Source organism: Streptantibioticus rubrisoli (assembly GCF_024436055.1).
Taxonomy (GTDB): domain Bacteria; phylum Actinomycetota; class Actinomycetes; order Streptomycetales; family Streptomycetaceae; genus Streptantibioticus_A; species Streptantibioticus_A rubrisoli.
Genome location: NZ_JANFNH010000048.1, coordinates 1 through 54548, shown reverse-complemented (window position 1 = coordinate 54548; position 54548 = coordinate 1). Strand labels below are relative to the sequence as shown.

The 54548-nt window shown below is 70.4% G+C and carries 57 protein-coding genes, 1 tRNA gene and 2 pseudogenes; 27 read left to right on the top strand and 33 right to left on the bottom strand.

Annotated elements, in window-relative coordinates; translation table 11 throughout:
- The first annotated feature begins 339 nt into the window (after nt 1-339).
- The 4 genes from NON19_RS28105 to NON19_RS28090 all read left to right on the top strand — a co-directional run bounded on the left by NON19_RS28105 (nt 340) and on the right by NON19_RS28090 (nt 3307).
- Complete coding sequence (locus NON19_RS28105; RefSeq protein WP_255931923.1) at nt 340-837, top strand: hypothetical protein; 498 nt, start codon at nt 340-342, stop codon at nt 835-837.
- 571 nt (nt 838-1408) lie between these two features.
- The gene (locus NON19_RS28100; protein WP_255931922.1) at nt 1409-1579 is read left to right on the top strand and encodes a hypothetical protein; all 171 of its coding nucleotides are present in this window, start codon (nt 1409-1411) and stop codon (nt 1577-1579) included.
- A 296-nt stretch (nt 1580-1875) separates the two neighbouring features.
- On the top strand, nt 1876-2640 hold the full coding sequence (locus NON19_RS28095) for an 8-oxoguanine DNA glycosylase OGG fold protein (protein WP_255931921.1): 765 nt from the start codon (nt 1876-1878) through the stop codon (nt 2638-2640).
- Nucleotides 2630-3307 carry a hypothetical protein gene (locus NON19_RS28090; RefSeq protein WP_255931920.1) on the top strand — a complete coding sequence of 226 codons (678 nt, stop codon included), beginning with the start codon at nt 2630-2632 and terminating at the stop codon, nt 3305-3307. The genes NON19_RS28095 and NON19_RS28090 overlap by 11 nt, the downstream gene beginning before the upstream one ends.
- 330 nt (nt 3308-3637) lie before the next feature.
- Here NON19_RS28090 and NON19_RS28085 read toward each other — a convergent pair whose 3' ends face one another.
- Nucleotides 3638-4054 carry a hypothetical protein gene (locus tag NON19_RS28085; RefSeq protein ID WP_255931919.1) on the bottom strand — a complete coding sequence of 139 codons (417 nt, stop codon included), beginning with the start codon at nt 4052-4054 and terminating at the stop codon, nt 3638-3640.
- Nucleotides 4055-4670: 616 nt separating this feature from the next.
- Between NON19_RS28085 and NON19_RS28080 the strand changes: the two genes are divergently transcribed.
- The gene (locus NON19_RS28080; RefSeq protein WP_255931918.1) at nt 4671-5207 is read left to right on the top strand and encodes an NUDIX hydrolase; all 537 of its coding nucleotides are present in this window, start codon (nt 4671-4673) and stop codon (nt 5205-5207) included.
- Here the strand turns inward: NON19_RS28080 and NON19_RS28075 are convergent.
- Nucleotides 5204-6463: an NsdA family TPR-like regulatory protein gene (locus tag NON19_RS28075; RefSeq protein ID WP_255931917.1), complete on the bottom strand. Its 1260-nt coding sequence runs from the start codon at nt 6461-6463 to the stop codon at nt 5204-5206. The two genes, NON19_RS28080 and NON19_RS28075, sit on opposite strands and share 4 nt — an antisense overlap.
- A gap of 277 nt (nt 6464-6740) precedes the next feature.
- Between NON19_RS28075 and NON19_RS28070 the strand changes: the two genes are divergently transcribed.
- From NON19_RS28070 to NON19_RS33830, 7 genes and pseudogenes are all read left to right on the top strand, one after another.
- Nucleotides 6741-7193 (top strand): ATP-binding protein, encoded by a 453-nt coding sequence (locus NON19_RS28070; RefSeq protein ID WP_255931916.1) that lies wholly within the window; start codon nt 6741-6743, stop codon nt 7191-7193.
- Nucleotides 7187-7699 (top strand): hypothetical protein, encoded by a 513-nt coding sequence (locus NON19_RS28065; protein ID WP_255931915.1) that lies wholly within the window; start codon nt 7187-7189, stop codon nt 7697-7699. The genes NON19_RS28070 and NON19_RS28065 overlap by 7 nt, the downstream gene beginning before the upstream one ends.
- The gene (locus NON19_RS28060) at nt 7692-8807 is read left to right on the top strand and encodes a radical SAM protein (RefSeq protein ID WP_255931914.1); all 1116 of its coding nucleotides are present in this window, start codon (nt 7692-7694) and stop codon (nt 8805-8807) included. The genes NON19_RS28065 and NON19_RS28060 overlap by 8 nt, the downstream gene beginning before the upstream one ends.
- Before the next feature lie 3 nt (nt 8808-8810).
- The gene (locus NON19_RS28055; RefSeq protein ID WP_255931913.1) at nt 8811-8945 is read left to right on the top strand and encodes a hypothetical protein; all 135 of its coding nucleotides are present in this window, start codon (nt 8811-8813) and stop codon (nt 8943-8945) included.
- 78 nt (nt 8946-9023) lie between these two features.
- A complete protein-coding gene (locus tag NON19_RS28050; protein WP_255931912.1) occupies nt 9024-9827 on the top strand; it encodes an aminoglycoside phosphotransferase in 804 nt (267 codons plus the stop codon).
- A 617-nt stretch (nt 9828-10444) separates the two neighbouring features.
- A complete protein-coding gene (locus NON19_RS28045) occupies nt 10445-10960 on the top strand; it encodes a hypothetical protein (protein WP_255931911.1) in 516 nt (171 codons plus the stop codon).
- A 744-nt stretch (nt 10961-11704) separates the two neighbouring features.
- A pseudogene (locus NON19_RS33830) lies at nt 11705-12076 on the top strand (recombinase family protein); the annotation flags it as partial.
- A gap of 315 nt (nt 12077-12391) precedes the next feature.
- Here the strand turns inward: NON19_RS33830 and NON19_RS28040 are convergent.
- Entirely contained in the window at nt 12392-12766 is a 375-nt protein-coding gene (locus tag NON19_RS28040) for a hypothetical protein (RefSeq protein ID WP_255931910.1), read from the bottom strand.
- Nucleotides 12767-12894: 128 nt separating this feature from the next.
- A tRNA-Thr gene (locus NON19_RS28035) sits at nt 12895-12968 on the bottom strand.
- Between the two features lie 156 nt (nt 12969-13124).
- Here NON19_RS28035 and NON19_RS28030 point away from each other — a divergent pair.
- The 3 genes and pseudogenes from NON19_RS28030 to NON19_RS28020 all read left to right on the top strand — a co-directional run.
- Nucleotides 13125-13486 (top strand): annotated as a pseudogene (locus NON19_RS28030) (sugar ABC transporter ATP-binding protein); the annotation flags it as partial.
- Nucleotides 13487-13694: 208 nt separating this feature from the next.
- Complete coding sequence (locus tag NON19_RS28025; protein ID WP_255931909.1) at nt 13695-14129, top strand: hypothetical protein; 435 nt, start codon at nt 13695-13697, stop codon at nt 14127-14129.
- A 90-nt stretch (nt 14130-14219) separates the two neighbouring features.
- A complete protein-coding gene (locus tag NON19_RS28020; RefSeq protein ID WP_255931908.1) occupies nt 14220-14963 on the top strand; it encodes a nucleotidyltransferase family protein in 744 nt (247 codons plus the stop codon).
- A 137-nt stretch (nt 14964-15100) separates the two neighbouring features.
- Here the strand turns inward: NON19_RS28020 and NON19_RS28015 are convergent, their stop codons facing one another.
- The 7 genes from NON19_RS28015 to NON19_RS27985 all read right to left on the bottom strand — a co-directional run bounded on the left by NON19_RS28015 (nt 15101) and on the right by NON19_RS27985 (nt 22221).
- The gene (locus tag NON19_RS28015; protein WP_255931907.1) at nt 15101-16774 is read right to left on the bottom strand and encodes a DoxX family protein; all 1674 of its coding nucleotides are present in this window, start codon (nt 16772-16774) and stop codon (nt 15101-15103) included.
- A gap of 202 nt (nt 16775-16976) precedes the next feature.
- Nucleotides 16977-17942 (bottom strand): 23S rRNA (guanosine(2251)-2'-O)-methyltransferase RlmB, encoded by a 966-nt coding sequence (gene rlmB / locus NON19_RS28010; RefSeq protein ID WP_255931906.1) that lies wholly within the window; start codon nt 17940-17942, stop codon nt 16977-16979.
- Between the two features lie 122 nt (nt 17943-18064).
- Nucleotides 18065-19459 (bottom strand): cysteine--tRNA ligase, encoded by a 1395-nt coding sequence (gene cysS, locus NON19_RS28005; RefSeq protein WP_255931905.1) that lies wholly within the window; start codon nt 19457-19459, stop codon nt 18065-18067.
- Nucleotides 19460-19631: 172 nt separating this feature from the next.
- Nucleotides 19632-20036, bottom strand: coding sequence for a PPOX class F420-dependent oxidoreductase (locus tag NON19_RS28000; protein WP_255931904.1), 405 nt, complete (start codon nt 20034-20036; stop codon nt 19632-19634).
- Between the two features lie 113 nt (nt 20037-20149).
- Nucleotides 20150-20644 (bottom strand): 2-C-methyl-D-erythritol 2,4-cyclodiphosphate synthase, encoded by a 495-nt coding sequence (gene ispF / locus NON19_RS27995; RefSeq protein WP_255931903.1) that lies wholly within the window; start codon nt 20642-20644, stop codon nt 20150-20152.
- Nucleotides 20634-21398: a 2-C-methyl-D-erythritol 4-phosphate cytidylyltransferase gene (gene ispD, locus NON19_RS27990; protein WP_255931929.1), complete on the bottom strand. Its 765-nt coding sequence runs from the start codon at nt 21396-21398 to the stop codon at nt 20634-20636. Before ispD ends, ispF begins: the two co-directional genes overlap by 11 nt.
- Before the next feature lie 340 nt (nt 21399-21738).
- Entirely contained in the window at nt 21739-22221 is a 483-nt protein-coding gene (locus NON19_RS27985; protein WP_222975880.1) for a CarD family transcriptional regulator, read from the bottom strand.
- Nucleotides 22222-23076: 855 nt separating this feature from the next.
- On the opposite strand from NON19_RS27985, the gene NON19_RS27980 reads away from it, so the two are divergent.
- Nucleotides 23077-23739, top strand: coding sequence for a copper chaperone PCu(A)C domain-containing protein (locus NON19_RS27980; RefSeq protein ID WP_255931902.1), 663 nt, complete (start codon nt 23077-23079; stop codon nt 23737-23739).
- Nucleotides 23740-23809: 70 nt separating this feature from the next.
- On the opposite strand, the gene phoP is transcribed toward NON19_RS27980, so the two are convergent.
- Both phoP and NON19_RS27970 read right to left on the bottom strand, forming a co-directional pair.
- Nucleotides 23810-24481, bottom strand: a complete 672-nt coding sequence (gene phoP / locus NON19_RS27975; protein WP_504979620.1) for a two-component system response regulator PhoP — start codon at nt 24479-24481, stop codon at nt 23810-23812.
- 5 nt (nt 24482-24486) lie between these two features.
- Nucleotides 24487-25965 carry an ATP-binding protein gene (locus NON19_RS27970; RefSeq protein WP_255931900.1) on the bottom strand — a complete coding sequence of 493 codons (1479 nt, stop codon included), beginning with the start codon at nt 25963-25965 and terminating at the stop codon, nt 24487-24489.
- Between the two features lie 196 nt (nt 25966-26161).
- On the opposite strand from NON19_RS27970, the gene phoU reads away from it, so the two are divergent.
- Both phoU and NON19_RS27960 read left to right on the top strand, forming a co-directional pair.
- Nucleotides 26162-26845: a phosphate signaling complex protein PhoU gene (gene phoU / locus NON19_RS27965; protein ID WP_255931899.1), complete on the top strand. Its 684-nt coding sequence runs from the start codon at nt 26162-26164 to the stop codon at nt 26843-26845.
- A 408-nt stretch (nt 26846-27253) separates the two neighbouring features.
- The gene (locus NON19_RS27960; protein ID WP_255931898.1) at nt 27254-28840 is read left to right on the top strand and encodes a Na+/H+ antiporter; all 1587 of its coding nucleotides are present in this window, start codon (nt 27254-27256) and stop codon (nt 28838-28840) included.
- Between the two features lie 149 nt (nt 28841-28989).
- Here the strand turns inward: NON19_RS27960 and NON19_RS27955 are convergent, their stop codons facing one another.
- Entirely contained in the window at nt 28990-29751 is a 762-nt protein-coding gene (locus NON19_RS27955; protein ID WP_255931897.1) for a phosphoglyceromutase, read from the bottom strand.
- Between the two features lie 93 nt (nt 29752-29844).
- Between NON19_RS27955 and NON19_RS27950 the strand changes: the two genes are divergently transcribed.
- Nucleotides 29845-31125 carry an MDR family MFS transporter gene (locus NON19_RS27950; RefSeq protein WP_255931896.1) on the top strand — a complete coding sequence of 427 codons (1281 nt, stop codon included), beginning with the start codon at nt 29845-29847 and terminating at the stop codon, nt 31123-31125.
- A gap of 81 nt (nt 31126-31206) precedes the next feature.
- On the opposite strand, the gene NON19_RS27945 is transcribed toward NON19_RS27950, so the two are convergent.
- Nucleotides 31207-31707, bottom strand: coding sequence for a type III secretion system chaperone family protein (locus NON19_RS27945; RefSeq protein WP_255931895.1), 501 nt, complete (start codon nt 31705-31707; stop codon nt 31207-31209).
- A gap of 22 nt (nt 31708-31729) precedes the next feature.
- Nucleotides 31730-33067 carry a D-inositol-3-phosphate glycosyltransferase gene (mshA, locus tag NON19_RS27940; protein WP_372514317.1) on the bottom strand — a complete coding sequence of 446 codons (1338 nt, stop codon included), beginning with the start codon at nt 33065-33067 and terminating at the stop codon, nt 31730-31732.
- A gap of 182 nt (nt 33068-33249) precedes the next feature.
- On the opposite strand from mshA, the gene NON19_RS27935 reads away from it, so the two are divergent.
- From NON19_RS27935 to NON19_RS27925, 3 genes are all read left to right on the top strand, one after another.
- A complete protein-coding gene (locus tag NON19_RS27935; RefSeq protein WP_255931894.1) occupies nt 33250-34059 on the top strand; it encodes a class I SAM-dependent methyltransferase in 810 nt (269 codons plus the stop codon).
- A gap of 82 nt (nt 34060-34141) precedes the next feature.
- Nucleotides 34142-35176: a C40 family peptidase gene (locus tag NON19_RS27930; protein WP_255931893.1), complete on the top strand. Its 1035-nt coding sequence runs from the start codon at nt 34142-34144 to the stop codon at nt 35174-35176.
- 625 nt (nt 35177-35801) lie between these two features.
- Nucleotides 35802-37130, top strand: coding sequence for a PP2C family protein-serine/threonine phosphatase (locus NON19_RS27925; protein WP_255931892.1), 1329 nt, complete (start codon nt 35802-35804; stop codon nt 37128-37130).
- Between the two features lie 39 nt (nt 37131-37169).
- On the opposite strand, the gene NON19_RS27920 is transcribed toward NON19_RS27925, so the two are convergent.
- The 3 genes from NON19_RS27920 to NON19_RS27910 form a co-directional block, all read right to left on the bottom strand.
- Nucleotides 37170-37502 (bottom strand): DUF2516 family protein, encoded by a 333-nt coding sequence (locus NON19_RS27920; protein WP_255931891.1) that lies wholly within the window; start codon nt 37500-37502, stop codon nt 37170-37172.
- A 117-nt stretch (nt 37503-37619) separates the two neighbouring features.
- Nucleotides 37620-38162, bottom strand: coding sequence for a hypothetical protein (locus NON19_RS27915; protein ID WP_255931890.1), 543 nt, complete (start codon nt 38160-38162; stop codon nt 37620-37622).
- A gap of 57 nt (nt 38163-38219) precedes the next feature.
- Nucleotides 38220-38783 carry a helix-turn-helix domain-containing protein gene (locus tag NON19_RS27910; RefSeq protein ID WP_255931889.1) on the bottom strand — a complete coding sequence of 188 codons (564 nt, stop codon included), beginning with the start codon at nt 38781-38783 and terminating at the stop codon, nt 38220-38222.
- A gap of 108 nt (nt 38784-38891) precedes the next feature.
- Here NON19_RS27910 and NON19_RS27905 point away from each other — a divergent pair, with 108 nt between their 5' ends.
- Entirely contained in the window at nt 38892-39770 is an 879-nt protein-coding gene (locus tag NON19_RS27905) for a GNAT family N-acetyltransferase (RefSeq protein WP_255931888.1), read from the top strand.
- 47 nt (nt 39771-39817) lie between these two features.
- On the opposite strand, the gene NON19_RS27900 is transcribed toward NON19_RS27905, so the two are convergent.
- On the bottom strand, nt 39818-40480 hold the full coding sequence (locus NON19_RS27900; RefSeq protein ID WP_255931887.1) for a class I SAM-dependent DNA methyltransferase: 663 nt from the start codon (nt 40478-40480) through the stop codon (nt 39818-39820).
- A 129-nt stretch (nt 40481-40609) separates the two neighbouring features.
- Between NON19_RS27900 and NON19_RS27895 the strand changes: the two genes are divergently transcribed.
- Nucleotides 40610-41299: an alpha/beta fold hydrolase gene (locus tag NON19_RS27895; protein WP_255931886.1), complete on the top strand. Its 690-nt coding sequence runs from the start codon at nt 40610-40612 to the stop codon at nt 41297-41299.
- A gap of 40 nt (nt 41300-41339) precedes the next feature.
- Here NON19_RS27895 and NON19_RS27890 read toward each other — a convergent pair whose 3' ends face one another.
- Nucleotides 41340-42380 carry an aspartate-semialdehyde dehydrogenase gene (locus NON19_RS27890; RefSeq protein ID WP_255931885.1) on the bottom strand — a complete coding sequence of 347 codons (1041 nt, stop codon included), beginning with the start codon at nt 42378-42380 and terminating at the stop codon, nt 41340-41342.
- A 415-nt stretch (nt 42381-42795) separates the two neighbouring features.
- On the opposite strand from NON19_RS27890, the gene NON19_RS27885 reads away from it, so the two are divergent.
- Nucleotides 42796-43215, top strand: coding sequence for a GNAT family N-acetyltransferase (locus NON19_RS27885; RefSeq protein WP_255931884.1), 420 nt, complete (start codon nt 42796-42798; stop codon nt 43213-43215).
- Nucleotides 43216-43232: 17 nt separating this feature from the next.
- Here the strand turns inward: NON19_RS27885 and NON19_RS27880 are convergent, their stop codons facing one another.
- The 3 genes from NON19_RS27880 to NON19_RS27870 all read right to left on the bottom strand — a co-directional run bounded on the left by NON19_RS27880 (nt 43233) and on the right by NON19_RS27870 (nt 46365).
- On the bottom strand, nt 43233-44480 hold the full coding sequence (locus NON19_RS27880; RefSeq protein ID WP_255931883.1) for a GNAT family N-acetyltransferase: 1248 nt from the start codon (nt 44478-44480) through the stop codon (nt 43233-43235).
- A 119-nt stretch (nt 44481-44599) separates the two neighbouring features.
- A complete protein-coding gene (locus NON19_RS27875; RefSeq protein ID WP_255931882.1) occupies nt 44600-45559 on the bottom strand; it encodes an asparaginase in 960 nt (319 codons plus the stop codon).
- 68 nt (nt 45560-45627) lie between these two features.
- Nucleotides 45628-46365 carry an RsiG family protein gene (locus NON19_RS27870; protein ID WP_308213751.1) on the bottom strand — a complete coding sequence of 246 codons (738 nt, stop codon included), beginning with the start codon at nt 46363-46365 and terminating at the stop codon, nt 45628-45630.
- A 229-nt stretch (nt 46366-46594) separates the two neighbouring features.
- Between NON19_RS27870 and dtd the strand changes: the two genes are divergently transcribed.
- Entirely contained in the window at nt 46595-47020 is a 426-nt protein-coding gene (gene dtd / locus NON19_RS27865; RefSeq protein WP_255931881.1) for a D-aminoacyl-tRNA deacylase, read from the top strand.
- Nucleotides 47021-47097: 77 nt separating this feature from the next.
- On the opposite strand, the gene ygfZ is transcribed toward dtd, so the two are convergent.
- The 3 genes from ygfZ to NON19_RS27850 form a co-directional block, all read right to left on the bottom strand.
- The gene (gene ygfZ / locus NON19_RS27860) at nt 47098-48117 is read right to left on the bottom strand and encodes a CAF17-like 4Fe-4S cluster assembly/insertion protein YgfZ (RefSeq protein WP_255931880.1); all 1020 of its coding nucleotides are present in this window, start codon (nt 48115-48117) and stop codon (nt 47098-47100) included.
- 10 nt (nt 48118-48127) lie between these two features.
- A complete protein-coding gene (locus tag NON19_RS27855; RefSeq protein WP_255931879.1) occupies nt 48128-48580 on the bottom strand; it encodes a Fur family transcriptional regulator in 453 nt (150 codons plus the stop codon).
- A gap of 77 nt (nt 48581-48657) precedes the next feature.
- Nucleotides 48658-49221, bottom strand: a complete 564-nt coding sequence (locus NON19_RS27850; RefSeq protein WP_255931878.1) for a heme-binding beta-barrel domain-containing protein — start codon at nt 49219-49221, stop codon at nt 48658-48660.
- A gap of 245 nt (nt 49222-49466) precedes the next feature.
- On the opposite strand from NON19_RS27850, the gene NON19_RS27845 reads away from it, so the two are divergent.
- Complete coding sequence (locus NON19_RS27845) at nt 49467-49829, top strand: DsrE family protein (RefSeq protein WP_255931877.1); 363 nt, start codon at nt 49467-49469, stop codon at nt 49827-49829.
- Between the two features lie 94 nt (nt 49830-49923).
- Here NON19_RS27845 and NON19_RS27840 read toward each other — a convergent pair whose 3' ends face one another.
- From NON19_RS27840 to NON19_RS27815, 6 genes are all read right to left on the bottom strand, one after another.
- The gene (locus tag NON19_RS27840; RefSeq protein WP_255931876.1) at nt 49924-50229 is read right to left on the bottom strand and encodes a DUF3099 domain-containing protein; all 306 of its coding nucleotides are present in this window, start codon (nt 50227-50229) and stop codon (nt 49924-49926) included.
- Nucleotides 50230-50341: 112 nt separating this feature from the next.
- A complete protein-coding gene (locus tag NON19_RS27835) occupies nt 50342-50629 on the bottom strand; it encodes a DUF1416 domain-containing protein (RefSeq protein ID WP_255931875.1) in 288 nt (95 codons plus the stop codon).
- A gap of 24 nt (nt 50630-50653) precedes the next feature.
- The gene (locus tag NON19_RS27830) at nt 50654-51490 is read right to left on the bottom strand and encodes a sulfurtransferase (RefSeq protein WP_255931874.1); all 837 of its coding nucleotides are present in this window, start codon (nt 51488-51490) and stop codon (nt 50654-50656) included.
- 540 nt (nt 51491-52030) lie between these two features.
- Nucleotides 52031-52744 carry an LmeA family phospholipid-binding protein gene (locus NON19_RS27825; RefSeq protein ID WP_308213749.1) on the bottom strand — a complete coding sequence of 238 codons (714 nt, stop codon included), beginning with the start codon at nt 52742-52744 and terminating at the stop codon, nt 52031-52033.
- Between the two features lie 205 nt (nt 52745-52949).
- The gene (locus tag NON19_RS27820) at nt 52950-53888 is read right to left on the bottom strand and encodes a hypothetical protein (protein WP_255931872.1); all 939 of its coding nucleotides are present in this window, start codon (nt 53886-53888) and stop codon (nt 52950-52952) included.
- An 8-nt stretch (nt 53889-53896) separates the two neighbouring features.
- Nucleotides 53897-54196 carry a MoaD/ThiS family protein gene (locus NON19_RS27815; protein ID WP_255931871.1) on the bottom strand — a complete coding sequence of 100 codons (300 nt, stop codon included), beginning with the start codon at nt 54194-54196 and terminating at the stop codon, nt 53897-53899.
- Between the last annotated feature and the right edge of the window lie 352 nt (nt 54197-54548).

The window sequence follows — 54548 nt, the reverse complement described above, 5'->3', positions numbered from 1 at the left end:
CCACCGGCGGATACAGGCGCCGCTCCGGGGCCGTACGCGCCGCCTCCGGCACAGGGACCAGTTGGGCAGCCCAACCCGTATGCGACACCAGGTGTCTCGGCCACCCCGCAGGGCCCTGGCCCGTACGGCGGTCAGCCCCCGTACCCGGCGCAGCCGCCGTACGGCCCTCAGGGCGGCCCCCAGTACGGGTCTCCGTCCGCGCCTTCGTACGGGCCGCCCCAGTTCGGATCGCCCCAGTTCGGATCGCCCCCGTTCGGATCGCTCTACCCGCAGCCTCCCGAAGGCGGTAGTGCCGGGAAGCGGCGACTCGCCGTCATCGCTGGTTCCGCCGTCGCGGCAGTGGTGCTCGTCGCCGGTGGGGTGTACCTCGCGACGAGCGGTGGTGGCGGCCCCAAGCCCGTGGCCGACAAGAGCCCGTCGGCGCAGGCGACGCAATCGTCGTCGGTTCAGCCGAGCGTGAGCGCCACCGACGGCACGGGCGAGAGCCCGACCGACGACCCCACCGACGGCTACGCGACCCCGCCACCCGCGACGGGGTTCGAGGGGCAGTGGCAGGACGCGAGCGGCAAAACCCTCACCATCGGCAGCAAGTACACCTCGGGGCAGGCCAAGGGCGACTACTCAGTCAACTTCCTCAATCCCGGAGACAGTAACGGCATCCTCCTCGGCATCGGTATGGACCGCAGCGACGGCTCCTTCCGCATAGCCCTCAAGCCCATGGGCAGCGACAAGGAGAGCGACTACCAGGCCGCGACCTTGACCCGCTCCGGTGACAGCGTGGTCGTCAACTGGGACAACGGTGGGCAGAACACGCTGAAATGGGCGGGGCACGAGTAGCTGTTGCCCAGCTTCCACTGGTGGTTCAGAGGGACGAATCCGTAGGCAGGGTCACCAGCGCACGAACCTCTGCTGGCCCCGCGGCATGTTCCCAGCGCGTTCCCATCGGGCACGAAAAGGCCCTCCGCGATCTTCACGGAGGGCCTTCCTCGTACCCGTGCAGGCCCTGACCTGCGGCCTCTCTGAGCCCCCTGGGAGGGTCGGACAGCATCGACACGGCAGAGAAGGCTGCGTGAGCTGGTGGTTTCAGCAACGGTTGAAGTACCACGGCGGCGCCGTCAGGGCGACGAACCCCCGCTGAAGCCCAACTCCACGAGGTGATCACGGCTTTACAAGTTCGATCACCGCGGTCGGCGCCTGGCCAGGATGAACGAATGGGCGGTGCGGCTGACGCCAGACGCACCCACATTGGCCGCCGGCCAACTCCCTCCGTGAGTCTGGGAGCCAGCCGCCCCGCTTTGGGCCGCAGAGCCCATCGAGACGCTGTGCTCGCCGCCGCGCGGCCGCCCGTCGACGTCGTCTGGGACATCCGGGCGGCTTCGCGTAGCTCCGCTTCACGGCGGTGGGAGGCATGACGACGTCCTCCGCCCCCGAGCTGGTGCAGGTGCCCATCCGGGTGCTGCTGCACGGGGACCAGGAGGTCGTCGCACACCTGTCATCCCCGCGCCAGCTGCGCGACGGCTGGCTGTACGAGGTCGGTCTCCCGGCGTGGCGGAACGGCCCGAACAGGAGGAACCGCTGATCGGGGGCCTTCTCGCGGCGTGTTACTTCTTCTTGCCCTGAGTCTTGAGCGCCGGTACTGCGAGCTGGGCGGTCGTGGGTCGGCAGCGCTCTGGTCTGCGGGGGAGCTGTCGACGGTCGTCGGCGTTGAGCCACGGTGCACGGCCCGGGGACGGCCCAGAGCGGGGGCCTCCGGACAGGGTGCTGCGGCTGGTGACGGCTCGGTTTCGATTACGGCGACTCGTCCGCTTCCCTCCGTGCCGCCCCATACGCTGCCGCACGACGGCAGGCCGACGTGACCGGCATAGGGGGCGCCTCATGGAACAGCTGCAACGACTGGTTGTCCGTTACGGCGAATGCAGGCAGAAGCCGGTGCGCTTACGCCCGAAGACCTGGCGCCCCTGGCTGGAGCCGCACGGCGCTGCGCGCGTCCTGAGCCTTGGCACCGAATGCTCCATCGGGCCACGAGGCGACCGCCTCATCACTCGGGACGACCTGGCCACACTACGGGTGCGCGCCGACGGCAATCCTGACGGCCTACGGGATCTGTTCGTCGCCGTCATGATCTGGGGCTCGGGCACCAGCAACGGGCACGGCCCGCGCTACACCTGCCGTGCCCTGTCCGACAGCCGCATGACTCAAGTCCTCGAAACGACGCGGAAGTCCGTTCAAGCCGGAGAACTGAGCAGCGCGTACAGCCAGTTCACACTCAACGGGGTAGGGCGATCCTTCTTCACCAAGTGGTTCGCCGCGGTCGACCCACGCGACTCCGAGTGCGAGCGGGCCCTGATCCTCGATGCCCGGGTCTTCCGGTCCCTGATTGCCCTGGGCTGGTACAGCCGGAAGGCAGCCGGCACGCGTCGTTGGCCCACCCGGTACGCCACGTACGTAAGCACCATGCACGGCTGGGCCAGGCGCCTGGGAGTCTCGGCGGACCGGCTCGAATGGCTCCTCTTCTACCTGAACGGTCGAGTTGACGCAGCGTCGGAACCATGTAGCAGCCGTGCAGCGAGTGCAGCTCACCCGGCGCAAGAGGACAAAGAGTCCATCCGGCCCCGCGAGGAGCGACAGCATGACAGATGAGGTCGAGCCCACCTTGGCGGCCCCGCTCGCGGGAGAGCCGGAGACGACGATCGCCCGCAACCACCGCGTCCCCCGCTTCCGATTCGCCGTCGTCATTGCGATAGGCGCCATATGCCTGGGCATCGGATACGGCGCTGGCTACCTCACGCCGCGCGGCATCGGTCACGCCGCACCGGCAGCCGCTGCGCCGCCTACCACTGCAGCGCAACCGTCCGATCCATCGTCCGGAACCGACTTCTCGGCTTCTACGGCGCCCAGTCCCCCTGTCCCGGCCCCGGCGGACACATCCGCATACAAGACTCTTACTGATGTGGACTTCGCCCAACTCACGCGCGATGCGAATCCCCACGTTGGCGAGCAGCACGTCATCTACGGCCAGGTCATGCAGTACGACTCCAGCACCGGAAACGGCGGGTTCCGCGCCAATACTTCCGCGACCTACCACGACACTGGTTGCGACGGCTGCACTTATGTATCGGACTATCAGGCCAACACGGTGATGGTCGGCGACCCGTCTGTCATCGGCAGCCTGCTCCAGAACGACACCTTCACCGCGTACGTCACGGTGTTGGGTACCTACACCTACAGCACAACCATGGGTGGCGAGTTGACCGTTCCAAAGTTCCGAGTGGACAAGATCACCGATGTTCAGCACCACAGAAGCTGAAACCGCTCGCTTCCCAAGTCTGTTGGTACAGGTGAGGGCGGTCTCCGCGCGGCGCGAAGCGCCAAACGGCGGTGTCACAGCGCGGGTACGGCGGTGCGCCGAAAAGCGATGGCGCCACGGCGCGGGTGCCGACCGGGCGCGGCACTGCCGGTAACGGCCCGAAGGGTCGATGCACCCCCACCGGGGGTCCTTGACCGGGCCGGTGGGGTGGGGATCCGCACCCGTTCAACGATGTCCACCGCGGGCTGCTGACCCTGCGGTCGTACGGTCCTGGACGAGGCCGAACGGCAGCGAATGAGACGAAGACCGAAACGGAACGCGCGTAGCACGTCACTGGGTGGCTTGTCCGGTGCCCCCGCTCGTGGATCGGGCGGCATCTCGGCTCTTACCTCCGGCCGCTTCGTAGGTGGCCCCGAAGATCCCCATGACGGCCATGAAGAGGGCCACAATCAGCCACCAGGTCGAGGAGTCCTTGTGTGCCCCGTTCCACAGTCCCAGGCCGATGCCGCCCACCGCCAAGAGAATGCCTAAGACGATCGATGCAGGTTCGCGATGGAGCGTGTCCTCAAAGGCGCAGGCCTCGGCGTACTTCTGGGCACTTGCATCGAGCCGTTCGCTCATCAGTTGATTGGCGATCAGGTCGTCGGGGATCTTGCCCAGGGTTTCGATCTCCGCTGTTAGGCGCGCCATGATTTTGTCGGATCGTCGCCGCCATCGCATGGTGAAGACGCCGGTGATCACAGCCACGATCGCAGGAGAGAAGGCTGTAACTACTTCGGTGATCGTTTTGAGAGCCACCTGACCCCCCAGCTTTCCATATGAGGAAGGTCACATTAGCCGGTCCGAGATGCAGGTAGGGCGGCGGAGCGGCTTTGGCCGGTGGCCTGCCCGGACTGGGGTCGAGCATGGTCAGGGGGCCTTACGCTGGCCAGCCAATCGGGCAGCCTTGGCCTGCCCACGTTTGTGCCCTATTGCCCCCCTGGCCTTGCTCGACGCGGGTTCCGGTCCGGGGAGGTGGGTAAAGCCGCAGAGCCGACCGCCCCAGCCACGACGTACGCCTCTCTAACGGCAAGCGGCTGCTGCCGTTCGCCGCGCGCGGGACAGACGGCCGCCGGGACGGAGCGGGGCGAAGACAGGAGCGTCGGCCCGGGGGAACGGCCAGGTCCGCGTCATCCAGCGCACCACAGACATCCCCGTCCGTCACGTGAAGGCGACCCCGCAAGATCTCCGATGTCGTCTAGGCCCACCGTCAAGCATGAACTGGGACCAGAACGTCAAACATCACCTGGGACTAGACAAGCACTGGGGCGCTACCGTGGCGACCTGACATCCTGGATGCCTCGCGGCGAGAGGGACTGGACAGATGCAGTGGGAGATCCACGGTGAGCGGCAGATCTACAGCAACCCTTGGGTCAACCTCTGGTTGGTCGATGTCCAGCAGCCTGATGGGCGGCGTTGGGAGCACCATGTCGTGCGGATGCGGCACTTGGCCGTTGCGGCCGTGGTGGATGACGAGAAGCGGGTGTTGATGATGTGGCGGCATCGGTTCGTCACGGACACCTGGGCCTGGGAGTTGCCCATGGGACTCATCGAGGAGGGCGAGACTCCGGAGCAGGCGGCGGTCCGCGAGGTCGAGGAGGAGACCGGCTGGCGGGTGAAGGGCGTCAAGCCGCTGGTCTATGGGCAGCCCGCCAACGGCATTACGGACTCCGAGCACTTCGTCTTCCGTGCCGATGCGGGCGTGTACGTGGGGCCGCCGACCGAGGTCAACGAGTCGGACCGGATCGAGTGGATCCCGCTGGCAGATATCCGCGGGATGATCGATCGGCGGGAGATCGTCAGCAGCGGGTCGCTCATCGGGCTGCTGTACCTGCTGCTGGACGAGGCGACGGCACGTTAGGAGAAGGCCTCACGCATCCGTGCCTCGAAGGCAATTACCGGAGTCTCGCGGGCATACGGCTGCAGCCGCGCGTGGAACTCGCGGACGTGGCCCGCCACTCGGGGTGAGTCGACACTGGTTGCCAGGTCCAGGGCAACGCCAGCGGTGCCGCATGCCTGGTCGAGCGATCCCTGCTGGAACTGCGTTGTTGCGAGCCAGAAGGCGTGGAAGGCGCGACCGCGCTGCTGGGTACCCTTCTCTCGACGTAGACCTTCTGCGATCAGAGGCTCGGCTCGGCGGGCCTCGCCGAGCTGGGCGAGGGCGATGCCGGTGTCGACCACGAGCTTGGTCTCGTCGAAGTAGCGCACCCAAGTGGGCGGCTGCCCCTGGCTCGTGGACCTCTCGAAGTGACTGTGGGCCGTGGCGACGGCTCTGTGACACGCGACCGCATCGCGCAGTGAGGCGTGTGCAAATGCCTCTCGCATGTGGAGCATCGACATCACCAGTGCTGCAGGGGCGGTGTCGCGAGCAGCGTCCTGGGCGGCACAGGCAAGGGAGACGGCTTCGCTGGCGTCGCCCTCATACGTAGTCTGCAGGCTCATGCAGGACAGGACGTTGGCGGTGAACTGTCGGTCCCCGGTCTCCTGGGCCAGGTGCAGGGCCTGGGTGAAGTAGGACCGTGCGGTGCTGTACTGACGGGCGTCAAAATAGGACCAGCCTGCAAGTCGCGCCAACTCGGCGGCCAGGGACTGGAGGCCGCGTTTGAGTTCACCTTCAGCAGTCGTGTCGACGAGCCGGAGAACATGACGTAGCTGGCCGACGACGGCTGGGCGCAGTGGCGCGCCACCGTGCTGGTCGTCCCGTCGCCAGTAGTCCTCAATGGCGGACTGAATCGCGACGAGGGTGGAACGGGTGACGCGGTCCTCGTCGACAAAGGACAGGATGTCGTCGAGGCGTGCTGAACGATCTTCGTGGGTCGTGGGGGCGTGCTCCGCACGATCAGCGGCAGGGGGCTCGGGTTCGGCAACCACAGCTCGGGGCGGGATCTCCCAGGGGCGGTGAGCGAGACCGAGCATGGCGCCAGGGATGCGGAGTCCGTCGGCGACCCGTTCGATGACGTCGATGTGGGCCAGCCTGCGCTGTCCGTTCATGATTTCGCCGACCCGGCTGGGCGTCATCCCGCACAGAGCGGCGATCCGGGAGGGGTAGATGCCTGACCGCCGCCGCACCAGGTGGAAGATCGCCGAGAAGTCACGGGTTCGGCAGGCCCGCACCATCTCCGGATCTCCTAGGAGAGCGATGGGCAACTCGTGAGGTGCCTCGGAGCCGGCCGTCATCGGATCCCCTTCCGCGAGGGTTCCTGACACTGCGTTCTCTACTCTCAACGCTCCGCAAGGTTACCCAGGTTGGGTAATCACGTGGACCTTCTTCACAGCCCTTCCCCCGAGCGAGGCTCATCTCGCTCGCGAAACGCCCAGCGGCGTGCACGCGGGAGAGACGACTGGAGACCTTCGAGTAGCCACCGGCTTCTCAATGGGGGATGCGGTGCGGACGATGATGACGGAACTTCATGTGCACAGCGAAGGGTTGCTCGCATGCGCCGAGCGGTCCTTCACCAGGGACCTGACAGCAGTAGCCGATGCCCGGACCTTCGTGTCTGCTCTCCTCACGCGGTGGGGCATAACAAAGGGGTTCGACGACATCCGCCTGTGCGTCAGCGAGTTGGCTACCAACGCCCTTGTCCACGGCGTGTCCTCGACCCACGGCTTCACACTCCGCGTCGTCGCTTCTTTGCAGTGGCTGCGCGTGGAGGTGGAGGACAACGCGCCAGGACGGCCTGTGCGCCGGGCCTCCCGATGCGAGGGCACCTCCGGACGGGGGCTCTTGCTCGTCAGTGCGATGGCCGATGCCTGGGGCGTTGATGAGCAGGCAGACGGCAAGGTCGTATGGGCGGAGTTCAAACTCCACACCTCCGTCACGGAACATGCGGTGGGGGCCGCATGCTGACCCGGCCGAGTGACACCTACGTATCGCTTGCGCTGCTGGCCTCATTGAGTGTGTTCACCTGGGCGATTCTCGATCCGGCCGCGGAACCCGTCGGAATGGTCTTGGTGGCACACGCGCCCGTACGCAGTGCGGAGGAGACCGGCCGTAGCGTCGAGCGACGCATGCGTGACTTCGCCTCGGCGCTCGGCATGAGAGAAGACGGCGTCCAGGCGCCTTGCCTCAGGCCGCGCCTCACGATCGACTCCCTGCGGCGGGTCGTGCTCCGGGCCGACGGCATGCGTTACGGCCTCCAACTCCCAACGAGCCCAGGGTGGAAGCGTCTGGTGGGGCAGCGTGCGCGCGCCACCGTGATCGTCGGCCTCGACCCACTCCAGCGCGCTTCCGAGATGCCCGACATCGAGCGTTATCTCGATCGTGCGGTCGCGGAGCGCCGCCTGTACTTCGGTGCGGCTCAAGTCATCCGTAGCAATGTGATCTCCGAGGACCTGGGAGACCCCCGTGTATGAGCTCATCGCCAGCCCCTTCCTCAACACGTACATCGTGGTCCGGCCAGGAAGCCCTTCCGGGCTGAAGATTCCGTATCTGAGGTACCTGGAGCTCAAGCAAGCCGCCGAGACGGACAAGGACTGCCCGACATGGCTTGTCGAGCCCAGCCGCCGCGCCTGGAACCTGGATCTGAATCGCAGGCCCGCATCCTGCACCATCCTCGTCCGCGCACCTTCCCAGTACGGCTACGGCCGCGCCTCGTACGAGATCAACAAGGGCTGCAACTTCGCGTGCGAGCATTGTTACTTGGGCCTCAAGGAGTTCCAGGGCCTGGCTTGGGACGACAAGGTCCGGCTGCTGCACATCCTGCGGGATGCGGGAGTGCTCTGGCTGCAGCTCACCGGCGGCGAGCCAATGATCGACAAACACTTCCCCGACGCGTACGCCCTTGCCTTCGAGCTGGGCATGGTGGTCGAAATCCTCACCAACGGATCACGCCTTGCGCACCCGAAGGTGCTCGACCTGCTCCTGCGTCAACGCCCCGGCAAGGTCACGGTCTCCGTCTACGGCGCCACAGCGGACAGCTTCGACTCCCTGACCCAGCGCAAAGGCGCTTTCAGGCTGGTGACACGGGGCATGGATGCCGCCCGCGAGGCGGGCATCCCGCTGGAACTGGCGTTGATCGTCACCAAGCACAACGCCCACGAGATCGGCCAGATGCGAGCCCTGGCCGAACGCTACGGCGCCCGGAGCAAGGAGTACACCAACATCTCTCCCACCTACTTCGGCACGGGAGAAACCCTCGCCGCACAGGCACCGGGCTACCTCAACAAAAACGAGATCTTCAAAGGCTGCCCGGCGGGCCACACCTTCTTCCACGTCGATCCACTCGGCATAGCCTCGATCTGCAAAGTCGGCCGCGACCAGCAGATCCCACTCATGGCCGAAGGAGTCGCAGGGCTGAGCCGCCTCGGTGGCATCGCCGACTCCCTCATGCTTCGCACCGGTGGCTGCTCCGGCTGCCAGCTCTCCGGCACCTGCCGGGTGTGCAGGCCGCTGGCCAAGGTCTACCAGGAGGCGAAGGCACCACTCGAAAGGTATTGCCAGCACTCAGAGACAAGGAGCTGACCGATGACAGCAGTCATGGTCGAGATCGCGCCCCTCCGGCCTGCCGAAGCCGACGAGGAGATCGTCCTTCTCGACGACCTGGAGGTATTCGGCGAGTCGGCAATGCCCGGCTGCGGCGACGACAACCCGTACAACTGACCCTCGATGACGGGGTCTTCCGGCAGCGGCCATGTCGGAGGGCCCCGTCGCCCGTCCCCTATCTGGGAGCCTGCCATCATGGCAACCACACCCGTTCTCTTCGACGACCTGCCGAAAGCCGTCCGCGAGGCCGTCGAAGCGCAGACAGGGCCGATCCTCAAAGTGGAAGCGATCAGCGCCGGGCTCAACAGCGCACTCTCGGCACGAGTCCATACAGCGACCCGCAGCGTGTTCCTCAAGGGGTTGCCGAGCGACCATCGATGGGTCTGGACCCAGCAACGGGAAGCCAGCATCAACCCGTACGTCGTGCCTCTCGCCCCTCACCTGCTCTGGCAGGTCGAGACCGGCGGCTGGAACGTGCTGGGATTCGAGGCCATCGATGGCCATCACGCCGACTATCGGCCCGACTCCCCCGACCTGGCCATGGTCGCTCAAGCCCTGCGTCAACTCGGCGAGATTCCATGCCCGGACGTGCCGCTGCGACGGGCCGAGCAGCGTCTGTCCGCCTACGTCGACGAACCCGCCATCCTGAAGTTCTTCGCGGGCGACGCCCTGCTCCACACCGATCTGAACAACCACAACGTGCTCATCACAGACCGGGGCCATCTCGTCGACTGGGGCTGGGCAACTCGCGGTGCCTCCTGGCTTGATCCCGGATACTGGGTCATCTGGCTCATCGCCGCAGGCGGCCACAGTCCCGAAGAGGCTGAGACTGTTGCATCGCAGATCCCTTCGTGGGGCAGCGCGCCGCAGGAAGGGGTGAACGCCTTCGCCGAGGCCAACGTCCGCATCTGGGACGAGATCGCCGGTGCCGATCCCGACCCGTGGACCAACCGCATGGTCAAGGCCGCTCATCGGTGGCGTGACTACCGATTGCTCTGAGGACGTCGCCTGGAGCGAATACGTACCTGGCATCCCGATCTTGCATCCAGCGACATTTCGACCACGCAGTGTAGTTGCCAACAAGGCTACCGTTCTCGCTACGGATCGGGGGTCCTACCGGGTTACCCCCTAGAGAGGTAGCCCCCTTCTGCGGCCTTGTCGCTGGTCACGGCCGCCTTGGCCCTTCCCATGTGCCCCGCAACTCGATAGCCGCAAGGCAAGCGCACAGCCAGGGTGGCGGCAAGCGATCGCCGGGTGCACCTCCGGGGCTGGGTAGCTCCAAGGCAGCTCAGCACTCCCCCTCTCAAAGGCCGCTATCAGGGCCGACTTTGGACGCGGTGAACCGAACTTTCGTCACGGCTCATGGAACGACCGACCCTCACCAGTCGTGCGGCTGACTGCCGTCCGCGAGCGGTCAGGACTCGGTCTCGAAAGTGAGGTCCAGTCACCGACCAAGTCGGTTTGGGTACCGACCTCAATCCCCGGCGTGCCGCCCCTGTGAGCGATCTGGGTGCCGACCGCTGGCTGTACGTCCCAGCCCCGAGCGAGACCGTGGTCGGCATACGCACCGCCTGTGCACGAGGCCCGCTACTGAAGGCCGCCTAAAGCAGCAGGTCGTGAGCGCAGTGCTGTTCTATAAGGCCGAGCTACACGCGCCGCGAAACGTCCCGAGTAAGAACAAGATCTTGGTCGCACCGTGTCCAAAAGCGGCTCTGAAACCGGCCTTTTGGGGTGCCCTGTTGTCGACCAACGATCCGCGAGGATTCACGCCCGGACCTCGCGGAGTTGAAGGCCGCGCCATGCACCCTGCCGCCCACCACGCCCAGCACCAACCTCGCTGCGACGAGGACGAGAACGCCGCTCCCCCGCCGCAGGACAAAGCCGAAGACGAGACGGTGGACCCTGCGAACACCGCCCCTGACCAGGCCCTTTGGCGATACCATCAGAAGAGCACGCACGGTCGTGACCGGACCTACTCCGGTCACGTGATGTATATCGGCGGTGCCGAAGGCCAGCGCCTACAGGGCGAACTGGCGACCGCGATACGCGACCTGCTCGCCTGGGCCGTCGTAGCAGCCCGGAATACCGCCGAGGAATCTGCTGACCGTCGCGACGACAGCGAGGCTGCATGACACCTCCCAACAACCCGTCGAGCAACGGAAACGAAAAGGCGCAGGATCCGCCCGCTCCCACCTTGGCTGGGCGACTTGCGCCAACGACGCCAACCGGGGCTGCACTCACAGGCCCATCGGGCTTGTCCGACCTGGCGGTGTCGCCGTTCGGCATGCCCACGGCCCTGCTGCGCGGTGAGGTACGCGTCGCCTGGGTCGGGCGCACCTCGACCGAGGACCAGCAGGATCCGCGTCAGTCGCTGATGCGCCAGTTGGAGCGCAGCAAGTCCGCGCTCCCCCAAGCCTGGGCGATCGTCTGTCACTTCTACGACGTCGAGTCCGGGCGCATGGAACTGGACGCCCGCGGCCGCAAGGTCGGCTACGAGCGGTTCGACATCCCCATCGCCCGCGACGGCGGCATCACCGACCTGCTGGCCGAGGCCGCACACTCCAACCGCCGCTTCGACGTCGTCATTTGCGAGAGCACCTCCCGCGTGGCACGGCGGATGTTCGAGAACCTCTCGGTGGAACGCGAGCTGGAACGAGCCGGTGTGCCGCTGTTCGCAGAACGAGCCGATCAAGCTCGACGGCGGGCGCGCCCAACAAATCCTCCAACGCAGGATCAACCAATCGGTGGCCGAGTACGAGGTATTCAACGCCTTGGAGCTGTCTCGGGGCGGCCTGTGCACCCACGTGCGCGAGGGTTGGAACATCGGCAAGCCCCCGTACGGCTACACCTCAAAGCGCTACCGCCATCCCAACCCGATGAAGGCCGAACGCGGCGCCACCAAGACTCGCCTGGAGCCCGACGGCCTTCACGCGCAGACGGTGACGCAGATCGCGCAGTGGCGGTACCACGAGAACCTCGGCTACTCCACGATCGCCGATCGCCTCAACGCCGACCCTGACCGGTACCCGCCGCCCGTGCCGCCTGGCGAAAGGCGAGCCCGCGGGGCGTGGGGCAAGTCGGCCGTGTGCGAGATACTGCGCAACCCGAAGTACACCGGTTACCAGGTCTTCAACCGCCGTGCCTCCCGATCACGCCGCGGTGCGTACAACGACCCCGCCCTGTGGGTCTGGTCCCCCGAACTCGTGCACGAGCCGCTGATCCCCCAGTGGATGTTCGACGAGCTCAACGCCCGCCGACAGGCCAAGCGAGGCTCCCGGGACGGCAACGAGCCCAACACCCACCCCGCCACCCGCCGCACCTACCTACTGCGCGGCATGGTGCACTGCCCCTGCGGACGCCGGTTGTACGGACAGCAGCGCCATCACGCCACGTACTACGTCTGCTGGCCGCGCGGCAACAACCGTGGGCGCCCAGAGACGTACCCCGGGCATCCCAAGACCCTCTACATCGGGGAAGCCGCCCTCCTGGACGCCGTCAGCGCCTTCTACGGCGACCGGGTCTTCGGACCGCACCGCAGAGAACTCCTCACGGCCGAGATCGCCTCAGCGGACGATCGAGCGACCCGCGAACGCGAGGCTGAACGAGAGCGCCTCCAGCGCAGTCTCACGGATCTCGACCGGCGCCAGGCCAACGTCCTGCGCCAGGCCCAGGACTGCGAGCCGGGCGACCCGTTCGCCCAAGGGCTGCGCCGGACCTACAACGAGCTGGAGGAGCAGCGGAAAACCGCTCTGGCGAAGATCGCGGATCTCGACGAGGCCGACGCCGCAGAGCCCGCCCGCCCCACCGCCGACGCCGCAGAGCTGCTCGACGCGCTCCCCTACCTCGTGCTCAACCTCACCGACGCGCCCGAGCCACTCCAGCGCCGCCTCTACGAGATCACCCAGCTGACCGTCCGCCTCCACACGGACAGCGACCATGCGACGATCAGCATCAGGCTGCCCGCCGACCAGCTGCCAGCAATCACAGCGGCCGCCGCAGGAATCCACCAACAGACACACAGGCCCGTGACCAGCAAGGTCACGGGCCGAAGTGTCGATCCTGTGCGAGCCCCCTGTCGGGTTCGAACCGACGACCCCCGCTTTACAAGAGCGGTGCTCTGGCCAGCTGAGCTAAGGAGGCTTGGCCCTGGCGTTGGGTGGCTGGGGCCATGAGAAGGGTACCAAGGGGTGGGCGGGGGGCCACACAGATCGGGCGGGAAAACGTGGGTTGCGGCGCTGATGAGTGGGTGAGCGAGGGGTAGCGTCACGGGAGGTTCGCTGTGCGTGGACTAGGCCCCCGGTCAGCCGCGAGGCCCTCACCCCCGCCGTCGAAGGCGGCGGCCGCACCGTCACCGTCGGGGTGCGACTCGAACGCTTCGGCATCGCCAACGGGGAGGCGGCCTCCCTGGTCCAGGACGAACCCACGGGCGCCGCCGTCACCGGCAACGTGGTCGAGGAACTCGGCGCCGACGGATACGTCTACGGCACCGCCGAGATCGGCGGAACGGCAACCGGCATCCTCGTCCGCGTTGGCGGCCGCCAAGTCCCCATGAAAGGCAAGTGCTCCACGTCGTACCCCGCGCGGGCGAGACACACGTCTTCTCCACCTCCACCGGCGAACGGCTCTCCACCTCCACCGGCGAACGGCTCAGTGACTGACAGCGGCGGGCCCGTACGGCCGATCGGCCGTGCGGGCTCAGGTCGGCGATCACCGGGGCGGTGATCGGTACTGTCGACAAATAGCCATGCACGGCGGGTTCCTTCGGGATAGCACATGCCGGTGAACAACCCCCGATCCGGGGACTTGCGTCACTCGTAGGGGTGACTAAATGTCGCCAAATCATCACCCCTCGCTACCATCACCGTCGTGAACCAGGCAGCTCGCCGTATCGGCAAGACTCTCGCTCTCGTGCTCCCGGTCGTCCTCGTACTGTCCGGGACCCTCGCTGTCACCCGCGTGCCCTGGGCCGCCTCGCCCTCCGAGGCGCAGGTGCTCACGGCCTCCTCCCACCGCGGCACCACGGAGTCCAGTACGGCCCCGCAGAACGTGCTGCGCCGCCGCCTGCTCGCCGAGCTGCAGGAGCGGAACCCCGGCGTCGCGCTGACCGACCTCCAGACGGAGATGGCCCGGCAGCCGTCGCTCGCCCGCTACTGCGCCGGGATCGCCCGTGCCCTCGGGCAGGCCGCAGTCGCCAAGTACGCCCGGCTGTACGGCGGTTCGACGGCCAACCGGCGGGCCCAGGCGTGGTCCCGGCCGGTGTGCGACACCTCCTTCGCCTCCGGTGTCGCCTCGTTCCGCTGACCGACTCCGGGGTCGCCAGGCAGGCTCGTCGTCAACCGGCGTTAACGCCAAGCCTGCCCAGCGTTATGCCGAACCCGTATCGTGCGCAGCATGACGACAGGTGCCATCTCCAACGCCCCGGTCACCCAGGCGGTCATCCTGGCCGGGGGCCAGGGCTCGCGACTGCGGCCGTACACCGACGACCGGCCCAAGCCGATGGTCGAGATTCCCGGGACCGGGACCCCGATCATCGGCCATCAGCTCGACTGGCTCGCCGCCGAGGGCGTCACCGACGTGGTCGTCTCCTGCGGGCACCTCGCCGAAGTGCTGCAGAAGTGGCTGGACTCGGCCGACCTGCCGCTGAAGGTGACCACGGTCGTGGAGCGGGAACCGCTGGGCCGCGGCGGTGGGCTGAAGTACGCGGCCGCCGCCCTGCCGCGCCCCGACGAGCCGTGGTACGCCACCAACGGCGACATCTGGACGCGCTTCTCACTGCGCGCGATGGCCGACTTCCACACCGAGCGGGCGGCCACCGCGACGCTCGCGCTGGCCCGGCCGAACATCCCCTGGGGCGCCGTCGAGACCGACGAGTTCGGACATGTCCTGGACTTCATCGAGGCTCCGCCGTCCCCGTATCTGATCAACGCGGGGCTGTACGTGTTCGCCCCCGAGTTCGCGGAACTGCTGCCGGAGCGTGGCGACCACGAGCGGACCACCTTCCCGCAACTCGCCCGTGACCGGCGGCTGGCCGGGTTCCCGCTGCCGCAGGGCGCCTACTGGCGGGCCATCGACACCGTCAAGGACCTCACCGAGGCGGCGAAGGAGCTTGATCAGGCGGGCGAGACGGCCACCTGACGCATTAAGTCTCCAACGTCTTCAACGTCTCCAACGTCTTCAACAGCGATTCAAACCAGGTTTCAACCAGCAAAAACGAGGCCGCGCACCCAACCCGGGTGCGCGGCCCACGTGTTCGCGTTCAGGCGGTGCCGTTCTCAGGCGATGCCGTTGTTCGACGGCGCCCGGCGGTGCTCGCCCGGCATGCCCAGCAGCCAGCCGGTCGGCGGCTTGCTGCCCAGCAGACCGCCCAGTGAGCCGCCGGAGGACGAACCGCCGCTGGACGGGGGCGGGTTGGCGGGCTCGGAGCGCGGCGCCGGAGCCGAGTCGTGCGGGGCCTGCACCGTCTGGTCCTGGGTGGGCATACGGTGCCGTCCCGTCGTACCGCCCGGCAGCGACGTACCGGCCGTGGCGCCCGATGTCGCGGACGCTCCGGGGGTGCCCGCGGTGGCCGCGGACGAACTGGCGCCCGTCGTGGGCGACTTGGAGCGCACCGCTCCGGGCGGCAACGAGTGGCGCGGCGTCGGAACGCCGGTGTACGGCGCCTGCGGCAGCGGGGAGCCGGGCAGGTCGTTGGTCGGCAGGTCGCTGGGAACCGACGGGGGGACCAGGTGGGTGTGCGAGGCGCGCACCGCGCTGCCCAGCACCGCTCCCAGCACCAGCGTGCCGCCAGCGGCGAAGGTCGCCAGTACGATGCCGCGCCGCAGCACGTACCGCCGCAGGTCCCACAGCGGGGCGCGCGGGCCGAGCCGCCGCCAGGCCTCACCCGCGAGCTTGGCGTCCACCGAGTAGACGGGGGCGCCCGCTATGATCAGCGGGCTCCACGCGGCCAGGTAGATGATGTCCGGCGCGTCGTAGACCGGAACGGTCCGCCAGCTCACGGTCACCAGCAGCGCCACCGCCAGCAGCGCGCCGAAGCCCGCCGCCATCCGCTGCCACAGCCCCATGATCGTCAGCACCCCGACGGTCACCTGGAGGAAGGCCACCGTCAGCCCGGAGCCCACCGGGTGGGCGAGCGCCGCGGCGCGCAGTGGCTCGGCGACCGACCACGGTTGCAGCGAGTGCAGCCAGTGGACCATCGAGCCGCGCGCGCCGCCGTCGAAGTAGACCGGGTCGCAGAGCTTGCCCAGTCCGGCGTAGATGGAGATGAAGCCGAGGAAGATCCGCAGCGGCAGCAGGACCACGCCGAGGTTCATCCGGCGCCCTGGGTACCAGGCGTGCCGAACCGGTTCCGCGCGCCTGCGGCCCCGGCGGTCGGACCGGTCCGCGTACTCGTCCTGCTCGTCGTCGTACGCCTCCTCGTAGGAGGCGCCGTGCGGCGGGGTGTCGTACTCGTCGTGGTCGCGCGGCGGTCGTACGCCCGCGGCCTGGCCCGGCGCGGGGCCGCCCACGACCGGTGCCCGGGGCGCCACGACCGCGGGCCGCACCGGCGGCATCCCGTCGTCCAGGTCCTCGTCGCGCAGCCGCTCGCCGACCCGGGGCAGCAACTGGGTGCCGCCCGCGCCGCGTACCGCCTGGAGGAGCTGGGTGGCCGCCGGGTCGCCGTCGGTGTGCCCGGACCACACCACCGGCGCGGCACGGCGCCTGCGCGGCATACGGGCCTCGGCGGCGGAGCGTACGGACGTCGGGATGACCGGGATCGGGGTGGTGTCGTCGGCGGGGTCGTACTTCGGCGCGGGCGCGTTCGCGCCGAGTTTCACCCGGAAACTGGCGTGGTTGACGATGACCTGGGCCGGATCGCTCGGGACCCGCACCGTGTTGAGCACGTCCTCTTCGAACCCGGGCGACCGTCCCCCCGTGGATGAGCGGGGTGTTCTGGTATCCACACTCATCTAACCGAGTGACGCCCGGTTTGGACACTGCCTGACGACGGCCGCGGTGTCCGAGGCCCGTCAAAGTTCCAGTCAAATACCCGATCTTGGGCGGGCGTTGGCGACGGCGCTCAAGGCGGCCGTCGCATTAACCGACCGCGCCGCCGCCAAACCTGTGCCGTACCGGGCGACGCGGAAACGTGCCCGGCATCCCCAGGGCCGCTTAGGCCCGCGCCCGGCGGCGGGCCGCCTCGTACAGCACGACGCCCGCCGCGACACCGGCGTTCAGCGACTCGGCCGCGCCGCCCGGCATCGGGATCCGCACCCGCAGGTCGCAGGTCTCGCCGACCAGGCGGGACAGGCCCTTGCCCTCGCTGCCGACCACGATCACCACCGGGCCGTCCAGCGCCTCCAGCTCGGTCAGCTCGACATCGCCGTCGGCGGCCAGGCCGACCACCATCAGACCCGCCTTCTGGTAGGCCTCCAGCGTCCGGGTGAGATTGGTGGCCCGCGCCACCGGAACGCGCGCCGCGGTGCCCGCCGAGGTCTTCCACGCGCCCGCGGTCATGCCCGCCGCGCGGCGCTCCGGCACCACCACGCCGTGCCCGCCGAAGGCGGCCACCGAACGCACCACGGCACCCAGGTTGCGCGGGTCGGTCACGCCGTCGAGCGCGACGATCATCGGGGCCTCTGCCTGGTCGTCGGCGGCGGCCGTCAGGTCGTCGGGGTGCGCGTAGTCGTACGGCGGGATCTGCATCGCCAGACCCTGGTGGTTGATCCCGTTGGTCATCCGGTCCAGCTCCGGACGCGGCGCCTCCATCAGCGGGATGCCGCGTTCGGTGGCGAGCTTGAGGGCTTCGCGGACGCGTTCGTCGTTGTCGATGAACTGCTGGACGTAGAGCGCCGTCGCCGGGATGTCGGCGCGCAGCGCCTCGACCACCGGGTTGCGCCCGACGACCAGTTCGGACGCGGACTTGCCGCCCTTGCCGCCGGCCGCGCGCCGCTGGGCGGTGGCGGCCCGCTTGGCCTTGGCCTGCGCGGCGCGCTGCTTGGCGTGGCCCTTGCGCATCTCCGCGGGCGGGGTCGGGCCCTTGCCCTCCAGCCCACGGCGCCGCTGACCGCCGCTTCCGACCTGGGCGCCCTTCTTGGACGTGGTGCGGCGGTTACGTCGCTGGCTGTTCCCGGCCATGGGGCACCTTCACTTCTTCTTCGAGCCAAAACATGGGGGCGGGGTGGATCTCGGGGGCACTACGCCCCCGAGCCCCGCTGCGGAACCGTTCGGGTCCGCGGTGCGGTGGGTGCGGTGACCGCTCACCGCGAGCCGATCGACCACCGGGGGCCGGACGGGGTGTCCTCGATCTCCAGACCCGACTGCTGGAGCTGGTCCCGGATGGCGTCGGCCGTGCCGTAGTCCTTGCGGGCGCGGGCGCTCTCGCGCTGCTCCAGCACCAGCCGCACCAGCGAGTCGACGACCCCGTGCAGGTCGTCACCGCGCTCGGTGCTGGCCCACTGGGCGTCCAACGGGTCAAGACCCAGCACTCCGAGCATCGCACGGACCTCGGCGAGCCGCGCCACCGCGGACTCCTTGTCGTCGGCCGTGAGCGCGGAGTTCCCTTGGCGGACGGTGGTGTGCACGATCGCCAGCGCCTGCGGCACCCCGAGGTCGTCGTCCATCGCCTCGGCGAAGGCGGGCGGCACCTCGGCCGCGGGCTCCACGAGCCCGGCCTTTTCGACCACCCGCTGGACGAACCCCTCGATCCGCGCGAACGCCGACTCCGCCTCGCGCAGCGCGTCCTCGCTGTACTCGATCGTGGAGCGGTAGTGCGCGGAGCCCAGGTAGTAGCGCAGCACGATGGGCCGCCATCGGGTGACCATCTCGGAGACCAGCACCGAGTTGCCCAGCGACTTGCTCATCTTCTCGCCGCTCATGGTGACCCAGGCGTTGTGCACCCAGTAGCGCGCGAACTCGTCACCGCAGGCCACCGCCTGCGCGATCTCGTTCTCGTGGTGCGGGAAGATCAGGTCGATCCCGCCGCCGTGGATGTCGAACGCCGAGCCCAGGTACTTGTGCGCCATCGCCGAGCACTCCAGGTGCCAGCCGGGCCGTCCGGGGCCCCACGGCGTCTGCCAACTCGGCTCGCCCGGGCGGGCCGCCTTCCACATGGCGAAGTCCCGCGGATCGCGCTTGCCGGTCTCGCCCTCGCCCTCCGGCTGGCGCAGGTTCTCCAGCTCCTGGTTGGACAGGGACAGATAGCCGGGGAACGAGCGCACGTCGAAGTACACGTTGCCGTCGGCGGCGTAGGCATGGCCCCGCTCGATCAGCTCGCGCATCATCTCGATCATCTCGGGGACGTGACCGGTCGCCCGCGGCTCGTACGTCGGGGGCAGGCAGCCGAGCACGTCGTAACCGGAGTTGAAGGCGCGCTCGTTCTCGTAGCCGATCGCCCACCAGGGGCGGCCCTGCTCGGCCGACTTCGCCAGGATCTTGTCGTCGATGTCGGTGACGTTGCGGATGAACGTCACGTCATAGCCGCGGTACTGGAACCAGCGCCGCATGATGTCGAAGTTGAGCCCCGACCTGATGTGCCCGATGTGCGGGGCGGCCTGCACGGTGGCACCACACAGGTAGATCGAGACGCAGCCCGGCACGAGCGGGGTGAAGTCACGGACCTGGCGGGCGTTGGTGTCGTACAGGCGAATAGTCACGGCAACAAGGGTAGTGGGCGCGACGGGGTGCCCTGCGTCCATAGGACCACGCGGACACACAAATGTGATAGCGGGCGCGTAAACGCCCTCGTTTGAGGGCGGCGGTGGGCGTGACAGCGGGCGCGTAAGCGCCCACCTTTGAGGGCGGCGGGCGCGTTCGCGCCCTCCCTGTTCAGATGCTTCCCACGACCTTGCGCGGCGTGATGCGGACCACGACCCGCTGGGCGTCCTCCGCGGACGCCGGGTTGAACTCGGCGTACGGCTTGCCGGTGTACTTGCGGGACAGTTCCTCGATCAGTTCCGGCCCGCCCTCGGTGGTCAGCAGGGCTTCGCCGCGGATCTCGGCGTACGTGTACGGCTCATCGAACGGCTGCACGAGGACGGTCACCCGGGGGTCGCGCCGCATGTTCTTCTCCTTGCGGCGGCCGATGGTGGTGGAGATCAGCACGTCGTCACCGTCGCGCTTGCACCACACCGGGGAGACCTGCGGGCTGCCGTCCGGCTGGATGGTCGCGAGGATGACGAAGACCGGGCTGTCGAGGAGCTTTTTCAGGTCGTCGGAGAGTACGGCTGCCATGGCGGTCCCTTCTGGCGTGGTACGTCGGGCCGTTGTGTACCTACCCCGGCGTACCAGTACGAAGCGGCGCGGGCGCCGTTCCGCACCCGTACGGGCGCACCGCTGACCGGATGTCAGGCGCGCGCCACCACCAGGGCGGTGGCGATGGCGGCCAGGCCCTCGCCGCGGCCGGTCAGGCCCAGCCCGTCGGTCGTGGTGCCGCTGATGGAGACGGGGGCGCCGACCGCGGCGGACAGCGTGCGCTGCGCCTCGTCGCGGCGCTTGCCGATCTTCGGCCGGACGCCGATGACCTGGATGGCCACGTTGCCGATCTCGTAGCCCGCCGCGCGGACGATGCGCGCCGCCTCGGTCAGCAGCGTCACCCCGGAGGCGCCCGCCCACTGCGGACGGTCGGTGCCGAAGTGCGCGCCGAGGTCACCGACCCCGGCCGCCGAGAACAGCGCGTCGCAGGCGGCGTGGGCGGCCACGTCGGCGTCGGAGTGACCGGCCAGGCCGTAGGGCTCGCCGTCCCAGCGCAGTCCGCCGACCCACAGCTCACGACCCGCCTCGAAGGCGTGCACATCGGTGCCGACCCCGATGCGCGGGATCACGGGAGCGTCAGAAGACATCGCTGGCCCTCCGGCGGGCGAGCACCGCCTCGGCGAGTACCAGGTCCAGCGGCCTGGTGATCTTGAACGCTTCCTCGTGGCCCTGTACCACCACGACCTCGACACCGAGCCGCTCGACCATCCCGGCGTCGTCGGTGGCGCCCTCGCCGTCGGACGCGATCTTCTCGTGCGCCTCGGCGAGCACCTCGCGGCGGAACCCCTGCGGCGTCTGCACCGCGCGCAGCCGGGCCCGATCGGGCGTGCCGACCACCTGTTCAGGGCGGCCGCCCGGGTCGGGGACGACCTCCTTGACGGTGTCGGCCAGCGGGAGCGCGGGCACCACGGCGGGGGCTCCGGCGCGTACCGCGGCGGCGACCGCGTCCACCGTCTCGACCGGCACCAGCGGTCGGGCGGCGTCGTGCACCAGGACGACGTCGATGTCGTCGGGGAGGGCGGCAAGGCCGAGGCGTACCGAGTCCTGGCGGGTGTCGCCGCCCGCGACGACCTTTATCTCCTTGGACTCGGGCAGGCCGTGGGTGCCCAGCAGGCCGCGCACCTCGGCCACGCCGTCCGCCGGGGCGACCACCACGACCAGGGAGACCTCGCGGGCGCGGATGAGCGCCCGTACGGCGTGCACCAGGATCGGGATGCCGCCGAGGGTGCGCAGCGCCTTGGGCGCGCCGGGACCGAGCCGGACGCCTCGTCCGGCGGCGGGGATGACGGCCGCGACCGCTCGCGGCGCGGGCGGGGTCGCGGGCAGCGGGGTGGGAGTCAGGTTTGCGTCCTTGGCCGAGTTGGGTATCGCCTCAACGTGCCGGGCACGGTGTCACCGCGGACCCCTTCCGTGAAGCCGCAGTGGCACACCCCCGCTGGCGCGGGGTCAGGCTGCCCGGGCCCGGCACGTACGGCGCGCGGTCGGGCCGCGCGTCGCACGTACGCGCTCAGCATGCCAGATGTCGCCGTATGCCTTATGCCCGGAAGCCGGGCACGTCTTACGCCCGGATGCCGGGCCACGGTGGACTGACGAATTACGCCTGAATGCCGGGCAGCGGCGGCGGGCTGACAAACATGCCGCAGCGCCCGGCTACGCGACCGGGCACCGCGGCATATTCACATCAGGACGCGAGAACTTCGTCGAGGAGCGCTTCGGCCTTGTCCTCGTTGGTGTTCTCGGCCAGCGCGAGTTCGCTGACGAGGATCTGGCGGGCCTTGGCGAGCATCCTCTTCTCACCGGCCGACAGCCCGCGCTCCCGCTCACGACGCCACAGGTCACGCACGACTTCAGCGACCTTGATGACATCGCCGGAGGCGAGCTTCTCCAGATTTGCCTTATAGCGACGGGACCAGTTGGTGGGCTCCTCGGTGTACGGCGCGCGCAGCACCTCGAAGACCCGATCCAGCCCGTCCTGACCGACCACGTCGCGTACGCCGACGAACTCCGCATTGTCCGCGGGCACACGTACCGTCAAGTCGCCCTGGGCGACCTTGAGCACCAAGTAGGTCTTGTCCACGCCTTTGATCTGGCGAGTTTCGATGGCCTCGATCAGCGCGGCCCCGTGATGGGGATAGACCACGGTGTCGCCAACCTTGAACGTCATGTGACAGGTACCCCTTCCGTGGCTATCCAGGGTAACACGGGAACGGCCTCATCTGAATGGCGTTTTCGCAGGTCAGGGCATATCTCAGGGCTTGACAAGTGCGGCCGGATCGTGCTGGAGGGAACGGTTCTGGGCAGGTATCCGCAGGTCGGAGCGGCTGCGCGGGCGAGATGAAACACACACGTCACGCGCTCGGAAGTCCCGATCGAGGGGCGTTTCGTCCCGTTTTGCCACCCACTCATGAGTGCACTTCCGCTACTCCGTTCGGAGATCGGACACCGAACCTCGGACCGGTTCGGGCCGTTCCCGGCCCCCTTCACACCTCCCACACAACGCCCCCCGCACGAAATGGCGAATTAGCGCTCCCGGGGGTGATCCACATTTGGACAGATTCCGATAACCGGTCCAGTAGGACAATCGACGGAATCGATCTTCGGATTGATCTTCGGATTGATCTTCAAGTGCGGGACAAGCGCAGGAGATCCGCCCGGACAAGCGCCGCAATCACCCTCCGGAATCGCCGGAAGCATTCCCGCGCGAACCCCTCTTCCCGCCGAGCCCCCCGCGAGCCGCCCCACCGGCGGTGGACCGAACGCCGTACGGGTCCGCGGAGGGCGGGCCGTCGAACGTGGTGAGGGCCGCCGTCGAACGTGGTTACCGGCCCTGGTTCAACCGCCGCGTGGGTGAGCCGGAACCGCGAGGGGGTGGCCGGGTGCGGCCCCGCGAGGACGGCTCGGTAACCTAAGCGCGCTGGAAGATCCTTAGTGCGGCTTTACACGGCGCCACCGGGCACCGCGACGGCCGCCGAAGCTCGCCGCCGTACTCGTCCAAGTCGTCCAAGGAGATGCCGCCGCCGTGAGCCGCAGCCTTCGACGCGGCGCTGTCGCCGCCGTCCTCGCCCTGACCGTCGCCCCGTTCGCCGCCGCCTGCGGGGCCGGTAGCGACTCGCAGACCCTGCAGGTCCAGCCGAATTCCGCCGCCACGTCCGTGGGCAACCTCAAGGTCCAGAACGCGTTCATCATCACCGAGCCGAACGGCACGGGACCGGCCACGGTCACCGCTCGCATCTTCAACAACGGCAGCAGCCCGGAGCAGCTGACCGGGATCACCGTCGAGGGCGCCGCGCAGCAGGTGAAGCTCACCGGCGCGGACGGCAAGAGCGGTTCGATCACCATTCCGGCGAACGGCTCGGTCACGCTCGGCGGCAGCGGCAACCCGACCGCCATGCTGTCCAGCAGCCAGGGCATCGTGCTCGGCAACTTCCAGAGCACCGTGTTCAACTTCAGCAGCACCGGCCAGGTGACCCTCTCCCCGCAGGTCACCCCGGCCACGCACTACTTCCAGCCGTTCGGTCCGGGCGTCGAGGTGACCCCGTCGACCCCGGCCTCCGGCGCGCCCTCGGCCCACCCGTCCGGCTCGGCCTCGGCCCCGGCCTCGGCCAAACCGGGCACCTCGGGCAAGCCGGGCACGCCGGGTGAGTCCGTCAGCCCCAGCGCTTCTGAGACGCCGCTGCGCTGACCCGCGCACAGACGCACAAGGGGGCGCCCGGACCACTCCGGGCGCCCCCTAAGCGTTCAGCCGCCGTGGTTTACGGCTCGAACTTGTAGCCGAGGCCGCGGACCGTCACCAGGTAGCGCGGCGCGCCCGGGTCCGGCTCGATCTTGGCGCGCAGTCGCTTGACGTGCACATCGAGGGTCTTGGTGTCACCGACGTAGTCGGCGCCCCAGACACGGTCGATGAGCTGCATCCGGGTGAGCACCCGGCCCGCGTTGCGCAGCAGCATCTCCAGCAGGTCGAACTCCTTGAGCGGAAGGTCGACCTTGCCGCCGGAGACCGTGACCACGTGCCGGTCGACGTCCATCCGGACCGGCCCGGCCTCCAGGGCCGCCGGGGTGACCTCCTCCGGCTCACCCTGGCGGCGCAGCACGGCGCGGATCCGGGCGACCAGTTCGCGTGAGGAGAACGGCTTGGTCACGTAGTCGTCGGCTCCTATCTCCAGCCCGACGACCTTGTCGATCTCGCTGTCCTTGGCGGTGACCATGATCACCGGGACGTTGGACTTGTTGCGCAGCTGGCGGCAGACCTCGGTGCCGGGCAGGCCGGGCAGCATCAGGTCGAGCAGCACCAGGTCGGCGCCGTTGCGCTCGAACTCCTCAAGGCCGTCCGGCCCGGTGGCCGCGACCGCCACCTCGAAGCCTTCCTTGCGGAGCATGTACGACAGTGCGTCGCTGAACGATTCCTCGTCCTCGACAACGAGCACTCGGGTCACGGAAGGACCTCCGGGGCAGTATGGGGGGTTGTTGCTGGGATCGGGGTCGGGGTAGTGGCCGCGTACGCCTCGTAGGGCGGCGGTATGGGATGCCCGGCGGCGTCCGCGTCGGTGCCGGGGTCCCGGTCCGGGGCGCCCGCGTGCCGGTCACCGGGGTCATGCGGGGCACCCGCTCCGTGCGGGGCACCCGCGTCCCGGTCACCGGCGCCGTGCGGGGCGTCGGCGTCCGGGGTGCCCGCGGCGGCGGTACGGGGGTCGGGGGTGCGGTGGTCGCCGGAGCGGGGTTCCGAGGGCCGGGCGCTCGCGGCCTCCGGCAGCCGGAGGGTGAACGTGGAGCCCTGGCCCTCGGCGCTCCACACGGTGACCTCCCCGCCGTGCGAGGCCGCCACGTGCTTGACGATCGACAGGCCGAGACCGGTGCCTCCGGTGGCCCGCGAGCGCGCCGGGTCGACGCGGTAGAACCGCTCGAAGATCCGCTCCCGGTCGGCCTGGGAGATGCCCATGCCCTGGTCGGTCACGGAGATCTCGATCAGTCCCCCAGAGCCTCCGGCCTGGGAGGTGCCCCCTCCCCCGGGTGCCGTTACCCGGCGCCCGGCGATGCCGACCCGGGTACGGGCCGGGCTGTAGTTGACCGCGTTCTCCACCAGGTTGCCGAGCGCCGCGGCGAGCTGGCCACGGTGGCCCCAGACGTACAGGTCGGGCGCGCCCGCGGTGGCCATGGTTATCTGCTTGGCGTTGGCCGGGTGGCGGCAGCGGTCGATGGCCTCGGCGACCAGGTCGTCCACCGCGACCGGCTCGGCGTCCTCGAGCGGGTCGTCGTTCTGCACCCGGGACAGGTCGATGATCTCCTGGACCAGGCTGGTCAGCCGGGTGGCCTCGACCTGCATCCGGCCCGCGAAGCGGTTGACCGCCTCCGGGTCGTCGGCGGCGTCCATCACGGCCTCGGAGAGCAGGGAGAGCGCGCCCACCGGGGTCTTCAGCTCATGGCTGACGTTGGCCACGAAGTCCCGGCGCACCGCCTCGATCCTGCGGGCCTCCGTCAGGTCCTCGACCAGCAGCAGCACCAGGCGGGAGCCGAGCGGCGCGACCCGGGCGGAGACCGCCAGCGGCTCGCCGCGTCCGCTGCGGCGCGGCAGGTCCAGCTCGATCTGCCGTATCTCGCCGTCCCGCCGGGTCTCCCTGGCCATCTGGAGCATCTGGTCGACGGCCAGCCGTCCGCCCCTGACCAGGCCCAGCGCATACGCGGCCGAGCTGGCCTTGACAACCGTGTCGCCCTCGTCCAGCACCACCGCGGAGGAGCGCAGCACGGACAGGACGGTGTCCACACCCGGCGGCAGGACCGCTTCGGTGTGCAGCGAGGTACGGGTCGGACGCGCCTGCTCGCGCTCGCTCCAGCGGAAGGCCAGCACGGCGGCGGCGCCGGTGCACACCCCTCCGACGGCGCTGGCTGCGGCGATCGCCGCGTTGACGTCCATGTCGTCCAGATTAGGCGGGCGGAATGACTGGTCCACAGCCTTCCGAGGGCCGCCTCGAACACTCGTTGCCAAGAGTTCACCGTGGTGTCGTGGCTGGTTCATTCTGGGTGTCCGGCCGGGACGCGTGTACGAAGCACGGTTGGTGGCCGAGACTCGTACCGCCATACGGGCGCGCGGCTGCAAGAGAGGAAGACTGATGCGGGACGCCTACCACGAGGAGCTGGACTCGATCGGCGACGGACTGGTCGAGATGGCCCGGCTCGTCGGCTCCGCGATCGGGCGGGCCACCACGGCGCTGCTGGACGCGGACCTCAAGCTCGCGGAGAGCGTGATCGCCTCCGACGAGCGGGTGGACGACCTCCAGCGGGACCTGGAGAACCGGGCCATCGACCTGCTCGCCCGGCAGCAACCGGTCGCCACCGACCTGCGCATAGTCGTCACATCCCTGCGGATGAGCGCGGACCTGGAGCGGTCCGGCGACCTCGCCCGGCACGTCGCCAAGCTGGCCCGGCTGCGCTACCCGCAGTCCGCGGTGCCGCGGGACCTGCACAGCACGGTGCTGGAGATGGGCCAGCTGGCGCAGCGGCTGATGGCGAAGGCCGCCGAGGTGATCGTCTCGAAGGACGTGGACGCCGCCTTGCAGCTGGAGACGGACGACGACCGCATGGACGAGCTGCACCGCGCCCTCTTCCAGCACCTGCTGGACGACCGCTGGCAGCACGGCATCGAGACGGCCGTGGACGTGACGCTGTGCGGGCGGTTCTACGAGCGGTTCGCCGACCACGCGGTGTCGGTGGCGAACCGGGTCGTCTATCTGGTGACCGGTGAGCACGCCGACGAACTGACCTCGTCGCCGTCCTCCGCGGCGGACGGGTCCTGACCCGGCGGCGCGAGGCGCGGGCGGCGCTTTGCGAAACGTGCCGCCACGCGCCCTTGATGCGCCGGGGGGTACGAGCGTTCACTGAGCGCCAGTACGTGTGTTGGACACGTAGCTCAGGCGCCACGCCGAGGAGGGTGTTGATGAGTGGATGTTCGTGCGGTCCCGGTTGCACCTGCGGATGCCAGTCGGGCGGACCGTGCCAGTGCGGAGGGTCCTGCGGCTGACGCAGGAGGACGAACCCCATGACGAGTCGGCCCCGGCCAAGAAGGCTGGGGCCGACTCGTCATGACGCCCACACGACGGGCGGTTGCGGGCCCATGGCGGCTGCATCACCGCCCGGGGTCGGTTACGTTGATAAAGCACCTGGTCAGAAGGGGGTAACCAGCCGCAACCCACCGGGGACGCTCCATGACCGGCCTGACCGTCATCCTGCTGCTCGTGGTCCTGGCCACGGCCGTGGCGACCGGTGCCCGGCGTTGGAGCCTGCCCGCCCCCTCGCTCCTGGTGATCGCCGGTCTGGTGGTCGGGCTGATGCCCTGGGTTCCCGAGGTTCGGCTGCCGCCCCATGTGATCAACGTGCTGGTGCTGCCGCCGCTGCTCTTCGCCTCGGCCGGGGAGATCTCCGTCCGCGATCTGCGCACCGTGTGGCGGCCGGTGACCGGGCTGGTCTTCGGGCTGGTCCTGGCCTCGGCCTTGGCGGTCGGGTACGTCGCCCGAGCGATCACCCCGCTCACCGCCGTGACCGCGTTCATCCTCGGCTCCGTGCTGGCCAGCACCGACCCCGTCGCGGTCACCGCGCTCGGCCGACGCCTGTCCCTGCCACCGCGCGTGCAGGCCATGGTGCAGGCGGAGAGCCTGTTCAACGACGCCACGTCGCTGGTCCTCTACAAGGTCGCGGTGGCCACCGCGGTCTCCGGCAGCGCGATCACCGTGTCCGGGACCGTCGAGCAGTTCCTGCTCCTGGCGGGCGGCGGAGTCCTCATCGGGGCCGTGGTCGCCGCGGTGGTGATCCTCGTCCGCAGGCGGACCGAGGACCCCATGCTGGAGACCGTCATCGCGCTGGTCACCCCGTACGCCTCGTACGTCATCGCGGAGGAGTCGCACGCGTCCGGCGTGACCGCCGTCATCGTCTCCGGGGTCGCCCTCGCCAGCACCGGCCACAAGCTGGGCAACGCCACCATCCGCCTGCAGGTGCACGCCGTCTACGACACCGTGACCTTCCTGCTGGAGAGCGTCGTCTTCGCGCTCATCGGCCTGGAGCTGCCCTCCGCCGTCCGTCATCTCGCGCACGACGAGCACGGCTGGCCGCTGTGGGTGCCGGTGATCGCGTTCACCGTGCTGGCGATCCGCCTGTTGTGGATCTTCCCGCTGTCGGCCCTGATCCACTACCGGCACAGGGAAGGCGACAGACGCCTGTCCTGGCGCGTACCGGCCGTCCTGTCCTGGGCGGGCACCCGAGGCGTCATGCCGCTGGCCGCCGCGCTGTCCATCCCCCTGGCCACCCACACGGGGGCGCCGCTGCCACACCGGGCGCTCATCCTCACGCTCACCACCGGGACCATCGCGCTCACCGTCGTCTTCCAGGGATTCACCCTCGCCCCCATCGTCCGTCGCTCCGGCATCGCGCTGGAACCGGAGCACACCGCCCGTGAGGAGGCCAGAACCCGCCGGCACATCGCGCACGCCGCCCTTGAGGAGCTCAAACAGCTCGGCGACCTGGACCAGCTCGCCGAGCTGGGCACCGCCGCCGAGACCGCCCTGAAACAGGCCCGCCGCCAGCTGGAAGCGCGCATCCACCAGGCCGAGGACGCCCACTACACCGACCCGGACGCCCGCCCCGCCGACGCCTACCGCGAGATACGCCGAACCCTCATCGCCATTGAGGCGGCCGAGCTGCAGCGCCTCTACGAGGCCAACAAGATCAGCAACGCCACCCGGCGCAGGATCCAGCGCGAACTCGACCTCGAAGAAGCCAGCCTCCGCACCCGCGGCTGACCACGGGCCGACCCCGCTGCGCCCTGGCCCCTGGGCCTCTGGGTCCCCGGGTCCCCGGGTCCCCGGGGCCCGGCAACGAAAGAGCCAGCGCAGCGCACAGGCCCCCTCCCCACGGCGAAACCGCAGGTCGGGGGCCCGAGGACAGGGTGCTACTTCTTCTTGCCCTGGTTCTTCACGGCCTCGATGGCGGCCTTGGCGGCCTCCGGGTCGAGGTAGGTGCCGCCGGGGGTGGTGGGACGGAAGTCGGCGTCCAGTTCGTAGGCGAGCGGGATGCCGGTGGGGATGTTCAGGCCCGCGATGTCCGCGTCGGAGATGCCGTCGAGGTGCTTGACCAGGGCGCGCAGCGAGTTGCCGTGCGCGGCGACCAGGACGGTGCGCCCGGCGATCAGGTCCGGCAGGATGCCGTCGTACCAGTACGGCAGCATGCGGAAGACGACGTCCTTGAGGCACTCGGTGCGCGGCCGCAGCTCGCTCGGGATGGAGGCGTAGCGCGGGTCGTCGCTCTGCGAGAACTCGGCACCGTCCTCAAGCGGCGGCGGCGGGGTGTCGTACGAGCGGCGCCAGAGCATGAACTGCTCCTCGCCGAACTCCGCCAGCGTCTGCGCCTTGTCCTTGCCCTGCAGGGCGCCGTAGTGGCGCTCGTTCAGCCGCCAGGTGCGGTGTACCGGGATCCAGTGGCGATCGCAGGCCTCCAGCGCGAGGTTCGCGGTGCGGATGGCGCGCTTCTGCAGGGAGGTGTGCACGACGTCGGGCAGCAGACCGGCGTCCTTGAGCAGCTCACCGCCGCGCAGCGCCTCCTTCTCGCCCTTCTCGTTGAGGTTCACGTCCACCCAGCCGGTGAACAGGTTCTTCGCGTTCCACTCGCTCTCGCCGTGACGGAGCAAGATCAGCTTGTACGGAGCAGCAGCCATGGACGTGAGCCTAATCGAAATTCCCTGGTGCCAGCCCTCCGCCCTGCGTAAGCTACGCAAGCCGTAGGCGCCTATTACAGCGGGGGGATCATCATGCGTGCCGTCAGGCGTGTCGTCACCGAGACGGTGTCAGGACTTCCACGGGCCTTCTGGTGGCTGTGGACCTCCACGCTGATCAATCGGCTCGGCGGATTCGTGGTCACCTTCCTGGCCATGTACCTCACCCTCGACCGGGGCTTCTCCGCCACGTACGCGGGGCTGGTCGGGGCGCTGTACGGGCTGGGCGGCGCGGTCGCGGCGATCGTCGGCGGCGTGCTCACCGACCGCGTCGGGCGCCGTACCACCATGCTGGCCTCGCAGATCGGCGCGGCGGTCAGCACCGCGGCGCTCGGTTTCGTCACCCAGCCGGTGGCCATCGCGGCCGTCGCCTTCGCGGTGGGTGTCACCAGCAGCGCCTCCCGCCCCGCGGTGCAGGCGATGATGGCCGACCTGGTCCCGGCCGAGGACCGGGTGCGCGCCTTCTCGCTCAACTACTGGGCGATCAACATCGGTTTCGGCGTCTCCGCGGCGGTCGCCGGACTCATCGCGGCCCATGGTTATCTGTCGCTCTTCCTCGGCGACGCCGTGACGACGCTGTTGTGCGCGCTGGTCGTCTTCGTCAAGGTCCCCGAGACCCGGCCGTCAACGACGCCGCGGCACAACGCGGTTGACCAACCGGCGATCGGCCTGGGCCAGGTGGTGCGCGACGGCCGGTTCATGGCGCTGGTCGGGCTGACCTTCCTGATCGCCACGGTGATGCAGCAGGGCTCGACCACCCTGTCGGTCTCCATGGGCGAGGCGGGGCTGACACCCGGCCAGTACGGTCTGGTGATCGGCCTGAATGGCCTGCTGATCGTCCTGCTGCAGATCCCGGTGACCCGGCTGATGCGCGACCGCGGCCGGGCGGCGTTGCTGGCCAGCGCGGCGCTCCTGCAGGGCTGGGGGTTCGGGTTGACCTACTTCGCCGGGACGGCCGCCTGCTACGCGCTGACCGTGGCGGTCTGGACGCTGGGCGAGATCATATGGGCGCCGACGTCGATGGCGGTGGTCGCGGATCTGTCACCGGCACACGCCCGGGGTCGCTACCAGGGCATGTACTCGCTGGCGTGGTCCGCGGCCACGTTCCTGGGCCCGATGGCGGGCGGCGCGGCGCTGGACCGCTGGGGATCGGCCATGTGGCCGACGTGCGGACTGGTCGGCACGGTGGCGGCCGTCGGCTGCGGCCTGCTGTTGCGCCGCACGCCGGTACGCCCGGCGTCGGGCGCCGCTCCGGCCCGGGCCGCCACGCCGGGCGGCGCCGCACCCGCGGGTTCCCTGGACCAGGCCGGGACCTGAGCGGCCTGGGGGATGCCGGGCACACCCCCGCGCCGCCCGCACCGGACGGCGCGGAAACGCACCCGGCATCCCCGGGGCCGCCTAGACGTCCCGCGTCAGATGGGTGAACGCCTCCAGGTTGCGGGTGGACTCACCGCGGGCGGTGCGCCACGCGTACTCCCTGCGGATCGCGGACGCGAAGCCCAGCTCCAGCAGGGTGTTGAAGCTGCCGTCCGCGTTCTCCACCACCGCGCCCAGCAGTTGGTCGACCTGCTCGGCCGTCACCGCGGCCAGCGGCAGCCGCCCGACCAGATAGACGTCGCCGAGCCGGTCGATGGCGTAACTCACCCCGTACGTACGGATGTTGCGCTCCAGCAGCCAGCGGTAGAACGCCTCGTGGTTCTCGTCGGGGCGGCGCACCACGAACGCGTTCACCGAGAGGGTGTGGCGTCCGACGGCCAGTGAGCAGGTGGTCGACAGCTTGCGCGTGCCGGGCAGTTGGACGACGTACGTGCCCGAGGCGCCGTCCGGGGTGTCCCATTCGAGCCCGGCGTCCCTCAGCGCCTGCTCCACGGCCGCGCGGGCTGCGTCGTGCTCGCTCATGCCCTGATCGTAGGCGACCCGGCTACGCCCTGCGGCGGCGGGCGGTCGCGCCCGCGTACACGTCGGCGGTCGCCGCCGCGGCGGCGTCCCAGCCGAAAGCCCGGGCGTGCAGGGCCGCGGCGGCGCCCAGCTCGTCGGACAGCCGTGGCCGGTCCACGAAGCGGCGCAGCACCCGCGCGTAGTCCACCGGGTCGTGTCCCTGGACCAGGAAGCCGCTGTGTCCGTCCCGCACCGCGACCGGCAGGCCGCCTACCGCCGCCGCGAGCACCGGCGTGCCGCACGCCTGCGCCTCGACGGCGACCAGCCCGAAGGACTCGCTGTACGAGGGCATCACCAGCACGTTCGCCGCCCGGTACCAGTCGGCCAGCCGGTCCTGGTCGACCGGCGGCTGGAACCGTACGACATCGGCGAGGCCGAGCCGGGCGGCCAGCTTGTGCAGCCGTTCCGGCTTGGTCAGGCCGCTGCCGCTGGGGCCGCCGACGACCGGCACCACCAGGCGCTCGCGCAGCGAGGGGTCCTCGTCCAGCAGCACCGCGACCGCGCGGAGCAGCACGTCGGGGGCCTTGAGCGGCTGTATTCGCCCGGCGAACAGCGGAATCACCGCGTCCGGCGGCAGGCCGAGCCGGGCCCGGGCGGCGGCCCGGCCGTCCGCCGGGCGGAAGCGGTCGAGGTTCACGCCCGGGTGGACGACGGCGACCTTGTCGCGGGCGGCGCCGTAGTGCCGGACGAGTTCGTCGGCTTCCTCCTCGGTGTTGGCGATCAGCCGGTCGGCGGCCGCCACGATCTGCGTCTCGCCGATCACCCGGGCCGCGGGCTCGGGAGTGTCGCCTTCGGCGAGGGCGGCGTTCTTCACCTTGGCCATGGTGTGCATCGCGTGCACCAGCGGAACGCCCCAGCGCTGGGCGGCCAGCCAGCCGACATGGCCGGAGAGCCAGTAGTGCGAGTGAACCAGGTCGTAGTAGCCCGGCCGTTGCGAGGCCTCCGCCTGCATCACGCCGTGGGTGAAGGCGCACAGCTGGGCGGGCAGGTCCTCCTTGGCGAGGCCCTCGTACGGTCCGGCGTCGACATGCCGTACCAGCACGCCGGGCGCCAGCTCGACGACCGGTGGCAGGCCGCCGGTGGTGGCGCGGGTGAAGACCTCCACCTCGATGCCCAGCTCGGCCAGGCGCCCGGCCAGCTCCACGATGTAGACGTTCATGCCGCCCGCGTCGCCGGTGCCGGGCTGGTGGAGCGGGGAGGTGTGGACACTGAGCATCGCGACCCGGCGCGGGACGCCCGCACGGCGCCGTCGGTGCAGGTGTGCGCGGGCACGCAGACGTTGCGCGCCCAGCCGGGGCACGTGGGCCACCTGGTGGTTCACCGTACGGTGCCTCCCTCGGTCCTTTTGTGTCTGTGGTGTAACGGCGCGAGCGGGGGCGGGCATTTCCGCTTTGCCAAGTCGTTATCAGCGCGGCGGCGCCCGGCCGCCGCCGGTAAGGGGCACAGGGGCGGCCAATTACCCTGAAACGTCAGCCCCGCCACGCCCCGCACCCGAAGGCCCCCATGAACCCCATCGGCACCGTCACCCGGGGGACCACCAACCCGAACCGCCTGCGCCGCATGGACCGCTGGATAGCCGCCACCTTCGGCGCCGCCCTGCGCCGCGCCGACGACCCGGTGGTCGTCGACCTGGGCTACGGCGCCGCCCCGTGGACGGCCGTCGAACTGCTCTGCAGGCTGCGTACGGTGCGCGCGGACACCGAGGTCGTGGGCGTCGAGATAGATCCCGAGCGGGTGACCGCCGCCGCCCCCTACGCGCGGCATGGGCTGCGCTTCGTCCGCGGCGGCTTCGAGGTTCCGCTGCCCGCCGGACGGCGTCCGGCGCTGATAAGGGCGGCGAACGTGCTGCGGCAGTACGGCGAGGCGGAGGTGGCCGCCGTCTGGGCGCGGCTGTGCGGTCGACTGGCGCCGGGCGGGCTGCTGGTCGAGGGGACGTGCGACGAGATAGGCCGCCGCCATGTATGGGTGGCGCTCGGTCCCGAGGGGCCGCGCACGGTGACGTTCGCCACCCGGCTGGGTTCGCTTCAACGGCCGTCCGATCTGGCCGAGCGCCTGCCGAAGGCGTTGATACACCGCAATGTGCCGGGTGAGCCGGTGCACGCGTTCCTCACCGAGTTCGACCGCGCGTGGGCGGCCGCCGCGCCCTTCGGGGCGCTGGGCGCCCGGCAGCGCTGGATCCGTTCCGCCCAGGCGCTGCGGGCGGCGGGCTGGCCGCTCACCGACGGCCCGGCGCGCTGGCGGCAGGGCGAGGTGACGGTGCGCTGGGACGCGCTGGCTCCGGCGCGGCCGTTCATTCCGACCCAACGGGGCTGAACCCCGCGCGCGTCTGTCGCATTGCGCCCCCCTGTGGCACCATCCGCACGAGGTGACGGCTCGTCAGATTCGAGGTGGCCCCATGCGGTTGCGGGCGGCGGCGGTGGCGTCCACGGTGCTGGTGTGCGCGGCAGGCCTGCTCGTCGCGCCGGGCGACGCGCAGGCGGCGAAGCCGAAGTCGCTGGCCGAGGTACGGGACCAGGTCGACCAGCTCTACCGGCAGGCGGAGGCGGCCACCCAGGCGTACGACGCGGTCACCGAGCGGATCGGCCAACAGCAAGCGGATCTGGTCACGTTGGCCCGGGCGGTGGTCGCCGCACAGTCGAAGCAGGCCCAACTGACCCAGCGGCTCGGCGCGTTGGCCAGAGCCCAGTACCGCACCGGCGGCGGACTGCCGTTCGCGGCGCGGTTCCTGCTCTCCTCCGACCCCCAGTCGTTCCTGGACGGCGCGCGCCTCGCCGAGAAGGGCGCACAGGCCGCCACGGCCACGTTCACCGCGCTGCGGACCACCAGGAGCGAGCTTGAGGGTTACGCGAACACCGCCACCAGGGAATGGGAGAGCCTGACCGCCGAGCAGACCAGCAAGGCCGACGCGAAGCGGCAGATCGAGCAGCGACTGGCACGGGCCCGCGCACTGCTCGGCACGCTCCAGGCCGGACAACGCGAGCGGCTACAGCGGTTGGACGAGGAGGCCGCCTACCGGTCACAACTGGGCTGGCTGAAAAGCGACGTTGGCGCGGAGCTCGGCCGCGCCGCGGGTACGGCCGACGCGCTCGCCGCCCGGGCGGTGGCGTTCGCGTCCGCCCAACTGGGCAAGGCGTACGAATGGGGTGCGCAGGGGCCGTCCACGTACGACTGCTCGGGCCTGACTCAGGCGGCGTGGGCGGCGGCGGGAGTCACGCTCCCGCGCACCTCGCAGGAACAGTGGGCCGGGCTGCCGCACGTTCCCCTGGGCCAGCTTCGGCCCGGGGACCTGATCGTCTACTACGCGGACGCCAGCCACGTGGCGATCTACATAGGCGACGGCGCCGTCATCCAGGCCCCACGCCCCGGGCGAACGGTGGACATAGCGGGCGCGGGCTCCATGCCGATACTCGGCGCCGTGAGGCCCGGCTGACCCCGCGCGCCCCGCCCGGCTGACCGCACGCGCCCCGCCCGGCAGGGCGCGCAACTGGCGTGGGATCGCCAGCATCTTTGGCCACAGCGGCCACAACTAGCCCACCAGCCCCAACCCACCCATAACCCCACCCGTTTGGTCCCCCACGGCTTGCCCACAGGTCCCCGCCCGGGCAGCAGCGCGCCCACCGTCAAACTCGCCCGCGCCCCGCCGCCCGACCGCGCCCCGCCGCCCGACCGTGCGCCCAACCTGCCGCCACACCTGCCTCGGCGGAGCGCCCCACATCCAACACACAGGCACCGCCAGCATCTTCAGCCACAGAGGTCACAGCGCCCCACGGTCCGCCCCTCCGCCCGCCCCACATCCCCAACACACGCGGCAACACACCCCGCTGGCGCGTGATCTATCTCATGCCCGGATTCCCCCGGTGGCGCCCGAAATCCGCTTCCCACCTTTGGATATGCCACCGGCCAATCACCCGTACGCCCTCCCCGTGGGGCCTGCGCTGCCGCTATGGTCCCTGGCAGTGCCCAGCGACCGGCCCACCCCACATGGTCTGGACCTGGGACGGCGGCGCCGCCCCCACAGCGTCCGCCACACCCTCGGGGGAGGGAAGGAAGCACGCATGTCCGCCACCGGCCGATCCACCGACCGGCAGCCAGACCAGCGCCCCGACTGGACGCCCGACCAGCGTCCCACGGGAACGGCCACCATGCTCCCGCGCCAGCGGGTGTCAGAGCCGGTACCCGTGGAGCGGCCGGGCGCGCCGGTGCGGGCGCAGCAGCCGTTCACCCTGCTCGTCGTCGGTGACGACCCCACCGGCAGCCTGGCCGCGGCCGACCTGCTGGACGCCGCCGGGCACCCGGTCCGCATCCGCCGCGCCCGCAACCTCACCGAGGCCGCGCGGCTGCTCACCGACGACGTGAGCTGCATCCTGCTCGACCTGGACATCGAGTTGGTCCCCGGCCACCCCAAGGCTGGTGGCCTGACCGCGCTGCGCGAGGTGCTGCGGATGGCCCCCACCACCGCCGTGCTCGCGCTGGCGGCCGGTGAGGATGACGCCGAGCTGGCCGCCGAGGCCGTGCGCGTCGGTGCGCAGGACTACCTGTTCCGCGACGAGTTCGACGCGTCCCTGCTCAACCGGGCGATGCGGTACGCCGTGGAGCGCAAGCGGGCCGACGTCGCCCAGCGGCAGCTGACCGAGACCCGGCTGCTGACCCAGGAGAACGCCCGGCTGGAACGCGGGCTGCTGCCGACCCCGCTGCTGGACGGCGCTGACGACCTGCGGTTCGCCGCGCGCTACCGGCCCGGCCGCAGCCGTGCGCTGCTCGGCGGGGACTTCTACGACGTGGTGCGCACCGCGGACGGGACCGTGCACGCGATGATCGGCGACGTGTGCGGGCACGGTCCGGACGAGGCGGCGCTCGGTGTCGAACTGCGCATCGCCTGGCGCGCGCTGACCCTGGCCGGGCTGAGCGGCGACGAGTTGCTGGGAACCCTGCAGCGGGTGCTGGAGCACGAGCGCCCGGACGACGAGACGTTCGCCACGCTGTGCACCGTCGACATCGCGCCGGACGGCCAGCGGGCCGGGCTGTGCCTGGCCGGTCATCCGTCTCCGCTGCTGGCCCGCAGCGGCCGACCGGTCGAGCTGCTGCCGTACGAGCACGGCGGCCCGGCGCTCGGGCTGCTGGAGCAGGCGGAATGGAACCGGCTCACGGTGGAGCTGGGCGGGGCGTGGAGCCTGATGCTCTACACCGACGGGCTGATCGAGGGGCGGATCGGAGAAGGCACCGCACGGCTCGGCAGCGACGGCATGCGGGAACTGGTCGACCGCCATCTGCGCACCGGACTGCGCGGTGAGGCGCTGCTGGACTCGGCGATGGACGAGGTCAGGGAACTCAACGGCGGTGAACTCACGGACGACGTCGCGGTGGTGCTGCTCGACCGCGGCTGACGGTCAACGCGGAACCCGGCGCTCCAAGCGGGCCAGGGCTCAGCGGCGGAACGGCCCGTACGGCCCGTCGCTGCTGCTGCCGCGCCTGCCGGGGCCGCGCCCCGACACCTCCTTGAGCGCCGGGCGTACGTCGACCGTGTAAACGATCGTGGCCACCAGCCCGATCAGCGGCAGGATCGACAGGATGGGGAACAGCCCCATCACCACGGCCGCGAGGCCGAGGATGATCAGCCAGAACGGCTTGGTGTTCTTGCCCGCAGCCCGGTACGCGTCCTCCCGGTGGATCGCCGCGTTGATGAACGCGACGACGGTGAACACCAGGAGGCCGGTCGAGACCCAGCTGAAGATCGTGTTGAACCCTTGGATCAGCATTCCGTCCACCGCCTTGTCGTCCGCCGACGGTCCCCTTCGCCGCCACGGTACCCGTACAACGGGCCGGGCATCGGGTACGTGCCCGACCCGTTGTCACACCCTTGTCACCACTGGGCGTCACTCACCCGGCTTGCCCTGCGTGGTCTTGCGCGGCGTGGTCTTCTTGGCGGCGGGCTTGCGGGCCGCGGGCCGCTCCTCGGTCTCCGGCTTGTGCTCCGGCTCCGGCTCGATGGCCACGGCCAGTTCCTCGGTCTGCTCGGCGGCCTCGCCGCGCCAGGTCCTGACCGCGCCGCGGCCCCGGTCGACCAGCTCGTTGTAGGTCTCCCCCGCCTTGACCGCGGTCTCGGCCGCCCGGCCCACCTGGCGCAGCGCGAAGTCCTGCGCGGTGTCCGAGAGCCTCTTCAGGTCCAGCTCGACCGCGCCGAGCCGCTCGGTGAGCTTGGCCTGGACCTCCTTGGCCTGCCGCGCCACCCGCTCCTGCACGGCCTTGGGGTCCGTGGCGCGCACCTTGTTGATCCGCTCCGGTGCCTCGTCGCCCAACTTCTCCAGCAGCGGCGGCACTTCGCGCAGTTTCTCTGCGGCGAGGTCAACTGCGCCCGCCACGGCGTAGAGAGGGGTCAGGTCGGTCAGTGCCTTGCGGACGTTCTCGGTGGTCACCATGAGGATCCTCCGTACGGGTTGGTGGCGTGTTCGTGGTGTTCGATTCGTGGGCGCCGATCAGGCTCCGGCGGCGATGCTGTCATCGCCGCCGGGCTTGTCCTGATTGTGCGGCTTTTCCTTCGCGGGTACGGGCTTCAGCGCACGCGTCCGCGCGGCGACCGTCTCCGCCACGGCGTCGGCGACCTTGGCCGCCGCGTTCTTCGCGGCGGCCTTCTTGGCGGCCCGCGCGGCCGACGCCTTCCTGGCCTCGGCGGGGCCGGCCGCCGGGCCGTCCGCGACACCGTTCTCCTTGCGGAACGACTCGTAGATCTGCAGCAGCACCTGCTTCTGCTTCTCGTTGATCGTCGGGTCGGTCAGGATCGCGGTGCGCACCTCGATGCCGTTCTGGTCGCGCTCGTCGAGGATCCCGGCCTGCACGTACAGCGTCTCGGCGGAGATCCGCAGCGCCTTGGCGATCTGCTGGAGGATGTCGGCGCTCGGCTTGCGCAGCCCGCGCTCGATCTGACTGAGGTACGGGTTCGACACCCCGGCGGCCTCGGCCAGTTGCCGCAACGACAACTGGGCACTGCGCCGTTGCTCGCGCAGATACTCACCGAGGTTCCCGACATTCAGCGACGCCATGCCACGACCGTGCCACACCAGCGCTAACTTTTGCAAGCAGTGCGCTTGCAACAGTGTCGTTTCAGCCGTGTGACGGACGCCCGCCCACCCCATCGGGAACCATGAAGCATGCGCCCGGATGACTGGCAGCTCACCGAAGACGTCGACGACTTCCTCGCCCGAGCCGGAGACTTCCTGCGCTCGCGCCCCGCCCTGCACACCATGCCGCTGACGGTGACCGAAAGACTGCGAACCCGCGGCGCGGACCCAGACGGTGGCCCAGCACACGTCTTCGGCCGCCTGGAGCGAGCCGGCGAGGTCCGCGCCACCTTCTACCGCACCCCGCACGGCCGCCTGAACCCAACCCCCCTCGCCCCCGAGCACGCCGACGCCCTCGCCGCCCACCTGGCCGCCCTCGGCCACCGCGTCACCGGCGTCAGCGCGGACCACAGCACCGCCACCGCCTTCATCGCGGCCTGGCAGCGGCACACCGGGGCGCTACCGGCACTCCGCGAGCGGCTGCGCCTGTACCGGCTCGGCACACTCGTCCCGCCGCGGCCGCTCCCAGCGGGCCGGGGCCGCCTCGCGGGCGAGCGGGACCGTGAGCAACTCATGCTCTGGTGCGGCGAGTTCGCCAGTGCCGTCGGGGAGGCCGTCTCCATGGACGCCAGCTCCTGGGCTGGCACGCGCTTCGCCGACAAGCGCTATACGTTGTGGGAGACCCCCGACGGCACTCCGGTCTCCATGGCGGGCGTGACCTCGATGGTCGCTGGCCAGATCCGGGTGGACCCCGTCTACACCCCGGCCCAGCTACGCGGGCGCGGCTACGCGGGCGCGGTGACGGTGGAGGTCAGCCGCGCCGCACTGGCCGCGGGCGCGACGCGGGTGGTGCTGTTCGCGGACGCGACCAACCCCACCAGCAACAGCCTCTACCAGCGAATCGGATACCTTCCGGTCACCGACTTCGCCGTCTACGACTTCTCGTGCGCCGCGCCGGAAGTCGGCTGAGAACTACGGTGTGTTCCGCCGACGCCCTCTTCCGCTGGATCCACCGCTCACCTCACCGGCTTACGGGCCAGGACGAAGGCCTGCGGGGTGCGTTCCGGGAACTCGCCCTCCTCGTCGCGCTCGCGCCGCAGGCTGGCGCGCGGGGCCAGCCCGGCCTGGGCCAGCAGTTCGGCGACGTGGTCCGGCTGGCGGCGGCGGAAGTCCAGCGAGACGGGCTCTCCGAACGCCTCCGACAGGTGCAGCGGCTCGTCGCCCACCTGGAACCCGAGCAGCACATGGCCGCCCGGCGCCAGCACCCGGTGGAACTCGGCGAAGACCTCCGGCAGTCGCTCCTCGGGTATGTGGATGGTCGAGTACCAGGCCATCAGGCCGCCCAGCGAGCCGTCCGGCAGGTCCAGGTCAAGCATCGAACCCACTTCGAACCGCAGCCCGGGATGCGTCCGCCGGGCCACCTCGACCATCCCCGGCGACAGGTCGATGCCGAAGACGGACACCCCCAGGCCGTGCAGGTGGGCCGTGACGCGACCGGTGCCGCAGCCGACGTCCGCGACCGGCCCGAGACCGGCGGCCCGTACCAGTTCGGCGAACCCGGCGAGCATCGCCCGCTCCAGCGGCTTGGCCGCGAGTTCGTCACCGAAGCGCTCGGCGTATTCGGTGGCGATGGTGTCATAGGACGCACGGGTGTCGCGCAGGAAGTCTGGTTCGGTCACGGCCAAGCACCCTACTGCGCGGAAACGTTCGACACCGGGGCGGGCCGCCTCACCACCGGTGACGGCTGACACGGCGTCACCGCTTCTCGCGGTATGGCTGGCCGGGCGCCCGCAGGGTAGCTTCACAGGATGGAGCTGCGGCTGATCAACACCGGTGAAGTCCGGTTGGCCTGCCGGGCGTTGGGGGATCCCGACGGGCCGCCCATGGTGCTGTTGCACGCACTGGGCGAAACCAGCAAGGACTGGAACGCGATCGCGGAGGAGTTCGCGCGACGCTGGCGAGTCTACGTACCGGACCTGCGCGGACACGGACGCAGCGACTGGCCCGGCAGGTACTCGTTCGAGCTGATGCGCGACGACGTGTCCGGGCTGTTGAACGCGCTGCGGCTGGAGCGGGTGACGCTGGTCGGGCACTCGATGGGCGGGGTGGTGGCCCATCTGTTCGCCCAAGCGCACCCGCAGCGGGTGGAACGGATGGTTCTGGAGGAGGTCCCCGCGCCCCATCCGCGAGAGCACAAGGAGGCCGAACGGCCGGACGGGGAGCTGGACTTCGACTGGGACGTGGTGGCCGCGGTGCACGCCGAGCTCGCCGATCCACCCCAGCGGTGGCGCACCGGCCTCGCCGCGATCACCGCGCCGACCCTGGTGATCGCGGGCGGATCGCGCAGCCACCTACCCCAGGACCAGCTCGCCCAGATGGCCCGGCTGATTCCGGACGGCAGACTGCTGACCATCCCGTGCGGACATCTGGTGCACGCCGAACGCCCGGAGGACTTCACGGCGGCGGTCCTCGGGTTCCTGCCGGGCGGTCGGCGCTGAACCAGGCGTCCAGCGGTCGACCGCCCAACTCGCCGGACTCTCAGCGCAGTTCCGCGGCCACCAGTTCGGCGATCTGCACCGCGTTGAGTGCCGCACCCTTGCGCAGGTTGTCGCTGGAGCAGAACAGCGCCAGTCCGTGGTCCACCGTCTCGTCGGCACGGATCCGGCCGACGAACGTGGGGTCCTGGCCTGCGGCCTCCAGCGGGGTGGGGATGTCGGACAGGGCCACGCCCGGCGCGCCGCCCAGCAGTTCGCAGGCGCGGTGCGGGGTGATCTCGCGGGCGAACCGGGCGTTGATCTGCAGCGAGTGGCCGGTGAAGACCGGGACGCGGACGCAGGTTCCGGAGACCTTCAGGTCCGGGATCTGAAGGATCTTGCGGCTCTCGTTGCGCAGCTTGCGCTCCTCGTCCGTCTCACCAGAGCCGTCGTCCAGCAGGGATCCGGCGAACGGCAGCACGTTGAACGCGATGGGCCGGGCGTAGACCCCGGGCTCGGGGAACTTCACCGCGCCGCCGTCGAAGGTGAGTTCACGGGCCCGCTCCCCCGCCGCCGCTGCCTGGTCGGCGAGTTCGGCGACACCGCTCAGACCGCTACCGGACACCGCCTGGTAGGTGGCCACCACCATGGAGACCAGTCCGGCCTCCTCGTGCAGCGGGCGCAGTACCGGCATCGCGGCCATGGTCGTGCAGTTGGGGTTGGCGATGATGCCCCTGGGGCGGTCGGCCACGGCATGCGGGTTGACCTCGGAGACCACCAGCGGAACCTGGGGGTCGAGCCGCCAGGCCGAGGAGTTGTCGACCACCACGGCCCCGGCCTCCGCCACGCGGGGCGCGAGCGCCAGCGAGGCGGTCTTCCCGGCGGAGAACAGCACGATATCCAGCCCGCGGTAGTCAGCGGTGTCGGCGTCCTCCACGACCACCTCGCCGCCCTCCCACGGCAGCGTGCGGCCCGCCGAGCGCGCCGAGGCGAACAGCCGCAGCTCACTCACGGGCAGCCCCAGGCCCTCGGCAGCGCGTTGCGCCAGGACCTGGCGCATGACGCCGCCGACCTGACCGGTCGCGCCGACGATTCCGACCTTCATCCGATTCACCTTTCACCGGTGGGCGTACTCGATGGTTCCCGCGCGCCTGAGGTTAAACAGGTCAGGCCAAGTCCACTGCGGTCCGACAGCGCCCGGAAGGAGCGCGGGGCTGTGTCCATGTGCGGCTCCGCCGCGTGGGCGCGACCAGCCACTATGGTGCCGCAGACGATCGACGGCATATCGCCGCACTCCCAGCGGAGCGCCTGAGCGCGCTGCTGTTTTCCATGACGGGAGCCTGACCCACCTGACACTTGAGGTCCAGTTAATTGATCTACGGGGAACGACAAAGCAACACTTAACCGTTGCCCTGGCCAGGCACATTGGCCGCGCACCGGTCAGCTCGGTGGACGCGGTGGCGTGGGCCGCCGGGAAATCCCCTCGACGCGGGGGTGGTCGGCCTGCCAGCCTGCCCGGCATGGAAGCCGTGTACGACATCTCCACCGACCCGGCCCGGCTGGACATCGCCCGGGTGCACCGCTGGCTGAGCACCGACGCGTACTGGGCGATAGGCCGCAGTCGCGAGGCGCAGGAACGTGCCATCGCCGGGTCCCTGAACTTCGGTGCCTACCAGGTGGATTCCGGCGTTCAGATGGCGTACGCCCGGGTGGTCACCGACCACGCCACCTTCGCCTGGCTCTGCGATGTCTACGTCGACCGCCCGGCCCGCGGCCACGGCCTGGGCACCGCCTTGGTGGAGGCGGTACGCGACCATCTGATGCCCTACGGCCTGCGGCGCATCATGCTGGCGACCGAGGACGCCCACGGCGTCTACCAGAAGGCCGGGTTCCGTCCGCTGGACGACCCGCAGCGCTGGATGGTCCTCACCAAGGACTGACTCCCCGGCCGCCCGGGTCAGAAGATGTCCGGGCACCAGGGTCGGCGCGGGGTGCGCAGCAGCGCGTCGGCACGGGCGGCGGCGCCCGGGCGGTGCTCCGCCACCCGGCCGAGGGCGGCCAGCCGTACCGCCGACTCGTCGCCCAGGTACAGGGCGCCCAACTCCCCTGCGCCCAAGGTGAGATCGGGCTCGGCGGTGGTGGCGCTGACCTCGGCGCCCTCGGGGGAGGCGGTCAGCCGCCAGCGGCCGTCGGCGTAGCCGTCCGCGTCCCGCACCCGCAGGACCAGTTCGCCGGTGCCCAGGTAACCGCGGGCCTGAAGCGCGGCCGGTACGTCGAGCACCCGCAGCCACATGAAGTCCGAGTGTGAGGCGACCCTCGCGGCTCGCGGGTCGCCCAGGAGCAGCGGCAGCAGGTCGTCGGGGGCGCGGAGTCCGGATTGGAGCCTGGCCACCCAGTCGACGGACATCGCGTACCGCCACAGCACGCCCTCCGCCTCCGGGCTGGTCGCGATCAGCTTCCGTACGGTCAGCGTGCACTGGGGCAGCTTGGCGTCCCACATGTCGGCGATGGAGTAGGTGAGCAGCCCGTCCACCTGACCGGCGGCGTTCCGGTACACCGCATGGAACGGCTCGGTCCAGTCGTGCCAGGGCAGCGGCGCCTCGCCGGTGTACTGCTTCCAGAAGCCGTCGGTTCTGTTGATCGCGCCGGGCGTCAACCGCCTTACCCTCTCGTGGAGTTCGGGGCCGACCTTGCGGACCTCGGCGCCGTCGACGAGGTCGATGCGGGCGCCGTCGGGCAGTTCGAGGCGGCCGAGGCGGGCCCGGGAGATCTCCACCGCCCACTCGGTGACCCAGGTGGCCGGACCGTAGCCGAAGCGGCCGTATATCGGGTACTCGGCGGCGATCAGGATGGAGACCGCGTCGCCGCGTTCCTTGGCCGCCACAAGGCCGTTCGCCATCATCCGGCTGAGCAGTCCGCGCCGCCGGTGGGTCGCGGTCACCGAGACGTTGGTGACCGCGTCCGCCGGTACCGTGCCGCCGCCGGGCACGGTCAGCTCGCGCGGCATCGTACGGAAGGTCGCCACGCACCGCCCGTCGTCGAACGCCCCCTGGGTGCGGGCCGGTTCGACCTCCAGGATGGCCGGGATCTCGGTGGCGTCCTGTTCCGTGGCCAGCGGCGGGCGCAGAAAGCCCTTGCGCAGCGCCAGCACCCAGTCGGCGTAGTCGGACTCCTCGATGTACCGGACCTCGATCGCACCGCTCATCCCCGCAGGCTAAACCGCCCCGGCGGCCAGACGCACGCGATTAACAGGAGCCGCGATCGGCCCCGCCAGGGAGCCCGCCTCAGGCCCAGGAGCCCCGCCTCAGGTCCAGGAGCCCCGTCTCAGAACGCCGCGCGGATCTCGCCGACCTTCTCCGGGCCGCCCATCAGCGGAGCGTCCCCGATGCGGTCCACCACCGGCGCGTCAACGCCCAACATCCGCAGGGCGCGGGCGAGTACCGGACCGAGGGCGCGCCCCGCGCCATCGTCGATCTTGAAGGCGAGCGCCCGGCCGTCGGCCAGCGCCACCGCCTGCACCGCCTCCGCGCCCATCTTGGACAGCGTCCCCGGAAGCTCGCGCATCAGCCAGGTGTCGGGCCGCCGGGTGCCCGCCACGTACTGCGGGTGGGCGCGCATCGCGTCGGCGACCTGGCGCCGGGGGGTGCCGGGCTCGGCCAGCACGTAGGAGCGGAAGGCGCGGGCCAGGCCGGTCAGGCTCAGCGCCATCAGCGGCGCGCCGCAGCCGTCGATGCCGATGTGCTCGACGCTCTCGCCGCTCGCGTCCCGGACCACCTCCAGGACCATCTGCTGCAGCGGGTGGGACAGGTCCAGATAGCTCTCCAGCGGCCAGCCGTTGCGGACGCAGACGGCGAGCATCGCGGCGTGCTTGCCCGAGCAGTTCATCAGCAGGGGGTCCCGGGTGCCGCCGCCCCGCAGCCAGTGCTCCGCCTCGGTCGGGTCGAGCGGCAGGTCGGGCGGGGTCTGTAGGGCGCCCTCGTCCAGGTCGGCGCTGGCCAGGATCTTCCGTACGCCGTCGAGGTGGAACGTTTCTCCGGAGTGGCTGGCGGCGGCCAGCGCCAGCAGCTCGCCGTCCAGGTCGAGCCCGGCCCGCAGCATCGCCTCCGCCTGCATCGGCTTGTTCGCCGAGCGCGGGAAGACCGGCGCGGTCACCTCGCCCAGCGCGACGTCCACCGCGCCCTCGGCGTCCAGCAGCACCAGCGAGCCGCGATGATGTCCCTCGACGAAGCCGGAGCGTATGACCTCGGCGAGAACGGGCAGCTCAGTGGGGGTACGGGACGTCATCGTCGGCCTTCCGGGGTGGGACGGCCCGCTCCCGCCAGCGGGCCGGTCGGGAATCTCCCGAACGCGGTCTAACCGCCAGCGAGCAGGTCGTCTACTCGTGCTTCGCCCTCACGGTACCTGCGGGCGATCTCGGCACTGCAACCGTCCACCGTCGCCTGTAGCTGCCTGCGCCGACGGGACACCTGCTGCTCGCGCCCGACCAGCGTGGCCATCGCGGCGTTCAGCTCCTGGTCGGTGCGGGCGGCCAGGTCGGACAGCTCGACATCGGCGAGCATCTCCTCGGCCAGCCGCCGGTACTCCTCGCTGTGCGGGGTGCCCAACGTCACGTGCCGGGCGGAGCGCCCCCGGGACGGCCCGTCGGCCAGGATCTCCGGCAGCCGGTCGAGCAGCGGACGCACCAGGAGGGTGCGGCCCGGCTTGGGGTCCTTCGGGTCCCTGGCCTCGCCGGGCGCGGTCCGCCGCCCCAGCTCGGCCCGCAGGATGTCGATCCGGCCCTGGAGCAGCCGCCGCAGGTACGACAGGTCGGCCTCCTCCTGCTGGGCGTCGCGGCGCAGCGTCCGCAGCTCGGGGAGGCGGTAGCTGGCCAGTGGGGGCATGGCGGCCTCCGAGGGGTTCTCCTCCGGCGAGCGGGGGGCGTCCTGGCGCGGAGCGCGGGAGCTGACGGTGTCGGCCTGCAGCATGCGGGCTTCCTCGTTACGGGTGGGACCGGCGGTACGGGCAGTACTGGCGCGGGTGGGGCGGTCGGTGTCGGGTGTGACGGCTGTGGGTGCGATGCCGGAAGTCTGTCCGGTATCGCTGGTTGATATGCGCATACGCCCCCTCCGTCGGGTACGTCCCCTCCATTGGGCGGTGCGCCCTGGCATCGCCCCGGATCAGATCGTGCCACCGCACACTGACAACTCGCAGCGCCGGTGCACCCGAACGGCCCCGACGACCTTGGCAGACCCGCCTCCTGGCAGGCATACGCCCCCGGGCGTTGAGATGACGAATTCACCCCTGAGAGTGGCACCCCATGTCGCGCGCCACAATGGGGCCATGCGTGCCGTAGTCCAGCGAGTGACCGAAGCAGCCGTCTGTGTCGAGGGTGAGACCGTCGGCAAGATCACCGGGCCCGGACTGTGCGTCCTGGTCGGGGTGACCCATGACGACACCCCGCAGAAGGCCGCCCAACTCGCCCGCAAGCTGTGGACGCTGCGCGTGCTGCCCGAGGAGCGGTCGTGTTCCGACCTCGGGGCGCCGCTTCTCGTCGTCAGCCAGTTCACGCTCTACGGGGACGCCCGCAAGGGGCGTCGGCCGACCTGGAACGCGGCGGCGCCGGGGCCTGTGGCGGAGCCACTGGTGGATGAAGTGGTGGCCCAACTGCGCGCGTTGGGGGCGCATGTGGAGACCGGACGGTTCGGCGCTGCCATGCGGGTCTCGTTGACCAACGATGGGCCGTTCACGGTGCTGTTGGAGGTCTAGCCCGCGGTCGGTCTTGGGCTGGGGGTGGGGTGAAGGGTGGGTTTTCCCACCCCTCACCCTTTACGCACCTTACGTAACTACGGCTCGACCACTACTTCCTGAGTGCCCGGGACCGTGTCCGCGAGCAGTACCGCGTCCGCGGGGACGTTGCGTTTGACCAACGCCAGGGCGATCGGGCCGAGTTCATGGTGCCGGGCCGACGAGGTGACGAAGCCCAACTGGCGGCCTTCCAGGCCGTCTTCGGCAAGCCGGACCGGGGCGCCATGGGCGGGGAGTTTGACCTCGCTGCCGTCCAGGTGCAGGAACACCAGACGCCGCGGCGGACGGCCGAGGTTGTGCACCCGGGCCACCGTCTCCTGCCCGCGGTAGCAGCCCTTGTTCAGGTGGACCGCGGTCTCCAGCCAGCCCACCTCGTGCGGAATCGTGCGGTGGTCGGTCTCCATGCCGAGCCGCGGCCGGTGCGCCTCGATCCGCAGCGCCTCCAGCGCCAGCACGCCGATCGCCGGACCCACTTGCTCAAAGAAAGGCGCGGAGCGCTTCCTTGCAAGGGTGGTGGTGGGCGACGGGCGGGCAAAGGACTCCAACTCACCGCGTGGCACGAAGACATCGCGGCCGTACGCCACCTCCCGTACGGCCCAGCCCTCCGGCACCTCGGTGATGGAACCGGCAGGCAGATGCACGACGGCGTAGTCGTCAGTGCGGTCCGCGGTCTCCACCTGGTAGAAGAACTTCATGCTGTCCAGGTAGGCGAGCAACTCGCCCTGGGTGCCCGGCTCGACGTGGATCCAGGTCGTCGTACCGTCGTCCACCAGGTACAGCGCGTGCTCGATGTGGCCGTGCGCGGAGAGGACCAGCGCCTCGACCGCCTGCCCCGGCGGCAGTTCGCTGACGTGCTGGGTGATCAGCAGGTGCAGCCAGCTCAGCCGGTCCGCACCGCTGACGGTGATGACACCGCGGTGCGAGAGGTCAACGAAACCGGTCCCGGCGGCGAGGGCGCGCTGCTCGCGGAACAGGTCTCCGTAGTGGGCGGCGACACCCTCGTCCGGCGCCTGAGCGGGAACCGCGCCGGGCAGCGAGAGCAGGGGACTCTTCGTCATGCGCACCAGCCTACGACCCGCTGGAGACCGCCTCGGGGTCCGCGGCGGCGCGGGAGCAGTTCGCGCAGCGCCCGAAGATCGCGAAGTGCTTCATGTCGGTGTCGAAGCCGAACACCCGGTGCAACTCGCTGATGAGCGGCGCGGCCACCGAGACGTCCGCCTCGATGACCTTGTCGCAGTCCCGGCAGACCAGGTGCATGTGGTGGTGCCGGTCGGCGAGGTGGTACGTCGGCGAGCCGTGCCCGAGGTGGGCGTGGCTGACCAGGCCCAGCTCCTCCAGCAGCTCCAGCGTCCGGTAGACGGTGGAGATGTTGACGCCGCTGGCGGTGCGCCGGACCTCCGACAGGATGTCGTCCGGGGTGGCGTGTTCCAGGTGGTCGACAGCCTCCAGAACAAGCTGGCGCTGCGGCGTCAGGCGGTAACCGCGCTCGCGCAGGTCCTTCTTCCAGTCGGTGCTCACCACGCCACCGATTCTAGGGAAACCCGGGGAGGAAACGCGGGCCGAGGACCACCTGCGGTCCGAGGACTACTTTCGGAGGACTACTTGAAGAACGCGATGCCGTCGTCCGGCAGGTCCTTCAGGTCCTTGGCCCACTCGCGCGGGTCCACGACCTTCTTCAGGTGCGCCGACATGTACGGACGCAGCGGCACCTCAGGGGTCGACTTCTCGCCCACCCACATCAGGTCGCCCTTGACGTACCCGTACAGCCGCTTGCCGCCGGAGTACGCGCTGGCCGAACCCAGTCGGGCCACCGCGTCGGTCACCAGGTCGATCTGCGGCTTCTTGTCGGCCAACTCGCCGTACCAGACCTCGACGACGCCCTCGTCGCGGGACATCACGATCTCGACCTTGCGGTCGGCGCCGACCCGCCAGTAGCCGCTCTCGCTCTCCAGCGGACGGACCTTGTTGCCCTCGGAGTCCAGCACCCAGGTGCGCGAGGTGTACTCCAGGAACGGACGGCCGTCGTGGGAGAACGTGACCTCCTGGCCGAAGTTGCACTTCTCGGCGCCGGGGAAGTCACACACTCCCGCGCCCTGCCAGTTGCCGAGCAGGAAGGCGAGCGGGACGAGCTCCGGGTGGAGGTCGGACGGGATCTCGATCATGGGTGGGGCTCAGGCGATCTGTGAGGTGTCGGTCAGGTACGCGGGGTCAGCGCTGGCCCTGGAACAGCTTCTTCACGGACAGGCCCGCGAAGGCGATGACGGCCACAACGACCAGGGCGAGAAGGGCTTCGAAAAAGGCCTCAAGCACGGTTGGCGCTCCTCGGGCAGGCTGCTGACTCTTAGACGACCGGGTCGAGTCTAGTCGGCGCGGCGGACGGGTGGTGCGGCGGCGTAGGGTGAGCTGCGTGACCAAGCGGTTGGTGATCAAGGTGACGGCGGGCGCCGACGCGCCCGAACGGTGCTCGCAGGCGTTCACGGTGGCGGCGGTGGCCGCGGCCAGCGGCGTCGAGGTCTCGCTCTGGCTGACCGGCGAGTCCTCCTGGTTCGCGCTGCCGGGCCGGGCGGCCGAGTTCGAGCTGCCGCACGCGGCACCGCTGCCGGACCTGATCGACGGCATCATGGCGGGCGGCCGGATCACGCTGTGCACCCAGTGCGCGGCCCGGCGCGACATCACCGAGTCCGACGTGATCGACGGCGTGCGCATCGCCGGGGCCCAGGTCTTCGTGCAGGAGACCATGGCGGACGGCGTCCAGGCCCTCGTCTACTGACGGCGTCCGGCTAATGGCGGCGTCCGGCTACTGGCGGCGCTCGTCTACTGACGGCATCCAGTTGCGGCCGTGGCGGGCCGCTGACGGCGTCCGGCTACTGGCCGGAGTCGCCCCGGTCCAGCCGGTCGAGGCGCTCCTTGGCGGACTTCTCGCCCTCCCGCCAGGCGTCGTCCTTCGGCTCGTCCCGCAGCCAGCTGTCGTCGGGCACGTCCCACCATCCGTCGTCCGGGCCGCGCCGGTTCGCCACGATCGCCGCGAGCGGCGGGATGACCATCGCCACCACGCACATGGCGACGGCCGCCGGGACGGACCACAGCCGCACGACACCCCAGGCCAGGACGAACAGCCCGATGCAGGTCGCCATCATGGCGAAGTACCAGCGCCTACGCCGCGCGTACATACCTCCACCGTACGTCCGGACGGCGTCGGCAGACAGCGCGGAGGGCCGCACCCCGCCAGGCGTCCAACCCCAGGGTGCGGCCCTCCGGCCGTAGTGCCCTCGCTGAGTTCCCTCAGAGGGCGATGGCGACCTCCGCCAGACCGCCCCGCTGGGCGACCACGGTGCGGTCCGCCTGCGCGCCCGGCACCAGCGCGCGCACGGTCCAGGTGCCCTCCGCGGCGTAGAAGCGGAACTGCCCGGTCGCCGAGGTCGGCACCTCGGCGGTGAACTCGCCGGTGCTGTCCAGCAGCCGTACGTATCCGGTGACGGGCTGACCGCCGCGGGTCACCGAGCCCTGAATCGTGGTCTCACCGGCCTTGACGGTCGACGCGTCCGGGCCGCCTGCCTTGGCTCCACACATGTATGAACTTCCTTACCTAGGGGGTCAGTTGGCGCCGAGCTCGATCGGCACGCCCACCAGCGAGCCGTACTCGGTCCAGGAGCCGTCGTAGTTCTTGACGTTCTGCTGGCCCAGCAGCTCGTGCAGTACGAACCAGGTGTGCGCGGAGCGCTCGCCGATCCGGCAGTAGGCGATGGTGTCCTTGCCCAGGTCCACGCCCGCGCCCTCGTACAGCTCCTTCAGCTCCTTGTCGGACTTGAAGGTGCCGTCGTCGTTGGCCGACTTCGACCACGGGATGTTGCGCGCGGTGGGAACGTGTCCGGGGCGCTGCGACTGCTCCTGCGGCAGGTGCGCGGGGGCGAGCAGCTTGCCGCTGAACTCGTCGGGGGAGCGCACGTCGACCAGGTTGAGCTGGCCGATCGCCTTGACCACGTCGTCGCGGAAGGCACGGATCGACTGGTCCTGCGGCTTGGCCTTGTACTCGGTGCGCGGCCGGGTCGGCACCTCCACGACCAGGTCGCGGGAGTCCAGTTCCCACTTCTTGCGGCCGCCGTCCAGCAGACGGACGTCCTGGTGGCCGTAGAGCTTGAAGTACCAGTAGGCGTACGCCGCGAACCAGTTGTTGTTGCCGCCGTAGAGCACGACGGTGTCGTCGTTGGCGATGCCCCGCTCCGACAGGAGCTTCTCGAAGCCCGCCTGGTCCACGAAGTCGCGGCGCACCGGGTCCTGGAGGTCCTGCTTCCAGTCGATCCGGACGGCGTTCTTGATGTGGTTCTTCTCGTACGCCGAGGTGTCCTCGTCAACCTCGACGATGACGACCTTGGGGTCGTCGAGATGGCTCTCGACCCACTCGGCGTCGACGAGGACGTCGCTGCGGCTCATGCTGTTCTCCTCCGGGGCAGTTGCGGCGGGGCGTTTGCTTGGTGTGCCCCCGTACGCGGGCGCTACGGCGCGCGAGGGCGCGGGGTGCGGTACGGGAAGAAGGGCGGCTACGCCGGGCGGGGAGGCCTCGGGGCGGGGCGCCCTTCAGCGGGTGCGACAGAGCATGGCGGCGACGCGGCACAGGTCGACTGCCCGCCGCTTCGTGAGATCCGCCTGTCGCTTCATGGCCCCGATCGTAGGGAAGCGTGGAGCGGGTGTCACCGGCGTGTCGCCATTCGAGACGAGATCGTCCGGATGGCGGAATACTTTCGGCCCCGATGGCCGGTTCCGGCCGACGGTGGAGGCTCGGGAGCCGCCCTGCGACTGAGGTTCGGACGACTCGTCTCAACTATCGGACCACAGGCCCGCTGCGGTTCGGTAGCGCCCTGAAGGGCCGCGGGGCTGTGTTCATGTGCGGCTCCGCCGCGTGGCCGCGACCAGCCACGACTGTGCCGCAGCCGACCGACGGCACCATCGCGGCACTTCCAGCGGAGCGCTTGGTCAGCCCAGCTTGACGTTCGTACCGGACAGCGACACCCGCAGTCCGTCCGGAGTCGCCTCGGCGCTGTCCAGCTTGATCCCCTTGGGCAGTCCGGACAACTGACCGCCGAAGTCCGTCTGCTGGCGCACCAGTTGCTCCGCGCTGACCGGCAGCGAGATGCCCATGATCGACGGCATGCCGTCGGCGTGCAACTGCACCGCGTCGCCGTTCTTGATGACCACGTGGCTCATCACGCTGACCTGCTGGGTGCCCACCAGCGGCAGCTCAACGCTGCCGGTGACCTTCAGCCGCCCCTTGCCGTTCGAGTCCTGGCCGCCGTACGAGACGGTGATGCCGTTCGACGCGGTCTTGGAAAGGTCCGCGTACGAGATGAGCGCGGTGCCGGTGGCGGTGTCGGCGACCGCGCTGTTGACCTGGCCGCTCATCAGGTCGCCGCCGAGGTGTACTCCGTGCCCGTCGGCGGTGAGCTCGGCGACCCGCAGTGAACCGGAGTCGGAGGTGGTCTGCAGTCCGGTGAAGGTCACCGTCACCTCGTCCAGCTTCTTGTCCATGACCTGGGTCAGGAACGGGAAGCCCTTGATCGACACATCGGGCTTGTCCGCGAGCCCCTGCGACCGCTGTATCTTCTCGGCCGCCTTGGACTGGGCGTACGAGAGCGCCACGCGGTCGGCGGCCACGAACAGGCCGCCGAGCACCACGACGAGTATCAGCAATATGCGTATCCCGCGCCCGCGCATCTCTCCTCTTCCCCCACTCCCCGGTGTCTCCAGGCGTGGTTGCTCGGCGCCGCGACCCTACCTGGCGGACCTGTCCGCCTGATCAGGGCTGGCCACCGGGGGCCTGACGTCATAGGTCACTACGTCCGGAGCGTGCGGGCGGTTCCCCGGGGACCGCCCCGGCCCGGCGTGCGGGGGCCGCCTAGGAGCCCAGCGCGCGTCCGAGCGCGTAGACCACCGGAGCCGCGGCGGTCAGCGGCAGCGCGACGCCCGCGGTGAAGTGCACGAAGCGGGACGGGAAGTCATAGCTGGCCACCCGCAGCCCGATCAGCGCGCAGACCCCGGCCGCCACCGCGACCAGTACCGCGGACGTGGTGCCCATCCCGGTCAGCCGGTCGGTGGCCACCCCGCTGCCCGCCGCCGCGAGCAGGGCGACGGCCACCGAGGCCACCGAGGGCAGCGGCAGCGCCCGGGCCACCGTGGCCACCGCGACCGCCACCGCGCCCACCACCACCGGATGGCCGCCCACCTTGCCGTCGACCGCCAGATACCCGGCGGCCAGCACGGTCAGCGCGGTCGACGCGGCGGTCGCGGTGAGGCTGGCCAGCCGCTCCTCGGCACTGCCCCGGTGGCGCATCTGCTGGACCAGGATCAGCAGGACCCACACCCCGAGGGTGCCGAGGATCACCGCCGGAGCCTGGTCGGCGGGCGCCCACAGCAGTCCGGCGTCGGCCGCCACGCCCGCCAGGAATGCCAGCGCGATGCCCTGCCGGGCGGGCCACATGCCGTTCAGCCGGAACCATCCGGCGGCCGTCACGGCCTGCAGCAACACGGCCGGTACGGCCAGCGCCGCGCTGCCCAGCGCCGCGCCCGCGGCGGTGAGCGCGGCCAGCACGGCGGTCAGCAGCGCGGGCTGGATGCCGGGCGGGATGATCGGGGAGCCGGTGCGCACGGGCGCCGAAGCCGGTTCCGGCGCGGGCGCGTACTGGGGTTCAGGCTGGGGGTGGGGCTGGGCCTGGGGCTGGTACGCGTCGTAGCCGTACGGCTGAGGCTGCGGCTGCGGGTGGTCCGCCGCCGTCCGCTCCGGGGCGTAGTAGTCGTACGCCGGGTCGTACTGGCCGTTCCACTGTGGTGTCGTCATCGTGTCGCTCATCCTCCCGCGAACGGCGGGAGGACCTCGACAGTGCCGCCGTCGGCAAGTCGGATCGTGGCGTGGTCACGGGTGCCGACCGGTGTTCCGTCGACGAGGAACGAGGACCTGGCCAGGACCCGGGCGAACTCGGGCTGGTCCTTGTGCAGTTCGCCCGCGGCGCGCAGCGCCTCGGCGAGGGTGGCCGCCTCGTACGGCTCCTCCGGGGTGCCGGCGGCGGCCTTGGCGGCGGCCCAGTAGCGGATCGTGCCGGTCGCGGGCGCGGCTTGCGCGCCCGCGTGGTTCGGGGCGACGCCCATGGCGGCTCCTCGGCGGGGACGTGGGGTTCGGCTGTTTCGCGGTTCAGGGTAATTGGCCCGTCATCCGGTTTCGCCCGCGCTCGCGGTTGCGGCTTCCGCCACCCGGCCACCCGCTTGCCGCCGCGCCTTTGCGCGCCGCCGCGCACGGTGGGGGTGTCCCGGTTCGCGGCTGCGCTGCGGGTACGTGGGTTGGGGCACGCTCACCCGATCACCGACGGGCCTTTGAGCACCGCTGCGCACGGTGGGGGCGGGTCTGGGTGGGTGAGAAGCCCCGCAGCGCACCGCACACAGAACCCGCACGACGGTGCGCCCCGGAAAAGCAAAGGCCGAACGGCGATTGGGTGGGCGGGTG

What these genes read in the sequence shown, in the direction of transcription:
- NON19_RS28080 (WP_255931918.1), top strand. Translation starts at nt 4,671, where the DNA reads ATGCAGTGGGAGATCCACGGTGAGCGGCAGATCTACAGCAACCCTTGG.
- NON19_RS27985 (WP_222975880.1), bottom strand. Translation starts at nt 22,221, where the DNA reads ATGACGTTCAAGGTTGGCGACACCGTGGTCTATCCCCATCACGGGGCC.
- NON19_RS27840 (WP_255931876.1), bottom strand. Translation starts at nt 50,229, where the DNA reads ATGTACGCGCGGCGTAGGCGCTGGTACTTCGCCATGATGGCGACCTGC.
- NON19_RS27835 (WP_255931875.1), bottom strand. Translation starts at nt 50,629, where the DNA reads ATGTGTGGAGCCAAGGCAGGCGGCCCGGACGCGTCGACCGTCAAGGCC.
- NON19_RS27905 (WP_255931888.1), top strand. Translation starts at nt 38,892, where the DNA reads ATGCGCCCGGATGACTGGCAGCTCACCGAAGACGTCGACGACTTCCTC.
- NON19_RS27920 (WP_255931891.1), bottom strand. Translation starts at nt 37,502, where the DNA reads ATGCTGATCCAAGGGTTCAACACGATCTTCAGCTGGGTCTCGACCGGC.
- NON19_RS27890 (WP_255931885.1), bottom strand. Translation starts at nt 42,380, where the DNA reads ATGAAGGTCGGAATCGTCGGCGCGACCGGTCAGGTCGGCGGCGTCATG.
- NON19_RS27925 (WP_255931892.1), top strand. Translation starts at nt 35,802, where the DNA reads ATGTCCGCCACCGGCCGATCCACCGACCGGCAGCCAGACCAGCGCCCC.
- NON19_RS27945 (WP_255931895.1), bottom strand. Translation starts at nt 31,707, where the DNA reads ATGAGCGAGCACGACGCAGCCCGCGCGGCCGTGGAGCAGGCGCTGAGG.
- NON19_RS27910 (WP_255931889.1), bottom strand. Translation starts at nt 38,783, where the DNA reads ATGGCGTCGCTGAATGTCGGGAACCTCGGTGAGTATCTGCGCGAGCAA.
- NON19_RS27830 (WP_255931874.1), bottom strand. Translation starts at nt 51,490, where the DNA reads ATGAGCCGCAGCGACGTCCTCGTCGACGCCGAGTGGGTCGAGAGCCAT.
- NON19_RS27895 (WP_255931886.1), top strand. Translation starts at nt 40,610, where the DNA reads ATGGAGCTGCGGCTGATCAACACCGGTGAAGTCCGGTTGGCCTGCCGG.
- NON19_RS28050 (WP_255931912.1), top strand. Translation starts at nt 9,024, where the DNA reads ATGGCAACCACACCCGTTCTCTTCGACGACCTGCCGAAAGCCGTCCGC.
- NON19_RS28020 (WP_255931908.1), top strand. Translation starts at nt 14,220, where the DNA reads ATGACGACAGGTGCCATCTCCAACGCCCCGGTCACCCAGGCGGTCATC.
- NON19_RS27930 (WP_255931893.1), top strand. Translation starts at nt 34,142, where the DNA reads ATGCGGTTGCGGGCGGCGGCGGTGGCGTCCACGGTGCTGGTGTGCGCG.
- NON19_RS28055 (WP_255931913.1), top strand. Translation starts at nt 8,811, where the DNA reads ATGACAGCAGTCATGGTCGAGATCGCGCCCCTCCGGCCTGCCGAAGCC.
- NON19_RS27880 (WP_255931883.1), bottom strand. Translation starts at nt 44,480, where the DNA reads ATGAGCGGTGCGATCGAGGTCCGGTACATCGAGGAGTCCGACTACGCC.
- NON19_RS27960 (WP_255931898.1), top strand. Translation starts at nt 27,254, where the DNA reads ATGACCGGCCTGACCGTCATCCTGCTGCTCGTGGTCCTGGCCACGGCC.
- NON19_RS27815 (WP_255931871.1), bottom strand. Translation starts at nt 54,196, where the DNA reads ATGGGCGTCGCCCCGAACCACGCGGGCGCGCAAGCCGCGCCCGCGACC.
- NON19_RS28090 (WP_255931920.1), top strand. Translation starts at nt 2,630, where the DNA reads ATGACAGATGAGGTCGAGCCCACCTTGGCGGCCCCGCTCGCGGGAGAG.
- NON19_RS27885 (WP_255931884.1), top strand. Translation starts at nt 42,796, where the DNA reads ATGGAAGCCGTGTACGACATCTCCACCGACCCGGCCCGGCTGGACATC.
- NON19_RS28040 (WP_255931910.1), bottom strand. Translation starts at nt 12,766, where the DNA reads ATGGTCGCTGTCCGTGTGGAGGCGGACGGTCAGCTGGGTGATCTCGTA.
- phoU (WP_255931899.1), top strand. Translation starts at nt 26,162, where the DNA reads ATGCGGGACGCCTACCACGAGGAGCTGGACTCGATCGGCGACGGACTG.
- NON19_RS27850 (WP_255931878.1), bottom strand. Translation starts at nt 49,221, where the DNA reads ATGATCGAGATCCCGTCCGACCTCCACCCGGAGCTCGTCCCGCTCGCC.
- NON19_RS28075 (WP_255931917.1), bottom strand. Translation starts at nt 6,463, where the DNA reads ATGGTGCGGGCCTGCCGAACCCGTGACTTCTCGGCGATCTTCCACCTG.
- dtd (WP_255931881.1), top strand. Translation starts at nt 46,595, where the DNA reads ATGCGTGCCGTAGTCCAGCGAGTGACCGAAGCAGCCGTCTGTGTCGAG.
- NON19_RS27970 (WP_255931900.1), bottom strand. Translation starts at nt 25,965, where the DNA reads ATGGACGTCAACGCGGCGATCGCCGCAGCCAGCGCCGTCGGAGGGGTG.
- NON19_RS27950 (WP_255931896.1), top strand. Translation starts at nt 29,845, where the DNA reads ATGCGTGCCGTCAGGCGTGTCGTCACCGAGACGGTGTCAGGACTTCCA.
- rlmB (WP_255931906.1), bottom strand. Translation starts at nt 17,942, where the DNA reads ATGGCCGGGAACAGCCAGCGACGTAACCGCCGCACCACGTCCAAGAAG.
- NON19_RS28100 (WP_255931922.1), top strand. Translation starts at nt 1,409, where the DNA reads ATGACGACGTCCTCCGCCCCCGAGCTGGTGCAGGTGCCCATCCGGGTG.
- NON19_RS27955 (WP_255931897.1), bottom strand. Translation starts at nt 29,751, where the DNA reads ATGGCTGCTGCTCCGTACAAGCTGATCTTGCTCCGTCACGGCGAGAGC.
- NON19_RS28095 (WP_255931921.1), top strand. Translation starts at nt 1,876, where the DNA reads ATGGAACAGCTGCAACGACTGGTTGTCCGTTACGGCGAATGCAGGCAG.
- ygfZ (WP_255931880.1), bottom strand. Translation starts at nt 48,117, where the DNA reads ATGACGAAGAGTCCCCTGCTCTCGCTGCCCGGCGCGGTTCCCGCTCAG.
- NON19_RS28000 (WP_255931904.1), bottom strand. Translation starts at nt 20,036, where the DNA reads ATGGCAGCCGTACTCTCCGACGACCTGAAAAAGCTCCTCGACAGCCCG.
- NON19_RS28070 (WP_255931916.1), top strand. Translation starts at nt 6,741, where the DNA reads ATGATGACGGAACTTCATGTGCACAGCGAAGGGTTGCTCGCATGCGCC.
- NON19_RS28015 (WP_255931907.1), bottom strand. Translation starts at nt 16,774, where the DNA reads ATGAGTGTGGATACCAGAACACCCCGCTCATCCACGGGGGGACGGTCG.
- ispF (WP_255931903.1), bottom strand. Translation starts at nt 20,644, where the DNA reads ATGTCTTCTGACGCTCCCGTGATCCCGCGCATCGGGGTCGGCACCGAT.
- NON19_RS27915 (WP_255931890.1), bottom strand. Translation starts at nt 38,162, where the DNA reads ATGGTGACCACCGAGAACGTCCGCAAGGCACTGACCGACCTGACCCCT.
- NON19_RS27935 (WP_255931894.1), top strand. Translation starts at nt 33,250, where the DNA reads ATGAACCCCATCGGCACCGTCACCCGGGGGACCACCAACCCGAACCGC.
- NON19_RS27820 (WP_255931872.1), bottom strand. Translation starts at nt 53,888, where the DNA reads ATGACGACACCACAGTGGAACGGCCAGTACGACCCGGCGTACGACTAC.
- NON19_RS27875 (WP_255931882.1), bottom strand. Translation starts at nt 45,559, where the DNA reads ATGACGTCCCGTACCCCCACTGAGCTGCCCGTTCTCGCCGAGGTCATA.
- NON19_RS28065 (WP_255931915.1), top strand. Translation starts at nt 7,187, where the DNA reads ATGCTGACCCGGCCGAGTGACACCTACGTATCGCTTGCGCTGCTGGCC.